A 45,841-nucleotide genomic window follows, 5' to 3' on the forward strand; every position below is an offset into this window, starting at 1 on the left:
CGACGATCGTTTCTACGAGACGGACGTGGCGCACCTGGCCCGCCACGCCGGCACGCTGACCGGGGTGCTCACTTCCCGAATCCCACCGTCAGGCCACTGAGGAGCTGGCGGCGGCCCACGACGTAGAGGGCGAGGATGGGCAGCGTGGTGAGCACCACCGAGGCCAGCACCGCGGGCACGTTGACGCTGTACTGCCCCTGGAACGACCACAGCGCCAGCGGCAGCGTGCGGTTGTCGGGGCTCTGCGTGAGGATCAGCGGCAGCAGGAACCCGTTCCAGATCTGCAGCGCGTTGTAGACCGTCACGGTCACCACGGCCGGACGGGTCAGCGGGAACGCCAGCCGCCAGAGCATCCCCGACTCGGTGGCGCCGTCGATCCGCATCGAGTCGAACAGCTCCTTCGGCACGTCCCTGATGAAGTTGGCCAGCACCAGCACCGACAGGGGGATGGCGAACGCGATCGACGGCAGGATCAGCGCCATCAGGGTGTCGTACAGGTTCAGGCGGATGATGATCAGATAGATCGGGATCACCGTGGCCTGCAACGGGATGGCCAGGCCCATGAGGAAGAGCGAGTTCGTCCACCTGAGCAGCCGGCTCCGGGCGCCGCGCACGATCGCGTACGCCGCCATGAAGCTGACCAGCACGGCCGGGACCACGGCGCCGAGCGTGACGACGACGCTGTTGACGAAGTACCGCGGGAAGTCCGACTCGACGACCAGCCGGTAGTTGGCCAGCGTCGGCTCGGCCGGCGGCGCCAGCGGGTTCTCGGCGTAGTAGGTGGCCTGGGACTTGAAGCTGGTGATGACGATCCAGTAGATCGGCACGATCACGATCGCCAGCCAGATCACGCTGGTCAGACCGGCCGCCCAGTTGGGGCGCCGCCGGGCCTGGCCGGGCCTGCGCGCCCGCCGCCGCATGGCCTTCTCGCGCGGGCCGCTCGTGAGGGTGGTCGCCATGGGTCAGGCTCCTTCGAGCTGGCTGTGGCCGGCGTCGCGCCCGCCGATCCGGCGCAGCAGCAGCGCCAGGGCGAGGCCCACCAGGACGAGGATGACCGCGATCGCGCTGGCCGGGCCCATGAGGTTGGCCTGGAAGCCGCGTTTGTACATGTCGAGGGCGAGCACCCGGGTCGCGTCGCCGGGGCCGCCCGCGGTCAGTACGAAGATCAGGTCGAAGAAGGTCAGCGAGCCTATGACGACCATGGTCGAGGACGTGATGATCGTGTACTTGAGCTGCGGCAGCGTGATGCTGAAGAACGTACGGACGCGGCCCGCGCCGTCCAGCTCCGCGGCCTCGTACATCGAGCGCGGGATCTGCCGGACGCCGCCCTGGTAGAGCAGCGAGTGGAACGGGATGAACTGCCAGGACACCACGAAGATCACCACGCCGAACGCGAGCACCGGATCGCCCAGCCAGTCCTGGACGAGCAGCGGGATGCCGAGGCCCGCGCCGAGCCCGAAGTTCGGGTCGAGCAGCGCCTTGTAGGTGATCGCGATGGCCGCCGAGCTGAGCAGCAGCGGGATGAAGTACAACACGGACAGGACCGCGCGGTAACGCTGCCGCCCGGCCAGGAACACGCCGAGCAGGAGGGCCGCCGGCGTCTGCACCGCCCACGACAGCGCCATGACGAGGAACGTCACCCACAGCGCGTGCGGCAGCCCGGGGTCGCCGAGCACGGCCCGCCAGCTCTCGAACCCGGCGAGGCGGATGTCGCCGAGCCCGTCCCACTGCGTGAAGCTGAGCAGCAGGACTCCGGCCAGCGGGATCACGCCGAACCCGGCGAAGGCCACCAGCGCCGGCGCGGCCATCCACCCGAGTGAGCCGCCGCGGCCCGCGCGCGCCGCGGGCCGGGCGGTGGTGGTGGTCGTCGGTGCGCTCACTTGCCGATGACCGCGTTCATGCTCGTGGCGAACTGCTGCGGCGAGATCGACAACTGGAACAGCTTGGCGATGTTGTCCAGCAGCACCTCGGCCGCCGTCGGGCTGAGCGCCTGGTCCCACGACTGGGCGAACGACTTGGCGTTGACCGCGATGCCGTAGACGAAGTTCAGGAACGCGGCGTCCTTGGAGGTGGCGAACTGCGCGTCGGCGCCCTTGACGATCGGCACGGCGCCGGTCGAGACCCACTCCTTGACCGCCTGGTCGCCCATCAGCTCGGTGGTGAAGAACTTCTTGGCGATCTCCTTCTGCTCGGCGGTGGCCTTGGCGGAGATCGAGAGGTACTGGCCGGGGTTGCCGACGGTGTTGCCGGGGTCGCCCGTGCCGCCGTCGATCGGCGGGAAGTTCATGTAGCCGAGGTTGCCGCCGGAGACGAAGTCGCCGCCGTCGGTGGACATGCCGCCGTACGTCCAGCCGCCGTGCAGCATCATCGCGGCCTTGCCGGTGTACAGCAGCGCCTGGTCGGCGTTGGAGTCGGCGGTGATGGAGGAGAAGCCCTTGATGAACCCGTCGGCCTTGACCAGCTCCTGCACCTTGCCCAGGGCGTCGAGGGCGATCGGGTTGTTCCAGGCGTCCTTCTCGCCGTCGAACACGGCCTGGAAGATCTCGGGCCCGCCCATGCGGTCGAACAGGAACTCCAGCCACATCATGTTGGTCCAGCGCGACTGGCCGCCGAGCGAGAACGGCGCGATGCCCTGGGCGTTGAACTTGGGCACCAGGTCCATGATGTCGCCCCACGTCTGGGGTGGCTGGGCGCCGATCTTGTCGAAGGCCCGCTTGTCGTAGTACAGGACGATCGGCTGCATGGTCTCGCACGGCATCGCGTAGATCTTGCCGTCGATGGTGGCCGCGCCGAAGGAGGAGGGGAACAGCCGGTCCTTGACGGCGGCGTTCTGGCCGAACCAGGCGGTGAGGTCGTCCACCTGGCCCGCCTGTACGTAGCTGCGCAGCGTGCCGCCGCCCCAGCCCCAGATCAGGGTGGGCGCCTGACCGGCCCCGATGGCCGTCTTGATCTTCGTCTTGTACGCGTCGTTCTGGAACGTCGTGCCGGTGATCGTGCCGTTGGGGTTGGCCTTGTTGAACCGCTCGACGGTCCTGGTGCGCACGCCCTCCTGCGGCTGCGTCGACAGGTACCAGTAGGTGGCGCCGCCGCCACCGCCGCCCGCGCCGGTGGCCCCGGTGCCACCGCCCGCGCCGGTCTGTGTGGGGCTCGAACCGCCGCACGCGGCGAGTGCCGCTCCCAGGGGGAGCCCCATGGAGAGGCTGAGGAAGGTACGGCGAGAGGTTGTCCTGGACTCCACGCTGATCTCCGTACGTGAGTGCCGCGGGCTGGGGGCGCGGCTCGTTGATCACTGGATGCGATGGCCGGCGGTCGCGGGTCGGCATCGTGGCGATGCCACTCGTCCACCCCTCCTCATGTCAGCTCACCTGTCATCTCGTCGAAACATTTTCGACATGACCGCGGGGGTCGCCAATCTAGATTTCGAAAATTGGCCTGTCAATAGCTTGTGGATCAGGGACTGTCTGGCTTTCTGGCTGTGCGCGTGTAAGGTACTTTCGCGTATGCCTTCACCTGGTGATCTGAGAGGGAGGAGGCTCCGCGCCGAGCTTCGGCGGCGACGTCGAAACATTTTCGAAAAGTTGCGAGAAGGCCACACCTCTTTAAGGAGCGCAGGAGATGACGGGCCTAGATCCGAGGGGTGGAGATGCCGGCCAGTCCTAGACGCGCGACGCTCGCCACGGTCGCCGCCTCCGCCGGGGTGTCGGTCGCGACCGTCTCCAAGGTGCTCAACGGCCGCAGCGACGTGTCCCCGGCCACCCGCTCGCTGGTGCAGTCGCTACTGCGCCAGCACGACTACGTCGCCCCGGCCCCGCGCCGTGAGCCGTCCGCGCAGGCCACCGTCGAGGTGCAGTTCGACACCGACCTCAACGCCTACTCCACCGAGATCATCCAGGGCGCGGTGGAGGCCGGGGCCGAGGCGGGCGTCGGCATCGTGGTCAGCATCAGGAGCGGCGCGGCGCGTACCACGGCGTGGGCGCGCGAGCTGGTCACGGCCGGGCGGCGGGCGCTGATCGCGGTCACCGGCGAGCTGACCGCGGGGCAGCCCGCCGCGCTGGCCAGGGCCCGCCTGCCGCTGGTGCTCATCGACCCGCTCAACCTGCCGCGCACCCGGGTGACCAGCATCGGCTCCACCAACTTCGCCGGCGGGCTGGCCGCCACCCAGCACCTGCTCTCCCTCGGGCACCGCCGCATCGCCTACCTCGGCGGCCCGGCCACCGCCGCCTGCAACCAGGCGCGGCTGCACGGCTACCGGGCCGCCATGGAGGCCGAAGGCGCGCCGGTGCTGCCCGGCCACGTGCGCTCGGGGCACTTCCGCTACCACGACGGCGTGGAGGGCGGGGCCGTGGTGCTCGACCTGCCGCACGCCCCGACGGCCATCTTCGCGGGCAGCGACGAGATGGCGGTCGGCATCATGGAGGCGGCGCGGGCGCGGGGGCTGCGCATCCCGGAGGATCTGAGCATCGTGGGGTTCGACGACACCCAGATCGCCCAGGTGACCTCGCCGCCGCTGACCACCGTCCGGCAGCCGCTGCGCGAGATGGGCGGGGTGGCGCTGCGTACGGCGCTGCGGCTGGCGGCCGGGGAGCGGATCGACTCCCACCATGTGGAGCTCGCGACCGAGCTGGTCGTACGGGGCTCCACGGCTCCGGTGCCGAGGCGGCGGGCCTGACGGGCGGTCACCCGGCCAAAGCTCCTGTCCGGAGGCGGAGGAATACCGACTGCCGTAGCGGGACGGTGACTCTCGTGAGGAGGGCTCGACACGGCGCGTGACGCCGGGATAGCGTCCCGACATAAGGATCTTTATCCGGGCAGGAGGTCCCTTCATGGAGGTTCCCGGCTACACGGAGATCCGGGAACTCGGCCACGGCGGGACCGGCCGGGTGATGCTCGCCGTACGCGACTCCGACGGTCTGGCGGTCGCGATCAAGCACCTGTCCGAGCCGCTTCGCGACGACGAGGGGTTCCGGGCGAGGTTCCGGGCGGAGGCCCTGGTCATCCGGGAGGTCGACAGCCCTCACACCGCCCGCCTGCTCGACTACGTCGAAGGCGACGACGACGCCGTCATCGTGATGGAGCTGGTGGAGGGCGTCACGCTGCGACGGCTGCTGCAGCACGAGGGCGCGACCGGCGTCGAGGCGGCCCTCACCCTGCTGAAGGGCGCGCTGCTCGGGCTGGCCGAGGCGCACCACCACGGGGTCGTGCACCGCGACTTCAAGCCCGAGAACGTCATGGTCACCCAGGACGGCGACAGCAAGCTCGTCGACTTCGGCGTGGCGGCCCACTTCGGGGAGGCGGCCGCGCTGGTCGGCACCCCCTCGTACATGGCGCCCGAGCAGTGGGACGAGGCCCCCGCCGGCCCGGCCACCGACGTGTACGCCGCCACCCTGGTCTTCTACGAATGCCTGACCGGTCACCGCGCGTTCCACGGCGAGAACGTGGCTGCCCTCGCCTACCAGCACCAGCACGTGCCGCCCCCGCTGGAGGACATCGAGGAACCCCTGCGCCCCCTGCTCGAACACGGCCTGGCCAAGGACCCCGAGGGCCGGCCCGAGTCGGCGGAGGCGTTCCTGGACGAGCTGGAGCGGACCGCGCGGGCGGCGTACGGGGAGGACTGGGAGCTGCGGGGACGTACCGGGCTCGGGGGCCTGGCCCTGCCGCTGGTGGTCCTGCTGCCCAAGCCGCAGCCGGTCGCGGACGGCGGCGCCACCAGCCTGTTTCACAGCGCGCTCTCGCCGGTGGGCAAGTTCGCGGTGACGGGCGGGCTGGTGCTGGCCACGACGGCGGCGGTCGTGTCGACGTTCGTGATCTTAGGCGACTCGCCCGACCTGGAGAGCGGCACCGCCCTGCCGCCCGCCACCTCGGCCCCGCCGTTCACCCCGGCCCCGGCCGCGCCCACCACCGCCCCGCCCACCACCGTCGGGCCGACGGGGATCGTGCCCACGCTGAGCGAGCCGATCACCCCGCCCGTCGCGGACCCGAGCCCCCCGCCCTCCTCCGGCGGCACGCGACCGCCGACCGGGGCGCCCTCGACCCGCGAGCCCAGCCGCGAGCCCACTCGTCAGCCCACTCGGGAGCCGACCCGTGAGCCCACCCGCGAGCCGACGCGTGAACCGACCCGGGAGCCGACCAGTCAGCCGACCCGGCCCGACGATCCGGAGCCGACCTCCCCGCCGCCCACCACCTCGCCCCCGGACGACCCTCCCGGCACCGACCCGCCGGGCAACGGCGAACCGCCGCCCCCCACGACGAGCGCGCCCGCGCAGCCCTCGGCCCGAGCGCGCGGCCCGCTGGTGTCGATCTCGGTGAGCGTCTCGCTCGGCCTGCCGGTGCTCGGCGGCGACGGCGACGGGCTGGTGGACGCCGAGGTCGGCCTGGGGCTGGGCTCCAGCCTGCTGGGGCTGCTGGTGGTGCCCGGATCGGCGCTGGTCGGACGGCAGATCGTGGTCCGCAGGGTACGTAAGGGTCGCTATACCGAAATGAGGTGAGTTGCGGGCAAGGTCACGTGATCCCCTACTATCGTGCGTCGGATAGAGGGCGTCCCCCCGGCCTGGAAAACTCGTGACCGGAACCTGCCCTGAGGCTCGGGCTTAGGAGAACTGTGGCGGTTGCGTCCCCCGCCGGACGGTCGCGGGCCCGTACGTCCGCCGTCCAGACGCGCCGCGGTCCGGCGCGTGTGTCCGCAGCCTCGACCCGCCGCGGTCCGGCGCGTAGGACCGCCGCCGCCGCGTTGGCCGTGCTGCTGCTGGCACTCCCGTTCCTCACGGGCCCGGCGCAGGCCGCGCCCAAGCCCTCCGTCAAGCAGCTCAAGAAGGAGCTGGCCGCGCTCCAGAAGGACTCCGACCGGCTCATCACCGACTACTACAACAGTCGCATCGCCCGCGAACGCGCGGACAAGGCGGCCAAGGCGGCCCGCGACAAGCTGGCCGAGGCCCAGGAGGCGTACGACCGCAACTCGGAAGAACTGCGCGCCATGGCCATGGCCCAGTACATCGGCGGCGGGTACAGCTCGCTCACCCTGCTCGTCAGCGGGAGCGACCAGGGCGGCGCGGACCCGTCCGACGTGCTCGGCCGGATGGCGCTGACCCAGCACCTCATCAACCAGCAGGACGCCAGGCTCAGCGGCTACGCCCAGGTCAGGGACGACCGCCAGCGGGCCGAGGACGAGGCCGCCGCCCGCGCCGAGGAGCTCGACCGCACGGTGGGGGAGCTGGAGGAGCGCAAGGACAAGGCCGAGAAGCAGATCGAGAAGATCCGCGACAAGATCGACCAGCTCTACACGGCACCGGGGATCCGGCGTCCCGACGGCACGTGGGTGCCGCAGCTCCCCGAGGGGTCCGACCACATCACGCCCCGGATGCGGCTGGTCAAGCAGCTCATCCAGGAGCGGTTCGAGGTGCCGTACGGCATCGGCTGCTACCGGGTGATCCAGGACGGCGGCGAGCACCCGCTCGGGCGGGCCTGCGACTTCATGCTGAGCCGCGGCGGCGCGATGCCGACGGGGGAGGAGCTCAAGCGCGGCGACGAGATCGCCGCCTGGGTGGTCAAGAACGCCAAGCGGCTGGGCATCATGTACGTGATCTACCGGCAGCGCATCTGGCACGTACGGACGGGCGCGTGGCGCACCATGTCCGACCGCGGCGGCACCACGGCCAACCACTACGACCACCCGCACGTCTCGGTCTACTGACCGCGGCGCGCTCACCCGGCGCGACCGCAGGGCCCCGTCACGACGGCCCCGAACCCGCCCTCCACCTGCCCGGCGACGCCCGCTGATACGCTGTGCAGCAGGTTGACCGCATGGTGTCACATTGGGGGATGTGGTGAAGGTTGCCTGCGTCGGCGGCGGGCCCGCCGGTCTGTATTTCGCGATCCTGATGAAGCGGACCGACCCGTCCCACGACATCACCGTCCACGAGCGGTACCCCGAGGGCTCGACGTACGGGTGGGGCGTCACCTACTGGCGTGAGCTGCACGACACCCTGCACGCCATCGACCCCGAGTCCGCGCGGGCCATCGGCGACGACTCGATCCGCTGGGACACCTGGCAGGCGCACGTCCACGACCGGCCGCCGCTCCTCGTCGACCACTGGGACGGCGGCTACGGCATCGGCCGGGGCAGGCTGCTCGCCATCCTCGCCGACCGGGCCCACGACCTCGGCGTACGCGTCGAGTACGAGCGTGAGATCACCTCCGAGGCGGAGCTGGCCGGGGCCGACCTCGTCGTCGCCTGCGACGGCGTCAACAGCACGCTGCGCGAGCGACACGCCGACCACTTCGGCACCCAGGTCGCGCTCGGCCGCAACGTCTACATCTGGCTCGGCACCACCAAGGTGTTCGGCTCGTTCACCTTCGCCTTCACCGACACCCCGCACGGCTGGATCTGGTGCTACGGCTACGGCTACAGCCGCGACCGCAGCACCTGCGTGGTCGAGTGCTCGCCGGAGACGTGGGAGGGGCTCGGGTTCCACCGGTCCGGCGAGGCCGACAGCCTCGGCCTGCTGGGGAAGCTCTTCGCCGACCTCCTCGACGGCCATCCGCTGATCGGCAGGGGAACCAACGGGGAGAGCGCCCGCTGGCTGAACTTCCGTACCCTCACCAACCAGACGTGGCGTCGCGGCAACCTCGTCCTGATGGGGGACGCCGCGCACACCACCCACTACTCCGTCGGCGCGGGCACCGCGCTCGCTCTCGGGGACGCCGCGTTCCTGGTCCACGCGCTGCACTCGCGGCCGCGGCTCGACTCCGCACTCGCCTTCTACGAGCGCGAGCGCAAGTCCACGATCCGGTGCGCGCAGAGGGCGGCCCGCAACAGCGCCCGCTGGTACGAGAGCCTGCCGCGCTACGTCACGCTCCCGCCGGAGCAGATGTTCGCGCTGCTCGGCCAGCGGCACTCGGCGCTGCTCCCGTACCTTCCGCCGCGGCTGTACCACGGGCTCGACCAGGCGTACGGGAGCGTCGCGTGGCTCTGGTCGAAGATCGCCCGCCCGGCCTCGCGGCGGTGATCGTCTATTTGTCCTGTTCATTCGCCCGGTAATTCCCGCTCTACCGGGAGCGGCGGGGCGAAGGGGCGTCAGTCCTTGGCCAGGGCGGCGAGCAGGCGGTCCTCGGTGACCTCGGGGCCGGTGAGCTGCTCGGTGATCGAGCCGTCCCTGAGCACCACGACGCTGTCGCAGTTCTCGACCAGCTCGGCCACGTCCGAGGAGATCAGCAGGATGGCCAGCCCGTCCACGGCCAGCTCGTCGAGCAGCGCCTGCATCTCCAGCTTGGTCGCCAGGTCCACGCCCCTGGTGGGCTCGTCCAGCAGCAGCACCTTGGGGTGCATGGCCAGCCAGCGGGCCAGCAGCACCTTCTGCTGGTTGCCGCCCGACAGCTCACCGGCGGGCTGGCGGGGCGAGACCGCCTTGATGCCCAGCCGCCGCATGAACGTCGTCACGATGTTGTCCACCTGCGCGTCCGACACGATGCCCGCCCGCGACAGGCGCGGCAGGGCGGCCAGGGCGATGTTGTCGCGCACCGACAGGGTGGGCACGATGCCCTCGGTGCCCCTGTTCTCCGGCACCAGGCCGATCCCGGCGCGTACGGCGCTCCTGATCGACCACTTGCGCGCCGCCGCCCCGGCCACCGTGACCTGCCCGGCGTCCACCGGCAGCACGCCCGCGATCGCGCGGGCGGTCTCACTGCGGCCCGCGCCGAGCAGCCCGCCCAGGCCGACGACCTCGCCCGCCCGCATCGCCAGCGACACGCCGTCCAGCATGTGGTGACGGGTCAGCCCCTTGGCCTCCAGGACGGGCGCGTCGGCGGGCGGGTCCGGCTCGCCCGCCTGCGGCAGCGGCTCCACCGGGTGGAACGGGCGGCCCAGCATGAGGGAGACCAGCCGCAGCCGGTCGAGCCCGGCCAGCGGCCCCGTGTGCACGACCCGGCCGTCGCGCAGCACCGTGACCCGGTCGCAGATGCCGTACAGCTCCTCCAGCCGGTGGGTGACGTAGACGACCGAGCGGCCCTGCTCGCGCAGCCTGGTCACGGCTCCGCGCAGGGTCTCCAGCTCGGCGTGGTCGAGCGCGGTGGTGGGCTCGTCCATGATGACCAGCCGGGCGTCCGCCGAGGCGGCCCGCGCCAGGGCCACGAGCTGGCGGGCGCCCTCGCCGAGCGAGCCGAGCGGGCGGCGTACGTCCACCTCCAGCCCGTACGCGGCCAGCAGCTCCTCGGCGCGGGCGTGCACGGCCGCCGAGTCGATGAGCCCGAGCCGTCCCCGGGGTTCGCGGCCCAGCAGCAGGTTGCGGGCCACGCTCATGGTCGGGACGAGGTTCGTCTCCTGGTGGATCGTGGCGATCCCGGCCCGCTTGGCGTCGGCCGGTCCGGCGAACCGCACCGGCTCTCCGAGGAGCCGCAGCTCGCCCGCGTCCGGCTGGTGGACGCCCGACAGCACCTTGACCAGGGTGGACTTGCCCGCGCCGTTGCCGCCGACCAGGGCGTGCACCTCGCCGGCGCGTACGGACAGGGTGACGTGGTCGAGGGCGGTGACACCCTGGAACGTCTTGAGAACGCCAGCCACCTGTAACACGGTTGCCTCCGCCTCGATCGTGGTTGAGGGAGGAAACATTCCAGTAACGAAATTGTCACATTCGATCAGAAGCGGCGATCAGAAACAGCTCTCAGAAACGGCGAATCGGGAACCGGGCCGCTCAGAGCTGGGTCGCTCAGAGCTGGGCCGCTCTGAACCGGGTCGTTCAGAACTGGGCGACGTGCAGGCGGACGCCGCGCCCGCTCAGGTCGTCCAGCACGTCGCGGGGCGCGGCGTCGTCGGTGACCAGGTGGTCGATCCGGTCGGGGGCCACGGTCTGCACCATCGTGTCGATCCCGATCTTGGTGTGGTCGGCCAGCACCACGACCTCCTCCGCCGCCGCCGCCAGCGCCCGATCGACCCCCGCCACCTGCATGTTGGGGGTGGACAGGCCGCGCTCGGCGGTCAGGCCGTTGCCCGAGATGAACGCCCTGCGCACCCGCAGCCCGGCCAGGGAGTGCTCGGCCGCGCTGCCCACCAGCGCCAGGATCGAGCCGCGCAGCGTGCCGCCGGTGAGCATCACCTCGACGCGCGGCGAGCCCGCCAGCACCTGGGCGACCAGCAGCGAGTTGGACACCACGGCCAGCTCGGAGTGCCTGGTCAGGCGGCGGGCGAACTCCTGCGTGGTGGTGCCGGGCCCGACCACGATGGCGTCGCCGTCCTCGACCAGGGCGGCGGCCAGGTCGGCGATGGCGGCCTTCTCGGCCGACTCGACGGAGACCTTGTGGGCGTAGCCGGCCTCGCGCGACAGCTCGCCGGGCAGGGTGGCCCCGCCGTGGTGGCGGTTGAGCAGGCCCTCCGACTCCAGCGCGCGCAGGTCGCGGCGGACGGTCACCTCGGAGGAGTGCACGGCCTGGGCCAGCTCGCGCAGCGACACGGCGCCGTTGGCGCGCACCAGCTCGAGGATGCGCTGCCGACGTTCAGCGGCGAACACGGGCCTGCGTCCGTCGCTCTGCGTGTCGCTCACGTCCCGATCATAGTGGACCGGCCAACATGAGTTCACGTCTGACCGAACGAGAACGAATCTGATCGAAAATCTTGACCACCTCGGTCCGGTGGTGCTTACTTTGGAGCATGTCAGGGTCAAAAGCTGTCCGAACCTGATCGGCGCGTTTCGAAAGGACCCCCCGTGCGTAAGCGCCTCGCGATGCTGCTGGCCGTGGTGATCTCCGTGTTATGGCAGATCCCGGCACCCGCCTCCGCCGACGCGGCGGCCCTTCCCGAGCGGAACGGGCTGCGCGGCGACTACTACCTCGCCTCGGCGGCGGGGAAGTTCGACTTCGCCGAGCTCAAGGCGAGCGTCATCGACCCCAACCTGGAGCTGGCCGACCTCAACCCGACCTTCAAGCTGCTGACCGGCAGGGAGGACGACGTCACCGTCCGGTGGACGGGACAGATCACCCCCAAATACTCCGAGACCTACACCTTCTCCATCATCGGCGACAACGGCTTCCGCCTCTGGGTGAACGGCGAGCCGATCATCGACCACTGGGTGGACGACTGGGACAAGGAGCAGATCGGCACCCCGATCGCGCTGGAAGCCGGGCGGAAGTACGACATCAAGGTCGAGTACTTCGAGCACTTCGGCGGCGCCAACCTGCGCCTGCGCTGGCAGAGCCCCAGCCAGCCGAAGGCCGTGGTGCCCGCGGACGCGCTCACCGTGCCGGCGGACTTCCAGCCGGACGGCCCGTACGACGCCCGGCTGAACACGGCCGGTGACGTGGCGACGCTGACGTTCGGCAGGCCCCTGAGCGCGCTGCCCGCCGACGCCGCCAAGAAGCTGGCCGTCACGGTCGGCGCCGCGGCCTGGCCCGTGACCTCCGCGGTCCAGAAGAGCCCCGAGACCGTGGAGCTGAAGCTGGGCCACCCTGTCCCGGGCAAGGCCGGCGCCACCGTCCGCACCTCCTACGACGGCAGCGGCGGCATCGCCTACGCCGACGGCACCCCGCTGGCCGCCTACGCCTTCGCGTACGTGGTCAACGCCTCCACCTACGTCCTGAAGACGGAGTGGACCGACGAGGTGGACCCGGCGAACCCGCTGCCCGAGTACCCCAGGCCGCAGCTCGCCCGCGACCGCTGGCGCAGCCTCAACGGCACCTGGCAGTTCGCCCCGGCCAAGGCGGGCGAGGCCGCGCCCATCGGCCGCGACCTGCCCGAGCGCATCGTGGTGCCGTACCCGGTGGAGTCACAGTTGTCGGGCATCGGCCGGCACGAGGAGCGCATGTGGTACCGCCGCACGTTCGAGGTGCCCCGCGACTGGCGCGGTGAGCGGCTGCTGCTGCACCTCGACGCCGTCGACTGGAACGCCACCGTCTACGTCAACGGCAAGCAGGTGACCACCCACAAGGGCGGCTACGACCGCATCAGCGTCGACGTGACCGCCGCGCTCAAGCGCTCCGGCACCCAGGAACTGGTCGTCGGCGTGCACGACCCGACCGACCAGGGCGCCCAGCCCATCGGCAAGCAGCGGCTCAGCCCCAGCGGCATCTGGTACACCGCCGTGTCGGGCATCTGGCAGACCGTCTGGATCGAGCCGGTGTCCAAGGACCGCATCGACCGCGTGGACACCACCCCCGACCTGCGCGGCGAGGCCCTGTACGTGACCGTGCAAGGCTCGTCCGGCACCGCCACCGTGATCGCCAGGGACGGCCGCCGCGTGGTCGGCGTCGTCCGCGGCCAGGTCGGCAAGGAGCTGCGCCTGCCCGTCCCCGACCCCAAGCTGTGGTCCCCTGACGACCCCCACCTGTACGACCTGGAGGTCAGGCTCAAGGACGACAAGGTGGAGTCGTACTTCGGGATGCGCTCCATCGAGGTCTCCGGCAACCGGACGCTGCTCAACGGGCAGCCTGTCTTCCAGATCGGCCCGCTCGACCAGGGCTTCTGGCCCGACGGCATCTACACGCCGCCGACCGACGAGGCCCTGCGCTACGACCTGGTGCAGACCAAGGCCCTCGGCTTCAACGCCGTGCGCAAGCACGTCAAGGTCGAGTCGGACCGCTGGTACCACCACGCGGACCAGCTCGGTCTGCTGGTCTGGCAGGACATGCCCTCGGCCTTCCGCACCACCGACCGGCCGCAGTTCGAGGCCGAGCTGCGCGAGCTGGTCGACCAGCACCGCAGCAGCCCGTCGATCGTGATGTGGGTGCCGTTCAACGAGGGATGGGGCCAGTACGACCAGGCTCGCATCGCCGACCTGGTCAAGAGCTGGGACCCCTCGCGCCTGGTGAACAACATGAGCGGAATCAACTGCTGCGGCGCCGTGGACGGCGGCAACGGCGACGTCAAGGACTTCCACATCTACCCGGGCCCCGGCAACCCCGGCAAGCCATCGGGCACCAGGGCGAACGTCATCGGCGAGTACGGCGGCCTGGCCCTGCCCGTGGTCGGCCACACCTGGTCCGGCGGCGGCTGGGGCTACGCGGTCGAACCGGACCCCGAGTCCCTCACCACCCGCTACGTCAACATGATCAAGGAGATCGAGCGGCTGCACGCCTGCGAGCAGCTCAGCGCCGCGATCTACACCCAGACGACCGACGTCGAGACCGAGATCAACGGCCTCATGACGTACGACAGGGCCGTCACCAAGCCCGACGTCAAGCGCGTCCACGACGCCCACAAGGCGCTCACGAGCGCGATCAACCCCACCTGTAGCTGATCTCCCCCTGGAGCCGATCTCCGGCGCGCCCGGGCCCGCGCGGCCCGGGCGCGACCCCGGAGGAACCCGGGGACCTGGTAAGAAGGGAACCGCGATGACCCCCCATCTCCGGACCGCCGCGCTGACACTGGCCGTCCTCCTCACCGCGGCCGGCTGCGCCAAGGCGGAGGCACCGCAGAGCGCGCCCGCCGCCACCGGCACGGCCGGGCAGCAGGTGGTCCAGACCCCGACCGGCACCGCCGGCCCGACGTGCACGCTGGAGCAGTTCGGCGGCACGAAGTTCGACCTCAAGACGGCCACGGTGGGCTTCTCCCAGTCCGAGAAGGAGGCCAATCCGTTCCGCATCGCGGAGACCAAGTCGATCAAGGACGAGGCGGCCCGGCTCGGCATCACCAACCTCAAGGTCACCAACGCCCAGTCGCAGTTCTCCAAGCAGATCACCGACGTGCAGCAGCTCATCGCGCAGGGCGTGCAGCTGCTGGTCATCGCGCCGCTGAACTCCGACGGCTGGGAGCCCGTGCTCCAGCAGGCCGCGGCCAAGAAGATCCCGATCATCACGGTCGACCGCAAGATCAACGCCAGGCCGTGCAGCGACTACCTCACCTTCATCGGCTCCGACTTCTACGAGCAGGGCAAGCGCGCCGCCGACCGCATGATCGAGGCGCTGTCCGGCAAGGGCAAGGTGGCCATCCTGCTCGGCGCGCCCGGCAACAACGTCACCACCGAGCGCACGAACGGCTTCAAGGACCGCGTCAAGGAGCAGGCCCCCGGGATCACGATCTCGTTCGAGCAGACCGGTGAGTTCGCCCGCGAGAAGGGCCAGCAGGTCACCGAGCAGCTCATCCAGTCCAACCCCGACATCAACGGCATCTACGCCGAGAACGACGAGATGGCGCTGGGCGCGGTCACCGCGCTCAAGGGCGCGGGCAAGGAGCCGGGCGACATCAAGATCGTCTCGGTGGACGGCACCCGCAGCGCCGTCCAGGGCATCGCCGACGGCTGGCTGCACGCGGTCATCGAGTCCAACCCGCGCTTCGGCCCGCTCGCCTTCGAGACCGCCGGCAAGTTCCTCGACGGCGAGGCCATCCCCGACAAGGTGATCATCTCCGACCGCGACTACGACACGACCAACGCCAAGGACTCCCTCGGTGAGGCGTACTGACTTGGCTGACGTGATCCACTCCACGGGCGTGGAGCCGGTGCTCGAGGCCCGGGGGATCAGCAAACGCTTCCCCGGGGTGCTCGCGCTCGACGGCGTGTCCCTCGCCCTGCGCCCCGGCGAGGTGCACGCGCTCGTCGGCGAGAACGGCGCGGGCAAGTCCACCCTGATCAAGGTCTTCACCGGCGTGTACCGGCCGGACGGCGGCGAGCTGCGCTACCGGGGCGCCCCGGCCGCCTTCGGCACCCCCATGGAGGCGCAGCGCGCCGGCATCCAGACCATCTACCAGGAGGTCAACCTCGTCCCCATGATGTCGGTGGCCCGCAACCTGCTGCTCGGCCGCGAGCCGCGCGGCAGGTTCGGCGTGATCGACGCGGCCGCGATGTACGGCGAGGCCGAACGCGTCCTGGCCGGCTACGGCGTCGAGACCGACGTACGCCGCCCGCTGCGCACCCTCGGGGTGGGCGCGCAGCAGATGGTCGCCCTCGCGCGGGCGGTGTCGGTGGAGGCGCGGGTCGTCATCATGGACGAGCCCACCTCCTCCCTCGAACCCCGCGAGGTGGAGACCCTGTTCGGGGTGATCGGGCGGCTGCGCGACAGCGGGATCGCGGTCATGTACGTCAGCCACCGGCTCGACGAGCTGTACCGGGTGTGCGACCGGGTGACCGTCCTGCGTGACGGCCGCCTGGCGCACACCGGCCCGCTGGCGGAGCTGGAACGGCTCCGGCTGATCTCGCTCATGCTGGGACGCGACCTCAGCGACGTACGCTCGCGGGGCCTGACCCGCTTCTCCCGCGACCGCCATCGCACCCCCGGCGCCCCGTCCACCGAGGACACGCCCACCGAGGACACGCCCACAGAGGACACGCCGACAGGGGACACACCGGCCAAGGAGGAGGGCGCGGTCGTCGAGGCGCGGGGCCTGACCCGGCGGCACGTGCTCGACGGCGTGGACGTCTCCGTCCGGCCCGGCGAGGTCGTCGGCCTGGGCGGCCTGCTCGGCGCGGGACGCACCGAGACCGCCAAGGCCATCGTCGGCGCGTTGCCGCTGGACGACGGCCAGGTGCTGGTGGCCGGGCTGCCGCTGCGGGCCGGCTCCACGGCGGCGGCGATCAGGGCGGGCGTCAGCCTGCTGCCCGAGGACCGCAAGGCCGAGGGCATCATCCCGACCCTGTCCGTCCGCGAGAACATCGCCCTGGCCGCCCTGCCCTCCCTCGGCCGGGCGGGCGTGGTGTCCGAGGCGCGGATCGACCGGGTGGTCGAGATCTTCATGCGGAGGCTGAGGATCAAGGCCGCCTCGCCGCACCAGCTCGTCTCCGAGCTGTCCGGCGGCAACCAGCAGAAGGTGCTGCTGGCCCGCTGGCTGGCCGTGCGTCCCAAGGTGCTGTTGCTGGACGAGCCCACCCGGGGCATCGACGTCGGCGCCAAGGCCGAGGTCCAGGCGCTGATCGACGAGCTGGCCCAGGAGGGCCTGGGCGTGCTGCTGATCTCCTCCGACCTGGAGGAGCTGGTCGAGGGCGCCGACAGGATCCTCGTCCTGCGCGAGGGCGCGGTCGTGGGGGAGCTGTCGGGCGACGAGGTCACCGAGGAGAGGATCATGGCGACGATCGCGGAGCAGGCGGAGCCGTCCGATGGCTGAGCTGGCGCACGACCGGGGCGGCCGGCCGGACGGCCGCGCCGCCGCGCTCAAACCGCAGGTGTACGCATGGGTGCAGGACTACGGCGTGTACGCGGCGGTGCTGGCGCTGCTGCTGTTCAACGTGCTGTTCACCCCGCACTTCCTGGACGCGGCCAACTTCCGCACCCAGCTCGTCCAGGTCACCCCCATCGTGATCGTGTCGCTGGGCATGGCCCTGGTGATCGGCACCCAGGGCATCGACCTGTCGGTCGGCTCGGTGATGGCGCTGGCCGCCGCGCTGACCGTGCTCTACCTCGGCTACGGCTGGCTGCCCGCGCTCGTCGTGGCCGTGGTCGGCGGCGCGGTCGTGGGGGCGGCGGGCGGGGCGCTGGTGGCGTACGTCGGGGTGCAGCCGATCGTGGCGACCCTCGCCCTGCTGGTCGGCGTGCGCGGCCTGGCGAACGTGCTGGTGCCGCAGCTCGTCGAGTTCCGCAACCCTGACCTGATCGCGCTGGGCAGCAGCTCGGTGGCCGGGATCCCGGTCATCGTGCTGATCGCGGCAGCGCTGACCGTGATCGTGCTGTTCGTGGTGCGGCGCACCACGTTCGGGCGTCAGGTGGTCGCCATCGGCGGCAACCGGTCGGCCAGCGAGCTGTCCGGGCTGCCGGTCAAACGGGTGCTCCTGACCGTGTACGTGATCTCCGGCCTGCTCGCCGCCCTGGCCGGGGTGCTGGCCACGGCCCGGCTCCAGGCCAGCGACCCGACCTCGCTCGGCCTGTTCATCGAGCTGTCGGCGATCACCGCCGTCGTGGTCGGCGGCACGCCGCTGACCGGCGGCCGGATCCGGGTGCTCAGCACGGTGATGGGCGCGCTGCTCATGCAGCTCCTGGCGGCCACACTGATCAAGCACAACCTCCCGCAGTCGTGGACCCAGATGGTCCAGGCGGTCATCATCCTGGCCGCCGTCTACGCCACCAGGAAGCGGGGGACACGATGAACCGCGAACAGGCGAGCCGGGTGCTCCAGCAGCACGGCGCCGTGATGGTGCTGGGCATGCTGGTGATCGTGGGCAGCCTGGCCTTCGACTCCTTCGCCACGCCCGCGAACGCCGCCAGCGTGGTCGTCTCCTCCTCGTTCCTGGCGATCATCGCGATCGGGATGACCTTCGTGATCATCAGCGGCGGGATCGACCTGTCGGTGGGCTCGCTGTTCGTCCTGGGCGGCGTGCTGGCGGCCTACGGCTCGCAGTACGGCCCGCTCGTCGCCCTGGCGCTGCCGCTGGCGGTGTGCGGGGTGGTGGGCCTGCTGCAGGGCCTGGTGATCGCGCGTACGGGCATGGCGCCGTTCATCGTCACCCTGGCCGGGCTGCTGGGCGTGCGCGGCCTGATGCTGGCCATCTCCGACGAGGGCGCGACCACGTACCTCGTCGAGGACCGCGCGTTCGCCGCCCTGGGACAGGGGGAGGTCCTCGGCCTGTCCTACCCGGTCTACATCACCGCCGTCCTGGCCGTGGTCGCGATGGTGCTGCTGCAGCGTACGGGCTTCGGCCAGAACGTCTACGCCATCGGCGGCAACGAGCAGGCGGCGGCCCTGATGGGCGTGCCGGTCGCGCGTACGAAGGTGTCCGTGTACGTCATGTCGGGCCTGCTCGCGGGCCTGGCCGGGGCACTGAACGCGGCCCGGCTCTCGTCCGGGGTGACGATCCTCGGCATCGGCCTCGAACTCGACGCCATCGCCGCCGTGGTGATCGGCGGCACCCTGCTGACCGGCGGGGCGGGCGGCATCACCGGCTCGGTGGCCGGGGTGCTGCTGCTCGGCGTCATCCAGAGCCTGATCAACCAGGTGGGCAGCCTGACGTCGGCGTTCCAGCAGGTGGTCAGCGGCGTGTTCCTGGCGCTCGTGGTGGTGGCCCAGCGGCTGCTGAGCAAGGCCCAGCGCCTGACGTGACGCCCCGTGGCGCTCCCCGCCCCGGGAGCGCCACGGAAGTCGGCGGCCGTCCGGCCGACGACCTCCGGGAGTGTCACGGAGGCTAGCGGACCCGGCCGCGCGGTTTGAGCCGGGTGCCCGGGAGGGCGGGTGCGGGCAGTGGCGCACCGTCGTACCCGTCGACCACGCCGAACCCCTCGCCCTCCATCCACTCCTTCCGGTACGCGGCGATCTCGTCGTGGGAGCGGCCCACGAAGTTCCACCACATCACGATCTCCTCGCCGAACGGCTCCCCGCCGATCAGCAGCACCCGCCCGCGCCCCGACAGCCGCAGCCCGGAGCGGCCCGGCGGCAGATACACCATCGGCCCCCGCTCCAGCTCCGCCACCTCGCCGTCGATCAACAGCAGCCCGTGCTCGAACCCCCGCTCGACCGGCACCTCGCACGCGCCGTCCACCGCGATCTCGGCCCCCACCAGCGGGCTGTAGGCGGTCGCGGGCGAACTCACCCCGCCCAGCGATCCCATGACGACCCGCGCCTCGAACCCGGGCCCCGGCAGCACGGGCAGCGCCGGGTGATGCTCGAACCCCGGCTCGACGTGCCTGCTCCCGCCGGGCAGCGCCACCCAGAGCTGCACGCCGTGCAGCACGGTCTTCGGCGACTCCTCCGAGTGCGAGATGCCGCGCCCGGCTGTCATCAGGTTGAGCTGCCCGGGACGGATCTCCTGCAGCGTGCCCAGGCTGTCGCGGTGCAGCACCGACCCCTCGAGCAGCCAGCTCACCGTCTGCAGGCCGGTGTGCGGATGCGGCGGCACCCGCATGGCGGCCTCGTCGGGACCGTACGCGTCCACGAAACACCAGGCTCCGATCATGCGCCGGTGCACGCCCGGCAGCGTCCGGCTCACCGACATCGCGCGCGGCCCGCCCAGCGGCACCTCGCGTCCCATCAGCACTTCGCGGTCGCCTGCCTCGGCGGCGCAGCGGATCTCCTGCGGATCAAGCTCCAGGTTGCTCACGCCACGACTGTACGTCTCCCGCACTCCCCTCAGACCAGCGTCTCCCACCAGCCCTCGACCGCAGGGGCGGCGGAGGCGTCCACGGCCTCGCCCGGCCTCGGCACCACGATCCGCGCGTCGCGCGCCTTGGCCTCCCGCCACAGCCGCTCCACCGGCTCGGCCCACGGGTGCAGGGCCAGCGTGAACGTCGCCCAGTGCACCGGCAGCAGCAGCGACCCGCCGAGGTCGAGGTGGGCCTGGACGGCCTGCTCCGGGTCCATGTGGATGTCCGGCCACGACGGGCTGTAGGCGCCGATCGGCATCAGCGTCAGGTCGAACGGCCCGTGCGCCGAGCCGATGCCCCGGTAGCCCTCGAAGTATCCCGAGTCGCCCGCGTAGAACACCCGCCTGGCCCGCCCGGCGACCACCCACGAGCCCCACAGCGTGTCGTTGCGGGTGAGCGAGCGGCCGGAGAAGTGCCGCGCCGCCGTGGCGACGAAGCGCAGCCCGGCGACCTCGACCTCCTCGTCCCAGTCCAGCTCGACGATCCGGTACGTGGGCACGCCCCACCGCTCCAGGTGCGCCCCGATGCCCAGCGGCACCAGGAACGGGGCCCGCTGCGTACGGGTCAGCCTGCGCACGGTCGCCATGTCGAGGTGGTCGTAGTGGTCGTGCGAGATCGCGATCGCGTCGACCTCGGGCAGCTCGCGCAGCTCGACCGGCACCGGGTGGTGCCGCTTCGGGCCGACCAACTGCGAGGGGGAGGGCCGCCTGCTCCACACCGGGTCGAACAGCACCCGCCTGCCCTCGATCTCCACCAGCGTGGACGCGTGGCCGTACCAGATCGCGCGCACCCCGTCGGCGGGCGGCGGGTCGGCGGGCGGGACGCGCAGCGGGACGGGACCGGCCGGGCGGCGCTGCCCGCGCTCCCTGGTCAGCTCGCCGAGCATGCTCGCGGGCGGCGTGCTCATCAAGGCGGTCGGCTCGGGCATCGTGTTCACGAACGTGCCGTTCCTGAACTGCGGCGAGCGCCTCATCCGCGCCGCCCGGTCAGGTCCGGACATCAGCGGTCGCACGCCCAGCTCGGCGGGCACGTCGCGCAAGGCCCACCCGGCCGCGGCGAGCGCCGCGCCGCCCGCGAGGATCCGCCGTGCCGTTCGCTTTCCTGCCATCGCCCACTCTCCCCTGAAAGGTCACTGCTGGAAGGTCACTGCTGGAAGGTCACTGCTGGAAGGTCACTGCTGGAAGGTCTCCGCGTCCTGTCCAACCGGACAGGGCTCCCCGGAGTTCCTGTTCTACGATATATCGCGATAGTTCAGGTCGGTCGGCTCGCCTCAGTGGGGTTCGTCGCGTTCGTGTTCGCGCTCGGGGAACGGCCACGGGTTGGGGCGGCAGCGGCCCAGCGACTTCGACTGCTGGGTCATGACCGGCGCGAGCCGGCCGGGGCCGGGGCACGGGCGGTGCTCGTGTCCCAGGCTGTGGCCGACCTCGTGGCTGATCACGTACTGGCGGTAGGCGGCCAGGTCGCCGTCGTACTGCGGGACTCCCTTCGCCCAGCGCAGGGCGTTGATGACGGAGCGGCGGCCGTTCCAGCAGGACAGCTCGCCTCCGGTGCGCAGCGGGAGGCACTGGCTGTTGGTCAGCCGCGGGCTCGACAGGGCGACGCGCACCTGTACCGGGCCGGTGTCCACGCGCTGGAAGCGGCCCCAGCCGCGGACGTCGTTGAGCGTCCTGTGCACCTCGGCGGCGAACTCCACGGGGTCGAACGGCAGCCCGCGCTCCACCTCCACCAGGTACCGCAGCACGTCCCCGGGTCCGGGCCGGGCGGGCGCGCCGCCGCGTACGACGTCGTACTCGCCGGACGCCTCGTGCGGGACCTGCACCGGCGCGGGCGCGCGCGCCCGGTCGCGGGGCGCCGGCGGCCTGGGCGCAGGGGTGGAGGGCAGGGCGGAGGGCAGGGTGGAGGGTGCGGTCGGGCTCGGTACGGACCCGGCGGGTGTGGAGGGAGCCGGCCGCCCGCTGGTACAACCGGCGGCGGCGACGAGCAGCAGCAGGAGCATCAGCGGTGCGAGCAGCGGCACGGCAGCCTCCCCACGACGTCACAGTGGGGAGGTATCCGATGTTACGTCGACGCTTGTCGCGCTTGGCGGGCGGGGCGGCGTATTGTGCGCTGTGACCGGGTTACCGGGTCGCGGGGGCGTAGGGCGCGATGTCGATGGGCGGCGTCTCGCCGAGCGCGAGCGCGGCGGCGATCTCGCCGGTGAACGGGCCCGCCGTCAGCCCGTACGCGCTCAGCCCCGTCGCCACCACCACCCGGTCGGTGAGGGGGGCGATGAGGGCGTGGCCGGGGGCGTACACGGGGCGCAGGCCGACCCGCGTCTCCGTGACCGTCGCGTTGATCAACCCCGGCGCCACCTCCAGCCCCGCCTCGATCACCTCCGCCAGTCCGCCCATGGTGACGCGCGGGGCGAACCCCACGTCCTCGACCGTCGCGCCGATCACGATGCGGGAGTCGGGGAAGCCCAGCAGGTAGGGGCCCTTCCTGGGCAGGATGATGGGCCACCACGCGGTGTCCACGCCCTCCAGGGTGGCGTGCAGGATCTGGCCGCGCCGGGGGAAGACGGGCAGCTCGACGCCCAGGGGCCGGCACACCTCGCCGGTCCACGCGCCGGCCGCCACGATCACCTTGTCGGCCTCGATCCGGACACCGTCATCCGCCGGGCGCTCCGGCTGATCCGGCGGGCAGGGCTCGGGGTGCAGGATCACCTCGGCGGTCGGGGTGAGCGTGGCGGTGCCCGTACGGACCTGTGCGCCCTGGGCCACGGCGGCGCGCAGGAGCGCGTCGCGTACCGCGCAGCCGTCCACCCGGGCGGCGCCCGGCACCATGATCGCGCTCAGCGTGTCGGACAACGGCGGGAACAGCCCGGCCGGGGTGGGCACGTCGGTGATCTCCCCCATCTCCGGCGCCCCGGGGTGGCGGCGGAGCAGCAGCGCGCGTACCGGCTCCAGATGGGCCGGGTCCTCGGCCACCAGCAGGGCGCCCACCTTGGCGTACCCGATGTCGTCGCCCAGCTCCTCCACCAGCCCCGGATAGTGGCGGGCACCCTCGCGGTTCAGCCGGTACCAGGCGTCGTCCTCCGGATGGTCCACCCACGGGCACACGATGCCCGCGCCCGCCCGCGTCGCCTCGCCGTGGAACCCGCCGTCCACCACGGTCACCGTCGCGCCCCGGCGGGTCAGGTGGTAGGCCGCCCCGGCCCCCACGATGCCACTCCCGATCACCACAACACGCATGTGCACAATGATCGCAGCCGGGGTCGCCCGAGCCGATGACCGGGTTCGGGCACTTGCCATGCGGATACCCCGGCACGGGCGTCTCCGTGCCTGAACCCCGCTCGGCCCCGAGGCGTGGCGGCGTCAGGTGGCCGGTGCGGACATCCGCATGCTCTCCCTGACCCGAGGCGACAGGAACGACGACCGCGGCCCGGCCAGCGCCGCGTCCATCCGTTCGGCCTGTCCCTTCGTGAACATGAACATCGCGGCGTCCGCCACGTAGTCCATGTAGTTCATGAACATGTCCCCGTGAGGGCCGTTCGCGCAGCTCAGCTTGGGGAACGACGGGGTGCCGCGGTTGAATCCCGCCTGGTTGGGCGTGTCGTCGACGAAGTCGGTGCCCGAACAGCCGTCGCCGTCGTCGCCCCAGATGTGGCGCAGGTTGAGCCAGTGCCCGATCTCGTGGGTGGCGGTGCGGCCGCCGTGGAACGGCTCGGCCACCGTGCCCATGGTGCCGAACGCGCTGTGGCTGATCACCACCCCGTCCAGCTCGGCGGGGCCTCCGGGGAAGGCGGCGTACCCCAGGGCGTGCCTCAGCTCGCACACCCAGACGTTGAGGTATTGGTCGGCGGGCCAGGCGTCGGAGCCTCCCCGGGAGCCGATCTTGACCCCGTCGTCGGTGGAGAAGCTCTCGGTGTCGGTCTGGCGGCGTACGACTCCGGAGGTGGGGTTGCCGTCGGGGTCGGTGTCGGCGAGCCGGAACTCCAGCAGCGCGTCGGCCGCGAGGTCCCGCCACACGTCGGGCACCTTGGCGATGTCGGGGTTGGCGCGCCGGAAGTCCTCGTTGAGCACTTTGAGCTGGCTGTCGATCTGGTCCTGGCCGAGGTCCTGCTCGGGGGTGTGGTGGACGACGTGGACGACCACGGGGATGGTGACCACCTCCTCGCGGGCGGCGACGCGGGCGTTCTTCCTGGCGAACGTCTCGTTCTCGATGGCGGCGAGCGCCACGGCGTAGCGGGGTGAGGACGACAGGAGGCGGCGGTGGACCGGCATGGTGGCGCAGCGCTCCTGGGCAGGCGCGCCGGGCTCTTGGGCGGGCTCTTGGGCGGGCACGGGGGACTCCCTTTCGTGGGCGCGGGGGGCGCGGACGAACGCCGGGGTCTGGGGGACGACGACGCTCCGCCCCGCGGGGGACGTTGGCTTTCTGCTCCCCTACCCGAAGAGTAGTCATCGAATCACCGAAAGTGAGGCGAGGTCCCACGGCCTCACCCGTGACCGGCGACGACGGCGAGCGTCGGTCATCGCCGATCACGGGTCGGCGGTCAGCGGACGGTGACTCGGGAGGCTGCCGTGCCGCCGTCGCCGGCTTCCCACCCGGCGACCACCGCGCCGCCGGAGCCCAGGGCGCGGGTCAGGGGGACGGTCACGGTCGTGGTGCCGCGGCCGGGCACCGTGACCACCCGGCTGCCGGCCGTTCCCTGGGCGTCCCGTACGAACAGGTGGGCTTTGCCCGCCGAGTCCGCGCGCAGGGTCGCCCGCACCGCGTCCCGCCCGCCCGAGGCCGAGACCACCCGGCCGCCCTCTGTGGCCGCGGGGCCTCCGGCCAGGGGCAGGCGTACCCGTACGGCCTGCTCCAGGGACTGGGGTGAGTCGAGGCTGGACAGCACCGTGTCCGGGATCACCGGGTCGGGCGGCGTCGTGGGACGGTCCGGCGGAGGGCGGTATCCGGGCAGGGTGGCCACACCCCACCGGTACGGGTCGCCCTGCACCCCGCCCCACGTCGACCAGCCGATCCGGGTCTGGCCGGTCCTGTCCTGGGTGTCGGAGTCGTACACCAGGATGTTCAGGCCCAGGTGGGCCGGGTCCACGGCGCCCGGCAGCACCGCCATCGGGATCGCCATCTCGACCGTGTACGCCCCGGCCGACACCGTCGCGGCCACCCGCATCCCCGGCGCCGTCTGCTCGCCCGTCCCCTGGCGGTTGTCGGCGTCCCGCAGGTGGCACGGCGGGCCCTCGGCCGTCACCGGCAGCACGGCGGTCTTGAACGTCGTCGAGGTGTTCTCGGAGGCGCCGCGCGGGTCGAGGGTGACCTCCACCGCGTCGGTACGCCAGTGCCGCTTGCAGTCCGCGGCGGCCAGGCGGGTGCCCAGCACGTCGTCCTTCACCTGGACGAGCAGGTAGAGCGTGTCGTCGTGCCAGGTGACCTTGGCCGTGCCCGAGCAGTCGGCGGCCGACGCGCAGGCGGAGCCCTCCCACAGGCGGGAGATGTTCAGTGCCGGGCCCGCGTACTCGGCGTCGCCCTCTGCCCCGTCCACGGCCGGGGCCGCCGTCGCCTGGGGGACGGTGGCGGCCGGGACCAGTTCGAGCGCGGGGCGGCTGGTGGCGGAGCCGTCCTGGCTCGTCGTGGTGATGGTGTAGGCGTAGTCGCCGCCCTCGTTGGACGTCTTCAGCGAAGGGTCGGTGTTGGTGACGGTGAACGGCACCGTCGTCGTCGCCCCCGCGGCCAGCCCGCTGTACGGCGCCTCGGCGCGGTCGGCGGTGAACCCGGCGGGCAGGTCCAGGCGGACGGTGCCCGACCGCGGCGCGCCGCTCACGTTCGTGACCTGGACGCCGACCTGCCTGGCGCCGCCGGAGGGGAGGGTGAGCACGGGCGCGACCAGGCCGCGCAGGTGCGGCACGCCGACCTCGGCGGTCCACTTCTCGTACTGGGCCACCTGGGGGAGCGGCTGCTGCGCCCCGCGTACGGCCGGGCTCACCTCGACCTGCCGGTCGGTGTAGCCGCCGCCCCGTTCGCTGGTGAGGGTGGCCGCGACGCGGGCCCGGCCGGCCTGCGCCCCGGGCGGCGGCGTGACCGTGAACGTGGCGGACGCGTCCCGCCCGGCGCCGATCCTGCCCAGCTCCCCGGACCCGGTGGCCTGCCAGCCCTCGGGCACGCGGAGTGCCACCGTCGAGCGGCCGAGCGGCTCACGGGGCGGCGCCGTCACGGCGACCTCGACCGTGAACGCAGCGCCGGGCCGCACGTCGAAGCCGTTCGTCCGCAGGCCGAACCGGGTGCCGAGCGGGACGGTCCCGTCCGGCCTGGTCAGCGCGCCGTCGAGGACGGCCGTCGGTGCCGCGGCGGCCGCCGTGCCCGGTTGCGGGACCGGCACGCGGGCGTCCACCTGCGTGAAGAAGTCGCAGCCGAGCTGGGCCGGGTCGGACGGCACGTCGGGGAAACCGGCCCAGCCCTGGGAGGCGTACGTGCGCTGGGCCTCGCGTTCGACGGCCGCCCACGTCTTGCCCCGGCTGGGCGAGGCGCGCCCGCTCCACACGCCGAACACGTTCTGCGCCGGGTTGGCGGGACGGAACGCCGACGCGCAGCTCTGGCCCGGCTGGGCGGTGCCGCGCGCCCCGCCGGTCAGCAGGCGGGCCGGTGCGAAGGGACGCAGTCCCTCACGGGTGATCTGCTCGGGGAACGCCTTGGGGTCGGCCGCCGCGTAGAACGCCTCGACGGCCAGCCGCGCGGCCTCCTGGTGGTTGCCGTGGTTGCCCGGCGTGGGGGCCGGATCCATGGTCAGCAGGATCTCGGGACGGGTCTGGCGGACGAGGCGGACCACCTTCTCCAAGGTGTCGCCGCCCCACACCTGGTCGGTCAGCGGGGCGCTCACCGTGTAGTAGAAGTCGACGTCGTCGAGGTTGAACACCTCGCTGACGCCCGCCTTGCCGACCGCCGTCCGCTCCTCGGCCTCGCGCAGCAGCCCGAGCGCCGGCCCCTCCTCGGGCCCGACGGCGTTCCCGCCGCCCTCGCCCCTGGTGACGGTGACGACGCCGGTGCGCACGTCGTGGTCCTCGTTCCACTGGCCCAGCGTGGACAGGGTGGAGGCTTCGTCGTCCGGGTGCGCGCCGACGAACAACGCGTCCAGGTCGACGGGCTCCGCCGCACCGGCGGCCGCGCCGGTCGTGGCGGTCGCGGTGGCGGGGAGTGCGGGGGCGGTCGAGGTGAGCACGAGGGCGACCGCGGCGGTCAGCAGTGCCCGGCGGCGCCTGACGCCCGTGCGGGCGAGGCCGGTGACGTGGTGGTGGGTGGTGGGATCGGCCGAGGGACTGGTACGCATCGAACCTCCGGAATCAGTCGCGGACCGCGCCTTGGAGCAGCCCGCGGACGAAGTGGCGCTGGAGGAACAGGTAGAAGATCACAACAGGGGTGGCGACGATCACCGATCCGGCCGCCAGCAGCGTGAAGCCGGAGGTGTACTGGCCCTGGAAGAAGGCCAGCCCCAGGGGCGCCGTACGCAGTGACTCGCTGGTCACCATGATCAGCGGGATGAGGAACTCGTTCCAGGTCCACATGAAGACCAGGACGGTCAGCGTGACGACGGCGGGACGGGCGGGCGGCAGGAGCACCTGCCACAGGATGCGCCAGCTCGACGCGCCGTCGATGCGGGCCGCCTCGACGATCGCCCGGTTCGAGGCCAGGAAGTACGCCCGCATCCAGAACGTGCCGAACGCCACCGACAACGCGACCTGCGGCAGCGAGATCGACCAGAACGTGTCGATGAGGCCCAGGCTGCGCAGGTCGAAGTAGAGGGGCACCGCCACGGCCTCGCTCGGCATCATGATCCCGAGCATGAACAGGTAGAACAGCGCGGACCGGCCGCGAAAGCGCATCGTGCCGAACGCGTACCCGCTCATGATGGACAGCAGGACGCTGACGACCACCACGAACCCCGACACCGCCAGGCTGGTACGCAGGTAGGTGCCGAACCGGCCGGCCTCCCAGGCCGCCGCGAAGTTGGCCAGCCCGGCCGTGCCGCCGCTGTCGGCGGGGCCGAGCGCGGCCCCGAGGATCACGACGACGGGATAGAGCGCGAACGCGGCGAACGCCGACAGGATGACGTAGTTGGCCAGTCGTTCCCAGCGGGAGATCACGAGAGCCTCCTGTCCGCGAAGCGGTTGATCCCGAACGAGATCACGAAGATCACTACGGTGAGCGTGACCCCGACGGCCGCCGCCGACCCCACCTGCCCTAGCCCGAACGCCCGGTGGTACACCTCGTACGACGGCACGGACGTGGAGTCGCCCGGCCCGCCGCGGGTGGTGACGTACACCAGGTCGAACGTGCGCAGGGCGGCGATCACCGTCAGCGTCAGCGCCACCGCGATCTCCCCGCGCACCGACGGCAGCGTGACCGCGAAGAACTCGCGCACGGCCCCGGCCCCGTCGAGGCGGGCCGCCTCGTACAGCTCGCCGGGGATGCGGCTCATGCCCGCCAGCAGCAGCACGGTCACCAGCCCCGTCTCGAACCACGTGCCCACCACCCCGACCGCGGGCAGCGCGAAGGCGTAGTCGCCCAGCCAGCCGCGCGTCAGCGAGTCGAGCCCGAGCGCGCCGAGCAGCGAGTTGAGCGAGCCGTCGGGGGCGTAGACGCGCCGCCACGCCACCGCCACCACGACCATGGCGATCACCTGCGGCAGGAACACCACGGTGCGGAAGAAGCCCAGCCCGCGCACCTTGGCGTGGTTGAGGATCGCGGCCAGCGCCAGCCCGATGACCAGGGGCGCGACCGCGTAGAACACGATGAGCACCAGGGCGTGCGCGAAGGCGGCCCGCAGCCCCTCGTCCGCGACGATGGCCACGTAGTTGTCCAGCCCGGCCCAGGTGCCGAGGGTCAGCCCGTCCCAGTCGTACAGGGAGAGCTGCACCGCGCGCCCGATCGGATACAGCAGGAACACCGCGTAGACGGCGAAGGCGGGCAGCAGATAGAGGTAGGCGACGCGGCGGGGCTCTCCCGGGGACCCGGAGGTCCTGGCCGCCACGGCGGCGGGCCCTCCCTGAGACCCCGCCTTCCCGGCTGCCACGCTAGCCGTTCTGCGCGGAGAAGGTCTGGTAGTCCTTCTCCAGGGTGGCCAGGAACTCCTGCGGGGTGGCCTTCTCGGCGAGCAGGTCCTGAAGGGCCGCGCCCAGCGTGTCGGCGAACGTCGGGGTGGCGTAGTCGAGGTAGGGCACCAGCCCGTCCTTCCCGCTCACCGTGCCGAACGCGGTGAAGACGTCCTGCTGCGGCCCCTCCCGCACGCTCTGCGCGCCCGTGTCGGCGACCGGCAGGTTGCCCGTCTCGGTGAGCACCTTCATGGCGTCGGCGCTGGTGATGAAGTCGATGTAGGCCGCCGCCGCGTCCGGATGGGGGCTCTTGGCCGTGATCGCGAACGGCAGCCCCGTGCCCCCGGTCGCCACCGGCGCGGCGCCGGCCGTGGCGCCCGGCGGCAGCATGAAGCCCAGGTCGTCGCCGAGCGCCTTGCCCAGGTCGGCCAGCAGCCAGGTGCCCGCGATGAGGAAGACGCCCTGGCCCTTGCCGAACGCCTGCCAGGCCGCGTCGTAGCCCTGCCCGTTGAAGCCCTTGGCGAAGTACCCCTTGTCCACCCAGCTCACGAGCTGCTCGGCGGCCTTGACGTTCTCGGGGGTGGTCCAGGAGGCGCCCTTGCGGCCGAAGGCGAGCGTGCCGATCTGCTCCTTCGGGACGCCCCGGCTCTGCACGGTGCCGAACACGTGCACGGCCGGCCACTTGTCGAGGTTGCCGAACTGGAGCGGCACCTGGCCCGCCGCCTTGGACTTCGCGAGCGCGGACTCGAAGTCGGCCCAGGTCGCGGGCGGCTCCAGGCCCAGCTCGGTCAGCTTGGCGGCGTTGTAGAAGACGCCGACGACCTCGCCGACCTGCGGCAGGCCGTACAGGTTGCCCTCGCCGAACAGCTTGCCGTCGGCGCTGTAGCGCGAATACCGCAGCACGGTCTCGGGGTAGCGCTCCTTCCAGCCGTACGCCTCGGCGTAGGCGTCCAGCGGCCGGAGCTGCCCGGCCTTGACGAACGCGCCCATCGAGGAGCGGCCGTTGTTGGCCTCGACGACGTCGGGCGGCTCGTTGCCGCTCAGCGCCAGGCGCAGCGTGGTGGTGAGGTCGTCGAACGAGCGGGACACCCGGTTGAGCTTGATGTTGGGGTACTTGGCCTGGAAGGCGGTGTTGAGCCGCTCCATCTGGGCGGCCTGACCGCCGCGTACCTCCTGGTCCCAGACGGTCAGCGTGACGTTGCCCAGGGCGGCGGCGTCGGTGCGCACCGGGGAGGCGCTCGACTGCGGGGAGGAGGCGGCGGGAGGGGCGGAGGAGCCGGGCGCGCATCCGGCAAGGGCCGTGGCGCCCGCAACAAGCAGGGTGAGCGGGGTGAGTGTCCGGCGGGCGCGGGGTTGTCGCTTCGGGGGTGTCATGCGTTCTACTCCTTCTGCACGGGCCTGCGCGGCGGGTCCGGGTCCTCGTGCCGTGGCGGGGCGGAGGAGGGTGCCATGCTCGTGTTCATCCCTCCGTCCATCCCCACGTCGGCGTAGCGGGCGATGGTGGCGGCGGCGCGGCGTACCGCGCCGACCGGGACCGCCGGGACCAGCCGGTCGAGGAAGGCGTAGCGGCGGGCCAGCGAGCTGCCGTACGCGCCGCTGCGGTCGGCCGCCGCCCGCACCTCGTGCCACCAGTCGGCGATGTCGCCCCAGCCGGGCGCGGCCAGCGAGCCGCCGAACTGCTGCACCGCCAGCGCCGCGCACACCCCCGCGAACGCCAGCCGGTCGGCCAGCGGCCACCTGGACAGCGTGCCGAGCACGAAGCCCGCCCCGAACACGTCACCCGCGCCCGTCGGGTCGAGCGCCGTCACCCGCGGCGCCGGCACGAACGCCTCCTCGCCCGTCGTCGAGTCGATCGCCATCGCCCCGTTGGCGCCGTCGGTCACCACGGCCAGCGGCACCTTGTCGGCGAGGGCGTACAGCGCGTCGCGCGGCGTCTCGGCCCCCGTGTAGGCCATGGCCTCGATCGCGTTCGGCATGAACGCGTGGCAGACCGCGAGCTGGTCCAGCACCGAGCCAGGCCAGGCGCCCGAGGGGTCCCAGCCGACGTCGGCGAAGATGAGCGCGCCGTCGCGGTGGGCCAGCTCGGCCCAGTTGCACGAGCCGCCGGGCGAGCCGAGCGGCTCCTCGGGCGACAGCGTGACGATCACCGCCCGCGAGCGCGGCGGCGTGCCGATCATCTCGGAGGCGGGCATGGGCGCCGGGTGGCCGTGCGTGACCATGCTGCGGTCGCGGTTGACCGCCATGGAGACCGTCACGGGGGAGTGCCAGTGCTCGAAGCGCCGCGACCTCGACAGGTCGACCGACTCCTGCTCCTCCAGCGTGCGCCAGCAGAAGTCGCCGTAGTCGTCGTCGCCGAACGCCGCCGCCAGCGACGTGCGCAGCCCCAGGCGGCTGGTCGCGATGGCGAGGTTGGCGATGCCGCCCGGGCACGAGCCCATGCCCTCGGCCCAGATCTCCGTGCCCGCCGCGGGCATCGCGGGCAGGCCCGTGAAGATGATGTCCAGGAAGACTGTTCCGGCCAGGAAGACGTCGAACTGCGGACCCTCGGGAGTGCGCTCTCCGGCGAGAGGGTCGTACGCCTGGACAGACACGGTAATAGGTCCTCCTCGACACACCGGGCTGTGCGCAATCTTGCACGTTTGCGCGCACAGTTCAAGTGTCTTGACGCAAGTGTTGGCGGAAGATGCTTACTTGTGCGCGAAACTGACTGATACACTTCCGCCGTGCTCCAGCGCCTCAGGCATGCCGAGATCATGCGCCGCGTCCGCAGCTCGGGTGCCACGAGCGTGCGCGATCTCGCCAGCCAGCTCGGCGTGAGCCCGTCCACCATCCGCAGGGATCTCGAGGTGCTCGACCGCGACGGCACCCTGCGCCGGGTCCGCGGCGGCGCCCTGGCCGGCGTCGACGCCGACGCCGACCGGCCGTTCGCCGAGGTCGCGGCCACCGACGAGCAGGACAAGGAGGCCGTGGCCGAGCGCGCCGCGCAGCTCGTCGCCGACGGCGACGTGGTGCTGCTCGACATCGGCACGACCACGATGCGGCTGGCCAGGCGGCTGCGCGGGCGCCGCGTCACCGTCGTGACCTCCAGCCTCGCCGTCCTCGACGTGCTGCGCGCCGACCCCGAGGTCGAGCTGCTGCTGCTCGGCGGCATGCTGCGCAGGCCGTACCACTCGCTGGTCGGGATGCTGACGGAGGGCGCGCTGCGGCAGGTGGTGGCCGACCGGGTGTTCCTGGGCGCCAGCGGCGTGCGCCCCGACGGGCAGCTCGTCGACACCACGCTGGCCGAGGTGCCGCTGAAGCGGGCCATGATGGCCGCCGCCGGGCAGGTGGTGCTGCTCGTCGACCGGCACAAGTTCCCCGGCACCGGCGCCCTGCGGGTGTGCGGGCCCGAGGACATCGATGTGATCGTCACCAACGACGGCGCCGACCAGGCGACGCTGCGCACCTGCGCCTCGGCGGGAGCCGAGGTGCTGCTCACGTGAAGGGATGAGGATGAGGCTGGCCGTTCTCGGCGGCGGAGGCTTCCGGGTCCCGCTCGTCTACGGCGCGCTCCTGCGCGACACCGCCAAGCCGCGCGTGGAGGAGGTGGTGCTCTACGACGTCTCGCCCGAGCGGCTGGAGGCCGTCTCCCACGTCCTGCGCGGGCTGGCCGCCGGGCACGACGACCCGCCCCGCGTCCACGTCACGACCGACCTCGACGCCGCGCTGCGTGACGCGTCGTTCGTCTTCTCGGCCATCCGGGTCGGCGGGCTGGCCGGCCGCACCGCCGACGAACGCGTGGCGCTGGAGCTGGGCCTCGTCGGCCAGGAGACGACCGGGCCGGGCGGGGTGGCCTACGGGCTGCGTACCGTGCCGGTCGCGGTGCGGGTGGCCGAGCGGGTGGCCGCCCTGGCGCCCCGGGCGTGGGTCATCAACTTCACCAACCCCGCCGGGATGGTCACCGAGGCGATGCGGCGGGTGCTCGGCGACCGCGTTATCGGCATCTGCGACACGCCGATCGGGCTGGTCCGGCGGGCCGCCCGCGCCCTCGGGCTCGACCCGGCACGGGTGTCGCCCGGCTACGTGGGGCTCAACCATCTCGGGTGGCTGTGCGGGCTCACGTACGAGGGGCGCGACGTGCTGCCCCGGCTGCTGGCCGACGACGCGGCGCTGCGGCGGGTCGAGGAGGCCCGGCTGCTGGGCGCCGACTGGGTGCGCTCGCTGGGGGCGCTGCCCAACGAGTACCTGTACTACTACTACTTCGCCAGGGAGGCGGTGGCCGCCGGCGCGGGGCGCACCCGGGGCGAGTCGCTGCTGGAGCAGCAGGACCGGTTCTACGCCGCCGTACGCGCCCGGCCCGGCGACGCGCTGGCCGAGTGGCGCAGGGCCCGGCAGGAGCGCGACGCGAGCTACATGGCGGAGGCCCGCGACAGCGCCGACGCCGGCGAGCGGGACGCCGCCGACCTGGAGGCCGGCGGGTACGAGGGGGTCGCGCTGGCCCTCATGGCCGCCATCGCCAGGGGCGAGCCCGCCACCATGATCCTCAACGTGCGCAATGGGGCCGCCGTGCCCGGCCTGCCGGACGACGCCGTGGTGGAGATCCCCTGCGCGGTCGACGGCTCCGGCGTGCGCCCGCTGGCCACCAGCCCGCTGCCGGGCCGCTTCCTGGGGCTGATGCAGCAGGTCAAGGCGATGGAGCAGACGACCATCGAGGCCGCGCTGACCGGGTCGTCGGGGCTGGCGGCGGCGGCGTTCGCGCTGCATCCGCTGGTCGACTCGGTGACGACGGCCCACCGGCTGCTGGACGGCTACCGCGCCCGCATCCCCGAGCTGGCCGCCGTGCTGCCGGGCTGACGCGCGCCGCCCGTGCGGCCCGGTCTCGGGTCACCACCCCTCGGAAGCGGGGCCGTGGCTCGCGGCGCGAGGTCAGGTGGCCGGTTGGGGGTTCTGAGCGCGCAGGCGAAGCTCGCCGTTCTCGACGTCCACCGTCACCTCGCCGCCCTCGGTGACCTCGCCCGTCAGCAACATCGCCGACAGCCGGTTGTCCAGCTCCCGCTGCACCGTGCGGCGCAGCGGCCGGGCACCGAACTCCGGCTGGTAACCGCGCCCCACCAGCCAGTCCTTGGCCTCGTCCGTGACCGTCAGCGCCACGTCCTGGCCGCGCAGCCGCTGCCGGGTGCGCTCCAGCAGCAGGTCCACGATCTGGCGGAGCTGGTCGCGCTCCAGCCGCCTGAAGACGATCGTCTCGTCGATGCGGTTGAGCAGCTCCGGCCGCAGCGAGTGCCGCAGCAGGTCCATGAGCCGGTCCTCGAGCTGCTGCGGATCGCCGGAGAAGTCCAGGATGAGCTGGGCGCCGATGTTGCTGGTCATGATGACGATCGTGTTGGTGAAGTCGACCGTACGGCCGTGCCCGTCGGTCAGGCGGCCGTCGTCGAGCATCTGCAACAGGACGTTCATGACGTCCGGGTGGGCCTTCTCGACCTCGTCCAGCAGGATCACCCCGTGCGGACGGCGGCGTACGGCCTCGGTGAGCTGCCCCGCCTCCTCGTACCCGACGTATCCGGGCGGCGCGCCGATGAGCCGCGAGAGCGTGTGGCGCTCCTGGAACTCGCTCATGTCGATGCGCACCATGTGGTCCTCGCCCCCGAACAGGGCCGCGGCCAGGGCCCTGGCCAGCTCCGTCTTGCCGACGCCCGTCGGCCCGAGGAACAGGAAGCTGCCGATCGGCCGGTTCGGGTCCGACAGGCCCGCCCGCCCCCTGCGCACGGCCTCGGCGATGGCGGTGACGGCCTCGTCCTGGCCGATGACCCGTTCGTGCAGGTGCTCCTCCAGCCGCATCAGCCGGTCGCGCTCCTGCTCGGTGAGCTGGGTGACCGGGATGCCGGTGCGGCGGGAGACGACCTGGGCGATGTCCTCCACCATGACCTGCGGGACGTCGTCCGCGCCGTGCCTGGCCCGCTCCAGCTCCGGCCGGACCTTGTCGATCTGCGCGGTCAGCTCCTTGGCGCGGTCGAAGTCGTCGGAGTGGATGGCCTGGTCCTTGTCGCGGTGCAGCGCGTCGAGGCGCTCCTCCAGCTCGCGCACGTCCGCGCCGGGCGTACGCGAGCGCAGCCGCACCCGGGCCGCCGCCTGGTCCATGAGGTCGATCGCCTTGTCGGGCAGGAAGCGGTCGGACACGTAGCGGTCCGACAGGTGGGCAGCCGCGTCGAGCGCCTCGTCGGTGATGCGGACCTGGTGGTGGGCCTCGTACGCGTCGCGCAGCCCGGCCAGGATCTCGACCGTCTGCTCCACGGTGGGCTCGGAGACCAGGAGCGGCTGGAAACGGCGTTCGAGCGCGGCGTCCTTCTCGATGTTCTTGCGGTACTCGTCGATGGTCGTGGCCGCGATGACGTGCAGCTCGCCGCGGGCCAGGGCCGGTTTGAGGATGTTGGCCGCGTCCATGCCGCCCTCGGCCGAGCCCGCCCCGACCAGCGTGTGCACCTCGTCGATGAACACGATGACCTCGTCGGCGTGCGCGCGCACCTCGTCGATGACCTTCTTGATGCGCTCCTCGAACTCGCCCCGGTACTTCGTCCCCGCCACCATCCCGGTCAGGTCGAGGGCGACGACCCGCCGGTTCTTGAGCGGGTCGGGGACGCTGCCGTTCACGATGCGCTGGGCGATGCCCTCGACGATCGCGGTCTTGCCGACGCCGGGCTCGCCGATCAGGCACGGGTTGTTCTTGGTGCGCCGCGACAGCACCTCGATGCACTGCTCGATCTCGTCCTCGCGGCCCACGACCGGGTCGATGCGGCCCTGGCGGGCCTCCTCGGTGATGTCGCGGCCGTACTCGTCGAGCGAGGGCGTGTCGGTGGCGGGACGGCCCGCGCCGCCGCCCGCACGGGCCGCGCCGGAGAGGAGGGCCTGCTGCAGCTCGTTCGCCGTGACGCCCTGCTCGTGGAGGAGGCGGGCGGCGAGGGAGTCGGGGTTGGCGGCCAGCGCGAGCAGGAGGTGCTCGGGCCCGATGTACGACGACTGCAGCGCCCGCGAGATGCGCTGGGCGTCCAGGATGGCGCGCTTGGCCGCCGGGGACAGCGTCGTGGGCGGCTCGCCGGCCTGGCCTGGACCGGCGGCGGCGGCGATCCGGTCGCGCAGCCGCCCGACGTCCACCCCGGCGCCGCGCAGCATGGCCTGCACGGTCTCGGACCCGGCCAGCGCGTCGAGCAGGTCGAGGACGTCGAGGTCGGGTGCGCCGCGCCGGCCGGCGTCCTCCAGCGCCTGGCTGAGCACCTCCCTGGCCTCGGCGCTGAGCATCCGGCCCACGTCCACCCGCTGCACGCCGGGGCGGGACGGCGGCCAGCCCTCCATCCCCCCGAACACGCGGCCGGTGAGCTCTTCGAACCCCCTGAACGGGTCCCCGCCGAAGAATGATCTGAACGGCATGTCCGACATGGCTGATGCCCCCCTAGCGCTCAGGGGACATCTAGCCGCATATGCCGCAAGTCATAGCAAGTATTCGGCAAAGCATCCGGCCACGGCCGTGGCCTACCCACCGGTCCGTCCGGGCGGACCAGGGGCTCGCCCGCTCGGGAGTCACCCGGTCGCGACGGCGTCGGCGATGGGCGTGTCGCCGGAGACGAGCTCCAGCGTCCGCCCGGCCGTGCCGGGGTCGCCCAGCAGCGCCACGATCACGGCGGCCACGTCGTCGCGGGGCACCGAGCCCGGCGGCACCTCGGCGGCCAGCCGGACCAGCCCGGTGCCCGGCTCGTCGGTGAGGCGGCCGGGGCGCAGGATCGTCCAGTCCAGGTCGCGGGCGCGCAGGTCGTCCTCGGCCTCGGTCTTGGCCGTGATGTACGCGGCCCACACCGCGTCGCGGCCGGGCACGGGCGGCCTGCCCGCGCCCATCGACGAGATCTGGACGAACCGCCGCACCCCCGCGCGCTCGGCCGCGTCCGCGAGCAGCACCGAAGCGGCCCGGTCCACGGTGTCCTTGCGCGCCACGCCGCTGCCCGGCCCCGCCCCGGCCGCGAACACCACGGCGTCCGCCCCCTCGACGATCCGCGCGACCTCCTCGACGCCCGCGCTCTCCAGGTCGCACACCACGGCCTCGGCTCCGGCGGCCGCCACGTCGGCCACGTGCGCCGGGTTGCGCACCAGCCCCACCGCGCTCCCCACCGTGCTCCGCAATGCGCTCCCCACCGCGCTCCCCACTGTGGCCTCCGCTGTGTCCCCCACAGGGCCCGAAGTGAGCCGGGCCGCCAGCTTCAGCGCGATCTTGCCGTGTCCACCCGCGATGATGATCCGCATCCCGTCATGGTGTCATGGACGCATGCGTGACTTCCCGCAGACGCCCACGCCCGCCTTCCTCTTCGACCTCGACGGCACCCTGATCGACAGCGTCTACCAGCACGTGCTGGCCTGGCGGCAGGCGCTGTCCGGGATGGGCATCGACCTGTCGGTGTGGCGCATCCACCGGCGCATCGGCATGAGCGGCGGGCTGTTCGTCAGCGCGCTGCTGCGCGAGACGGGGCTCAAGCTGACCCAGGAGGAGATACACGAGCTGCAGACCACCCACGCCGAGGCGTACGAGCAGCAGGTCGGCTCCGTCAGGCCGCTGCCCGGCGCGACGGAGCTGCTGGCCGAGCTGACCGCGCGCGGCGTGCCGTGGGCCATCGCCACCAGCGGCTACGCCCGTACGGCCCGCCTGTCGCTGGGCCTGCTCGGCCTGCCCGAGGACACGCCGATGGTCACCCGCGACCTCGTGCGCCGGGCCAAGCCCGACCCCGACCTGTTCCTCGCCGGTGCGGCACTGGTACACGTGGATCCCCGGCATGCCATGGTGGTGGGCGACAGCGTCTGGGACCTGCTCGCCGCCCGCCGGGCCGGCGCGCTGGGCATCGGGTTGCTGTCCGGTGGGTACGGCAGGGACGAGCTCGAGCGGGCGGGCGCCTTCAGGGTGTACGCGGATCCGGCTGACATGCTGGACCGGCTCGACGAACTCGGCGTCCGGCAGAGCGACTAGCCGGGCCGCCTAGGTGGGAATATCACTGCGACCCCCCGAGCTGGATCATGCGTATCCCCCACAGAGGAGCTGAAATGGACTTGGCAGACATCGGCGTCACCGGCCTGGCGACCATGGGGCGCAACCTGGCCAGGAACCTGGCCAGGCACGGGTACGCGGTGGCGGTGCACAACCGTTCGTCGGGCCGCACGCGGCAGTTGGTGCAGGAGTTCGGCGGCGAGGGCACGTTCGTGCCGTCGGAAGACCTCGCCGGGTTCGTGGCCTCGCTGAAGCGGCCACGGCGGGCGATCATCATGGTGAAGGCGGGAGCGGGCACCGACGCGGTGATCGAGCAGCTCGCCGACCTGATGGAGCCCGGCGACATGATCGTCGACGGCGGCAACGCGCACTTCGCGGACACCCGCCGCCGCGAGGCCGCGCTGCGCGAGCGCGGCCTGCACTTCGTCGGCACCGGCATCTCCGGCGGCGAGGAGGGCGCGCTGCTCGGCCCGAGCATCATGCCGGGCGGGTCGAAGGAGTCGTGGGAGGCGCTCGGCCCGATCCTTCAGGACATCGCGGCCAAGGTGGACGGCGTGCCGTGTTCGGTGCACGTGGGCCCCGACGGCGCCGGGCACTTCGTGAAGATGGTGCACAACGGCATCGAATACTCCGACATGCAGCTCATCGCGGAGTCGTACGACCTGCTGCGCCAGGCCCTGGGGGCGACGCCGGCCGAGCTGGCCGAGGTGTTCAGGGAGTGGAACCGGGGCGAGCTCGACTCGTACCTGATCGAGATCACCGCCGAGGTGCTCGACCAGGTCGACGCCGAGACCGGCAAGCCGTTCGTGGACGTCGTGGTCGACCAGGCCGAGCAGAAGGGCACCGGCCGCTGGACCGTGCAGAGCGCGCTCGACCTGGGCGTGCCGGTGACGGGCATCGCCGAGGCGACGTTCGCCCGCGCGTTGTCCGGCCACCCCGAGCAGCGGGCCGCGGCCCGGTCGCTGAGCGGGCCCGACCTGTCCGGCGTCGGCGGGCGCGACCTGGTCGACGACGTACGCCACGCCCTGTACGCCTCCAAGATCGTGGCCTACGCCCAGGGCTTCGACCAGATGGCGGCGGCCTCGAAGGAATACGGCTGGGACCTCGACCTCGGGGCCATGGCCACGATCTGGCGGGGCGGCTGCATCATCCGGGCCAAGTTCCTCGACCGGATCCGGGCCGCGTACGACGCGAACCCGCAGCTCCCGACGCTGCTGGCCGACCCGGCGTTCGCCGGGGCGCTGGAGAGCGCGCAGGAGGCGTGGCGGCGCGTGGTCACCACGGCGGTGCAGATCGGCGTGCCGACGCCCGGCTTCTCCTCGGCCCTGGCCTACTACGACGGGCTGCGCCGCGACCGCCTCCCGGCGGCGCTGGTGCAGGGGCTGCGCGACTACTTCGGCGCGCACACCTACCACCGCGTGGACAAGGAGGGCGCCTTCCACACCGACTGGTCCGGCGACCGCTCGGAACGCCCGGCCTAGCGCCCGGCGGCGGTCGTCTCCGCGTGGATGCGCCGCGAGCAGGGTCAGCGGCCGTCCACGGTGGTCGGGTTGGCGACGGCCGTCACCACGCAGAAGCCGAGCGGCCCGGCGGTGTCGTGCACGGTCACCTGCCCGGTCGCGACGCCGTCGGCGCTGACGTGCCCGGCCGACTCCATGCCGACGAACTCGCCCTCCGGTGGCCGGGCCAGCGTGAGCGTGTAGTCGGCGTTGATGAAGCGCAGCCCGCCGGCCTGCACGTTGCTGAGCGGGCTGGCGAAGTCGGCGGCCAGTGCCGCGCGGACGAACGGGGTCAGCGGCTCGTCGTCCACCAGCGGATGCCGTTCGCGCATCCACACCCGTCCCGCGCCGGGAGCGCCCCACGGGGTCAGCCGCCACAGGTCGAACGGCGGCGTCCACGCGCCGCCCTCCTCCGGCGGCCCCGAGGGCGGCGGCTCGTCCCAGGCGGGCGTGGCCAGCAGGGGCTCGCCTTCGGGCTGCTCGCCCTGCCGCAGCAGCACCGCGCAGGCCCGCCCGATCACGCCCTGGTCGGTGGAGATCGTGGCGTCGGCCACCCGGATCCTGCGGCCGTCCCTGACCAGGGACGTCTCCACTCTGACCGGCAGCAGAGGGCTGTTGCGGAACAGGTCGACGGTCAGCCGGGCGAAGCGCAGGCCGGGCCCGGCGTGGCGCTCCTCCAGGGCACGGGCGGCCAGCCCGCCGAGCAGGCGGCCGTGCAGCATGTCGGGGGACCAGGGGCCGCGGGCGCGCGGCGCGGGGACGAGCTCGTCCCTCTTTCGCGTGAAGAACGCTGACGTCGACGACACAGAATCAGATTCTAGAGGAGCAGGCGGCGGCCGAGCGCGCGCAGGCGCTCCTTCAGCTCGGGCGGGTCCAGCACCTCGAAGTCCACGTCGAGGAAGGCCACCACCACGGCCATCAGGTGCAGGTCGTCGCCGCGCAGCGTGAGCACGCAGCGGTCGTCGCCGACCGGCTCCACGGTGCCGGAGGTCTGCCCGGCCAGCCGCTCGGCGGGGGCGTGCACCAGGAACCGGGCCCGCATCGGCCACATCTCGTGGATCAGGCGGTTGTCCAGCCAGGCGGCCACGTCGGGCGCGGGCGGCTCGCGCGGGGCGAACCGGGGGCCGTTGGGGGTGCGCAGCCGGATCCGGTCGGCCCGGTACGTGCGCCAGTCGCGCCGGTCGGCGTCCCAGCCGACCAGGTACCAGCGGTTGCCCTTGCTGACCAGGCTGTGCGGCTCGGCCCTGCGCGTCGCGGGCTCGCCCCGGTGGCCCGTGTAGTCGAAGCGGAGCTGCTCGCGGTCACGGCAGGCGGCGGCGATGTGGGTGAGCACCTCGGCGTCGACGGTGGGGCCGTCGCGGTTGATCCGTACGGTGTGGGTCTGCAGCGTGTTGACCCGGTCGCGCAGGCGGGCGGGCAGCACCTGCTCCAGCTTGGCCAGCGCTCGCAGGGAGGTCTCCTCGATGCCGGTCACGGTGCCGTTCGCGGCCGTACGCAGCCCCACCGCCACCGCCACGGCCTCCTCGTCGTCCAGCAGCAGCGGCGGCAGCCGCGCGCCCGCGCCCAGGCGGTAGCCGCCCGCGACCCCCGGCGTGGACTGCACCGGGTAACCGAGGCCGCGCAGCCGTTCGACGTCGCGGCGGACCGTACGCGGGGCCACGCCGAGCCGTTCGGCCAGGTCGGCGCTGGACCAGTCGCGACGGCTCTGCAGGAGGGACAGCAGGCGCAGCAATCGGGTTGAGGCGGGCAACATGTCCCTATTGTGGCCCGTCTCTGGCCGCAATGGCGCCTAGCTTGCCGGGCATGGAGAAATTCGTGATCGACATAGCGCAGGACCGGCTCGACGATCTGCGCGAGCGGCTGGACAGGACGATCTGGCCCGACGCGCTCGGCGGGGCCGGATGGTCGTACGGGGTGCCGCCGGAGGCGGTGCGGGAGCTGGCGGCGTACTGGCGGGAGGGTTACTCCTGGCGCGCGCACGAGGCGCGGCTGAACGCGCTGCCGCAGTACACGACCGAGATCGACGGGCAGCGCGTGCACTTCGCCCACGTCCGCTCGGCGCGGCCCGACGCGACGCCGCTGCTGCTGACCCACGGCTGGCCCAGCTCCTTCGCGGACTTCTCGCACGTGGCGGCGCCGCTCAGCCGGGACTTCCACGTGGTCGTCCCGTCCATCCCGGGCTTCGCCTTCTCCAGCCCCAGCCGGGAGCCCGGCTGGGGCGTGCGGCGGGTCGCCGCCGCGTGGGTCTCGCTGATGGACCAGCTCGGTTACGACCGGTTCGGCGTGCAGGGCGGCGACTTCGGCTCGCTCATCTCAGCCGCCGTCGGCCGCGCCGCCCCTGGACGGGTGATCGGGGTGCACCTGAACGCGTCCGTGACCGCGTTCCCCACCGACGACCTGTCCGGCCTCACGGACGAGGAACGGGCGCGGGCCGGTGGGGTGGAGAAGTGGCAGCAGGTCTCCGGGTACGCCGTCATCCAGGGCACCCGCCCGCAGACCCTCGCCTACGCCCTGACCGACTCGCCCGCCGGGCTGCTCGCCTGGAACCTCGACGCGTTCGCCTCCTGGGGCGCCTCCTGGGGCGCCTCCTGGGGCGCCTCCTGGGGCGCCTCCTGGGGTCAGGACGTGGGCGGGCTCGCCCCGGACGACGTCCTGACCAACGTGGCCCTCTACTGGTTCACCAGGACCGCCGGCTCGTCCGGCCGCCTCTACCGGGAGAGCGCCCCCGACTGGGCCCCGCCCGCCGAGCCCGACCCGACGCCGACCGGCATCGCGCTCTTCCCCGGGGACTCGACCGTGCGCCGCTACGCCGACCAGGTGCACAACGTGGTGCACTGGTCGGAGTACGAGCGGGGCGGGCACTACGCCGCCCTCCAGGCCCCGGACCTGTTCGTGGACGACCTCAGGGCGTTCTTCTCCGGCCTCGGCTGACCGCTTCGAGTGAGACAGCCGCAGGCGCGGGTGCGGGGCCGGGTGGATCTCGGGGCGGGATGCGCCGTAAGCTCCCCCAATGCGCGATCTAGGTGAGGACCCCCGGCCGGCCCGGGGTGCGGTACGCGAGATCCACCTGCTCCAGGGGGCCGCCACCCTGGCCTACTCTCCCGACCTCGACGGCCTGGCCGACCCCGGGGAGATCGTCTGGGCGTGGGTCCCGTACGAGGAGGACCCGTCGCGGGGCAAGGACCGGCCGCTGCTGATCGTCGGCCGCTCCGGGCGCAGGCTGCTGGGCATGATGCTGTCCAGCAGGGGCGACGACGGCCCCGACTGGCTCGAACTGGGCACGTGGGGGCGTGACGAGCGGGTGTCGTACGTGCGGCTCGACCGGGTCTTCGTGCTGGACGAGGACGACATCCGGCGCGAGGGCGCGGTGCTCGACGGGGAGCGGTTCGCCCGGGTCGCGGCGCGGCTCATGAAGACCCACGGCTGGGGCACCGGCTGACGACGGCCCCCGCCCATGTGCTGGTCCGTGCTTGGGGCGCGTGTCGGGGAGTGCCGCCACCGAAAGTGTCTTGGCCCGTCAAATCAGCTCTGAGCTGGGGGCGCTCAGCGTCCTGCTGCCAGCTCAGCTCGAGGCGTCGGCCGCGCATGGCCAAAACCAGCCGCGCCCTCCTGGCGCGAAATATCATGATCGTTCATGAAATTCGTGACCGTCCTCGTCCTCCTGCTCGCGGTGTGCGGCGCAGACATGAGCGCGACGCGGGTGGCCACGTGGCGGCTGACGTACGCGGTGCGGGGATTGACCGGAGAGATGGCTTCCACGGAATTCGGCGCGATAGGCGCCACCGGACGGGGACAGGCCTGGGCTTTGCTGGAGCGGAGCCGACGAGAAAGCAGTTCCCGGTCCTGGACGATGCTCCGCTGGGACGGCCTCTCCTGGCGGCCCACCGCGCTGCCGAAGGGTGTCAAGGGCTCCAACGCGGAGTTCGCCGCCTCCCCCTCAGGCGACGACCTGTGGATGTTCACCGGGGACCGCCCGTTCCAACTGACCGGCGACCGGTGGGTGCATCGCCCGTGGGCCAGCAGGTTCGCGCGTGAATCCGTCGCTGTCGGGGCCAAGGACGACGTCTGGATCTCCGAGTACGGCGGCCCGGACGACTATTCCGGATCCGGGCTCAGCCACTGGGACGGAGGCTCGTGGAAACCGGTTCCCGAGTCGAGCCCGTACGGCGACCATGACTGGGTCTCGCGCGTCGCCGCCCCCGACAGGGGCGAGGTATGGGCGGTGGCCCATTCCCAGGGAGTGGCCACAGTGATACGGCGGGACAGCTCCGGATGGGTCACCACTCCCCTTCCTCCCGCGCCCGGGTGCCCTCCTTCGCCCGCCGGCGGCTTCTACGGTATGGCGGCCCGCGCCCACGACGACGTGTGGCTGGTGACGCAGAGCCGCTCCGAGCGGTCCGGGTCCTGCGAGCTGCCGGGCCGCGGTATGGTCGCGCGCTGGGACGGCACCGCGTGGACGTGGCTGGACCTGCCGCTGACCGCGACCTGGCTGCCCGCCGTCCGCGCCGACCGGGTCGGCGGCGTGTGGATCGCCGTCAACCCCGCCCACGGACAGTCGTACGTGCTCAACTTTCGCGACGGCCGCTGGACCAGATCGACGCTGCCCGCGGAAGGAGGGTGGGCGGGATTCGTGGACATCGTCCCGGTGCCGGGCACCACCCGGCTATGGGCTCTGGCCCGGCGCGTCGACGGCACCCTGCTGATCTACGAGCTGGACTGACCGCCCGCCTATCAGGGCACCGTTGATGTCGCCTCGATCCGAATCCGGCTCCGAAACCCAGTCATGTGATCACGGGACACGCCCTTAGTCCAGGGCGGCGCGGGCGCGGTGCTCGCATTCCCGCAGGGTGAGCCCTGCCAGCGCCTCCCGTACCGCGGGCACGCAGACCGCGGCCATCGACAGGCTCGTCACCCCCAGCCCGGCCAGCAGCGGCGCCATCAGCGGGTCGCCGGCCGCCTCGCCGCACACCCCGACCGGCTTGCCCGCCTCGCGGCCGGCCCGCGCGCACAGGGCGATCAGCTCCAGCAGGGCGGGCTGGCGCGGGTCGAGCAGGTCGGCCAGGACGGGGTGCTGGCGGTCGGCGGCGAAGGTGTACTGGGCCAGGTCGTTCGTCCCGATGCTGAGGAAGTCGACCTCGCGCAGCAGCCGGTCCGCGCGCAGGGCGGCGGCCGGGACCTCGACCATCACGCCCACCTGGGCGATGCCCCTGGCCCGCGCCCGCCGGGCGAAGTCGCCCGCCTCCGACGCGGTGGTGACCATGGGCGCCATCACCCACGGCCGGGCGGCCGTCCGCCGCGCCGCCTCGGCGATCGCGTCGAGCTGCGTGTCGAGGACGCCGGGCAGCACCCGGTCCACGCGCACCCCCCGCACGCCCAGGGCGGGGTTGTCCTCCGCGGGCAGCCCCAGGAACGGCAGCGGCTTGTCGGTGCCCGCGTCGAGCGTGCGCACGACCACGTGCTCCGCCTGCCCGAACACCTCCGCGTACGCGCTCACCTGCTCCTCGTACGACGGCGCCTGCCTGCGGTCGAGGAACAGGAACTCCGTCCTGAACAGGCCCACCCCCTCCGCGCCCGGCCGCAGGTCGGCGGCCGAGCCGATGTTGAGCAGCAGCTTGACCGGATGCCCGTCGGCGGTCCTGCCCGGCCCTCGCAGCGCCGCGAGCCTGGCCACGCGGGCCCGTTCGGCCACGGCCACCTCGGCCGCCTGGCTCTCGGTGAGCCCGACCGCGACCTCGCCGGTGCCCCCGTCGACGCCGATCACCGTGCCGTCGCCGAGACCCATGACGCCGGGACAGGCCACCACGGCGGGCAGGCCCTTGGCGCGGGCCAGGATCGCGGTGTGGCTGGTGGGGCCGCCGCGCTCGGTGACCAGGGCCAGTACGTCGGGGCCCAGGCCCACGGTGTCGGCGGGGGAGAGGTCACCGGCGACCAGCACGTACGGATGGCCGGGCGCGGGCAGGCCGGGCATCGGCAGGCCGAGCGCGTACGCCACCGCCCGGTTCCTGAGGTCGTCGAGGTCGGCGGCCCGCTCGGCGAGGTAGCCGCCGAGCGCCGCCAGGGTGTCGCGGTGCCGGGTGAAGGCCGTGTCGAGGGCGTGGGCGGCGTCCGTACCGTCGCGGGCCAGGGCTTCGGCCTCCTCCAGCAGCACGGGATCCTCGGCGATCATGGCGAGGGCCTCGAGGATCTCGGCGGCCGGCCCGTCGGCCGCGGCGGCGCGCCGGTTGAGGTCGGTGGCCACCGCCTCCAGGGACTTGGCGACCTCGGCCGCCTCGGCCGCAGGGTCGGTGACGGCGCGGGCCTGC

At 72.6% G+C, this 45,841-nt stretch carries 36 protein-coding genes; 16 read left to right on the top strand and 20 right to left on the bottom strand.

Going from position 1 to position 45,841, the window contains the following annotated elements:
* Positions 1–68 precede the first annotated feature (68 nt).
* From ABD844_RS40945 to ABD844_RS40955, 3 genes are all read right to left on the bottom strand, one after another.
* A complete protein-coding gene (locus ABD844_RS40945) occupies positions 69–959 on the bottom strand; it encodes a carbohydrate ABC transporter permease (RefSeq protein WP_344890965.1) in 891 nt (296 codons plus the stop codon).
* Between the two features lie 3 nt (positions 960–962).
* Positions 963–1,808: a carbohydrate ABC transporter permease gene (locus ABD844_RS40950; protein WP_344891080.1), complete on the bottom strand. Its 846-nt coding sequence runs from the start codon at positions 1,806–1,808 to the stop codon at positions 963–965.
* 68 nt (positions 1,809–1,876) lie between these two features.
* Positions 1,877–3,193, bottom strand: coding sequence for an extracellular solute-binding protein (locus ABD844_RS40955; RefSeq protein ID WP_344890969.1), 1,317 nt, complete (start codon positions 3,191–3,193; stop codon positions 1,877–1,879).
* A gap of 450 nt (positions 3,194–3,643) precedes the next feature.
* Between ABD844_RS40955 and ABD844_RS40960 the strand changes: the two genes are divergently transcribed.
* From ABD844_RS40960 to ABD844_RS40975, 4 genes are all read left to right on the top strand, one after another.
* Complete coding sequence (locus tag ABD844_RS40960; protein ID WP_344890972.1) at positions 3,644–4,669, top strand: LacI family DNA-binding transcriptional regulator; 1,026 nt, start codon at positions 3,644–3,646, stop codon at positions 4,667–4,669.
* 154 nt (positions 4,670–4,823) lie between these two features.
* The gene (locus ABD844_RS40965) at positions 4,824–6,485 is read left to right on the top strand and encodes a protein kinase domain-containing protein (protein ID WP_344890975.1); all 1,662 of its coding nucleotides are present in this window, start codon (positions 4,824–4,826) and stop codon (positions 6,483–6,485) included.
* 188 nt (positions 6,486–6,673) lie between these two features.
* Complete coding sequence (locus ABD844_RS40970) at positions 6,674–7,687, top strand: coiled-coil domain-containing protein (protein WP_344890978.1); 1,014 nt, start codon at positions 6,674–6,676, stop codon at positions 7,685–7,687.
* A 130-nt stretch (positions 7,688–7,817) separates the two neighbouring features.
* Positions 7,818–9,002, top strand: coding sequence for an FAD-dependent monooxygenase (locus ABD844_RS40975; RefSeq protein WP_344890981.1), 1,185 nt, complete (start codon positions 7,818–7,820; stop codon positions 9,000–9,002).
* A 68-nt stretch (positions 9,003–9,070) separates the two neighbouring features.
* Here the strand turns inward: ABD844_RS40975 and ABD844_RS40980 are convergent, their stop codons facing one another.
* Positions 9,071–10,552, bottom strand: coding sequence for a sugar ABC transporter ATP-binding protein (locus ABD844_RS40980; RefSeq protein WP_344890984.1), 1,482 nt, complete (start codon positions 10,550–10,552; stop codon positions 9,071–9,073).
* Between the two features lie 175 nt (positions 10,553–10,727).
* The gene (locus tag ABD844_RS40985; RefSeq protein WP_344890987.1) at positions 10,728–11,528 is read right to left on the bottom strand and encodes a DeoR/GlpR family DNA-binding transcription regulator; all 801 of its coding nucleotides are present in this window, start codon (positions 11,526–11,528) and stop codon (positions 10,728–10,730) included.
* Between the two features lie 162 nt (positions 11,529–11,690).
* Between ABD844_RS40985 and ABD844_RS40990 the strand changes: the two genes are divergently transcribed.
* The 5 genes from ABD844_RS40990 to ABD844_RS41010 all read left to right on the top strand — a co-directional run bounded on the left by ABD844_RS40990 (position 11,691) and on the right by ABD844_RS41010 (position 18,940).
* Positions 11,691–14,216, top strand: a complete 2,526-nt coding sequence (locus ABD844_RS40990) for a PA14 domain-containing protein (protein ID WP_344890990.1) — start codon at positions 11,691–11,693, stop codon at positions 14,214–14,216.
* Between the two features lie 94 nt (positions 14,217–14,310).
* A complete protein-coding gene (locus ABD844_RS40995) occupies positions 14,311–15,378 on the top strand; it encodes an ABC transporter substrate-binding protein (protein WP_344890993.1) in 1,068 nt (355 codons plus the stop codon).
* 10 nt (positions 15,379–15,388) lie between these two features.
* On the top strand, positions 15,389–17,014 hold the full coding sequence (locus ABD844_RS41000; RefSeq protein WP_344891084.1) for a sugar ABC transporter ATP-binding protein: 1,626 nt from the start codon (positions 15,389–15,391) through the stop codon (positions 17,012–17,014).
* Positions 17,007–17,990 carry an ABC transporter permease gene (locus tag ABD844_RS41005; RefSeq protein WP_344890996.1) on the top strand — a complete coding sequence of 328 codons (984 nt, stop codon included), beginning with the start codon at positions 17,007–17,009 and terminating at the stop codon, positions 17,988–17,990. Before ABD844_RS41000 ends, ABD844_RS41005 begins: the two co-directional genes overlap by 8 nt.
* Entirely contained in the window at positions 17,987–18,940 is a 954-nt protein-coding gene (locus tag ABD844_RS41010; RefSeq protein WP_344891000.1) for an ABC transporter permease, read from the top strand. Before ABD844_RS41005 ends, ABD844_RS41010 begins: the two co-directional genes overlap by 4 nt.
* 82 nt (positions 18,941–19,022) lie before the next feature.
* On the opposite strand, the gene ABD844_RS41015 is transcribed toward ABD844_RS41010, so the two are convergent.
* From ABD844_RS41015 to ABD844_RS41060, 10 genes are all read right to left on the bottom strand, one after another.
* Complete coding sequence (locus tag ABD844_RS41015; protein WP_344891004.1) at positions 19,023–19,934, bottom strand: pirin family protein; 912 nt, start codon at positions 19,932–19,934, stop codon at positions 19,023–19,025.
* 29 nt (positions 19,935–19,963) lie between these two features.
* On the bottom strand, positions 19,964–21,085 hold the full coding sequence (locus ABD844_RS41020; RefSeq protein WP_344891007.1) for an MBL fold metallo-hydrolase: 1,122 nt from the start codon (positions 21,083–21,085) through the stop codon (positions 19,964–19,966).
* Positions 21,086–21,247: 162 nt separating this feature from the next.
* Entirely contained in the window at positions 21,248–21,994 is a 747-nt protein-coding gene (locus ABD844_RS41025; RefSeq protein WP_344891010.1) for a DUF3152 domain-containing protein, read from the bottom strand.
* 100 nt (positions 21,995–22,094) lie between these two features.
* A complete protein-coding gene (locus ABD844_RS41030; protein ID WP_344891014.1) occupies positions 22,095–23,207 on the bottom strand; it encodes an NAD(P)/FAD-dependent oxidoreductase in 1,113 nt (370 codons plus the stop codon).
* A 123-nt stretch (positions 23,208–23,330) separates the two neighbouring features.
* Positions 23,331–24,299 (bottom strand): zinc metalloprotease, encoded by a 969-nt coding sequence (locus ABD844_RS41035; RefSeq protein WP_344891017.1) that lies wholly within the window; start codon positions 24,297–24,299, stop codon positions 23,331–23,333.
* A 209-nt stretch (positions 24,300–24,508) separates the two neighbouring features.
* Positions 24,509–27,280 (bottom strand): sugar-binding protein, encoded by a 2,772-nt coding sequence (locus tag ABD844_RS41040; RefSeq protein ID WP_344891020.1) that lies wholly within the window; start codon positions 27,278–27,280, stop codon positions 24,509–24,511.
* A gap of 13 nt (positions 27,281–27,293) precedes the next feature.
* On the bottom strand, positions 27,294–28,094 hold the full coding sequence (locus tag ABD844_RS41045) for a carbohydrate ABC transporter permease (protein WP_344891023.1): 801 nt from the start codon (positions 28,092–28,094) through the stop codon (positions 27,294–27,296).
* Positions 28,091–29,023, bottom strand: a complete 933-nt coding sequence (locus tag ABD844_RS41050) for a carbohydrate ABC transporter permease (RefSeq protein ID WP_344891026.1) — start codon at positions 29,021–29,023, stop codon at positions 28,091–28,093. Before ABD844_RS41050 ends, ABD844_RS41045 begins: the two co-directional genes overlap by 4 nt.
* A 1-nt stretch (position 29,024) precedes the next feature.
* The gene (locus ABD844_RS41055; protein ID WP_344891029.1) at positions 29,025–30,416 is read right to left on the bottom strand and encodes an extracellular solute-binding protein; all 1,392 of its coding nucleotides are present in this window, start codon (positions 30,414–30,416) and stop codon (positions 29,025–29,027) included.
* A gap of 5 nt (positions 30,417–30,421) precedes the next feature.
* Entirely contained in the window at positions 30,422–31,633 is a 1,212-nt protein-coding gene (locus ABD844_RS41060; RefSeq protein WP_344891033.1) for a PfkB family carbohydrate kinase, read from the bottom strand.
* A 132-nt stretch (positions 31,634–31,765) separates the two neighbouring features.
* Between ABD844_RS41060 and ABD844_RS41065 the strand changes: the two genes are divergently transcribed.
* Together ABD844_RS41065 and ABD844_RS41070 are read left to right on the top strand one after the other, a co-directional pair.
* A complete protein-coding gene (locus ABD844_RS41065; RefSeq protein WP_344891036.1) occupies positions 31,766–32,524 on the top strand; it encodes a DeoR/GlpR family DNA-binding transcription regulator in 759 nt (252 codons plus the stop codon).
* 10 nt (positions 32,525–32,534) lie between these two features.
* Entirely contained in the window at positions 32,535–33,875 is a 1,341-nt protein-coding gene (locus ABD844_RS41070) for a 6-phospho-beta-glucosidase (protein ID WP_344891039.1), read from the top strand.
* Between the two features lie 72 nt (positions 33,876–33,947).
* Here ABD844_RS41070 and ABD844_RS41075 read toward each other — a convergent pair whose 3' ends face one another.
* Positions 33,948–36,452, bottom strand: coding sequence for an ATP-dependent Clp protease ATP-binding subunit (locus ABD844_RS41075; RefSeq protein WP_344891044.1), 2,505 nt, complete (start codon positions 36,450–36,452; stop codon positions 33,948–33,950).
* Positions 36,453–36,593: 141 nt separating this feature from the next.
* Entirely contained in the window at positions 36,594–37,307 is a 714-nt protein-coding gene (locus ABD844_RS41080) for an NAD(P)H-binding protein (protein ID WP_344891047.1), read from the bottom strand.
* Positions 37,308–37,329: 22 nt separating this feature from the next.
* On the opposite strand from ABD844_RS41080, the gene ABD844_RS41085 reads away from it, so the two are divergent.
* Positions 37,330–38,022: an HAD family hydrolase gene (locus ABD844_RS41085; RefSeq protein ID WP_344891050.1), complete on the top strand. Its 693-nt coding sequence runs from the start codon at positions 37,330–37,332 to the stop codon at positions 38,020–38,022.
* Positions 38,023–38,096: 74 nt separating this feature from the next.
* Positions 38,097–39,521: an NADP-dependent phosphogluconate dehydrogenase gene (gndA, locus tag ABD844_RS41090; protein ID WP_344891054.1), complete on the top strand. Its 1,425-nt coding sequence runs from the start codon at positions 38,097–38,099 to the stop codon at positions 39,519–39,521.
* 44 nt (positions 39,522–39,565) lie between these two features.
* Here the strand turns inward: gndA and ABD844_RS41095 are convergent, their stop codons facing one another.
* Both ABD844_RS41095 and ABD844_RS41100 read right to left on the bottom strand, forming a co-directional pair.
* The gene (locus tag ABD844_RS41095) at positions 39,566–40,345 is read right to left on the bottom strand and encodes an acyl-CoA thioesterase domain-containing protein (protein WP_344891058.1); all 780 of its coding nucleotides are present in this window, start codon (positions 40,343–40,345) and stop codon (positions 39,566–39,568) included.
* Positions 40,346–40,356: 11 nt separating this feature from the next.
* Complete coding sequence (locus ABD844_RS41100) at positions 40,357–41,292, bottom strand: helix-turn-helix transcriptional regulator (RefSeq protein ID WP_344891061.1); 936 nt, start codon at positions 41,290–41,292, stop codon at positions 40,357–40,359.
* 50 nt (positions 41,293–41,342) lie between these two features.
* Here ABD844_RS41100 and ABD844_RS41105 point away from each other — a divergent pair, with 50 nt between their 5' ends.
* The 3 genes from ABD844_RS41105 to ABD844_RS41115 all read left to right on the top strand — a co-directional run bounded on the left by ABD844_RS41105 (position 41,343) and on the right by ABD844_RS41115 (position 44,259).
* Positions 41,343–42,470: an epoxide hydrolase family protein gene (locus ABD844_RS41105; protein WP_344891065.1), complete on the top strand. Its 1,128-nt coding sequence runs from the start codon at positions 41,343–41,345 to the stop codon at positions 42,468–42,470.
* A 79-nt stretch (positions 42,471–42,549) separates the two neighbouring features.
* On the top strand, positions 42,550–42,978 hold the full coding sequence (locus ABD844_RS41110) for a type II toxin-antitoxin system PemK/MazF family toxin (RefSeq protein WP_344891068.1): 429 nt from the start codon (positions 42,550–42,552) through the stop codon (positions 42,976–42,978).
* Between the two features lie 195 nt (positions 42,979–43,173).
* A complete protein-coding gene (locus tag ABD844_RS41115; protein ID WP_344891071.1) occupies positions 43,174–44,259 on the top strand; it encodes a hypothetical protein in 1,086 nt (361 codons plus the stop codon).
* Positions 44,260–44,343: 84 nt separating this feature from the next.
* Here the strand turns inward: ABD844_RS41115 and ptsP are convergent.
* The coding region (gene ptsP / locus ABD844_RS41120; protein ID WP_344891077.1) for a phosphoenolpyruvate--protein phosphotransferase at positions 44,344–45,841 on the bottom strand (1,498 nt) is incomplete at its 5' end.

It is taken from the genome of Nonomuraea antimicrobica (assembly GCF_039536965.1).
Lineage (GTDB): Bacteria > Actinomycetota > Actinomycetes > Streptosporangiales > Streptosporangiaceae > Nonomuraea > Nonomuraea antimicrobica.

What these genes read in the sequence shown, in the direction of transcription:
- ABD844_RS40945 (WP_344890965.1), bottom strand. Translation starts at nt 959, where the DNA reads ATGGCGACCACCCTCACGAGCGGCCCGCGCGAGAAGGCCATGCGGCGG.
- ABD844_RS40950 (WP_344891080.1), bottom strand. Translation starts at nt 1,808, where the DNA reads ATGGCCGCGCCGGCGCTGGTGGCCTTCGCCGGGTTCGGCGTGATCCCG.
- ABD844_RS40955 (WP_344890969.1), bottom strand. Translation starts at nt 3,193, where the DNA reads ATGGGGCTCCCCCTGGGAGCGGCACTCGCCGCGTGCGGCGGTTCGAGC.
- ABD844_RS40960 (WP_344890972.1), top strand. Translation starts at nt 3,644, where the DNA reads ATGCCGGCCAGTCCTAGACGCGCGACGCTCGCCACGGTCGCCGCCTCC.
- ABD844_RS40965 (WP_344890975.1), top strand. Translation starts at nt 4,824, where the DNA reads ATGGAGGTTCCCGGCTACACGGAGATCCGGGAACTCGGCCACGGCGGG.
- ABD844_RS40995 (WP_344890993.1), top strand. Translation starts at nt 14,311, where the DNA reads ATGACCCCCCATCTCCGGACCGCCGCGCTGACACTGGCCGTCCTCCTC.
- ABD844_RS41005 (WP_344890996.1), top strand. Translation starts at nt 17,007, where the DNA reads ATGGCTGAGCTGGCGCACGACCGGGGCGGCCGGCCGGACGGCCGCGCC.
- ABD844_RS41010 (WP_344891000.1), top strand. Translation starts at nt 17,987, where the DNA reads ATGAACCGCGAACAGGCGAGCCGGGTGCTCCAGCAGCACGGCGCCGTG.
- ABD844_RS41020 (WP_344891007.1), bottom strand. Translation starts at nt 21,085, where the DNA reads ATGGCAGGAAAGCGAACGGCACGGCGGATCCTCGCGGGCGGCGCGGCG.
- ABD844_RS41030 (WP_344891014.1), bottom strand. Translation starts at nt 23,207, where the DNA reads ATGCGTGTTGTGGTGATCGGGAGTGGCATCGTGGGGGCCGGGGCGGCC.
- ABD844_RS41040 (WP_344891020.1), bottom strand. Translation starts at nt 27,280, where the DNA reads ATGCGTACCAGTCCCTCGGCCGATCCCACCACCCACCACCACGTCACC.
- ABD844_RS41055 (WP_344891029.1), bottom strand. Translation starts at nt 30,416, where the DNA reads ATGACACCCCCGAAGCGACAACCCCGCGCCCGCCGGACACTCACCCCG.
- ABD844_RS41070 (WP_344891039.1), top strand. Translation starts at nt 32,535, where the DNA reads ATGAGGCTGGCCGTTCTCGGCGGCGGAGGCTTCCGGGTCCCGCTCGTC.
- ABD844_RS41075 (WP_344891044.1), bottom strand. Translation starts at nt 36,452, where the DNA reads ATGTCGGACATGCCGTTCAGATCATTCTTCGGCGGGGACCCGTTCAGG.
- ABD844_RS41080 (WP_344891047.1), bottom strand. Translation starts at nt 37,307, where the DNA reads ATGCGGATCATCATCGCGGGTGGACACGGCAAGATCGCGCTGAAGCTG.
- ABD844_RS41085 (WP_344891050.1), top strand. Translation starts at nt 37,330, where the DNA reads ATGCGTGACTTCCCGCAGACGCCCACGCCCGCCTTCCTCTTCGACCTC.
- gndA (WP_344891054.1), top strand. Translation starts at nt 38,097, where the DNA reads ATGGACTTGGCAGACATCGGCGTCACCGGCCTGGCGACCATGGGGCGC.
- ABD844_RS41100 (WP_344891061.1), bottom strand. Translation starts at nt 41,292, where the DNA reads ATGTTGCCCGCCTCAACCCGATTGCTGCGCCTGCTGTCCCTCCTGCAG.
- ABD844_RS41105 (WP_344891065.1), top strand. Translation starts at nt 41,343, where the DNA reads ATGGAGAAATTCGTGATCGACATAGCGCAGGACCGGCTCGACGATCTG.
- ABD844_RS41110 (WP_344891068.1), top strand. Translation starts at nt 42,550, where the DNA reads ATGCGCGATCTAGGTGAGGACCCCCGGCCGGCCCGGGGTGCGGTACGC.
- ABD844_RS41115 (WP_344891071.1), top strand. Translation starts at nt 43,174, where the DNA reads ATGAAATTCGTGACCGTCCTCGTCCTCCTGCTCGCGGTGTGCGGCGCA.